At 37.9% G+C, this 57,671-nt stretch carries 59 protein-coding genes and 2 pseudogenes (2 of these 61 cut by a window edge); 48 read left to right on the plus strand and 13 right to left on the minus strand.

Annotated features, from left to right (window positions below; all coding sequences use genetic code 11):
* Both abc-f and CLNEO_RS05350 read right to left on the minus strand, forming a co-directional pair.
* A protein-coding gene (gene abc-f, locus CLNEO_RS05345) for a ribosomal protection-like ABC-F family protein (RefSeq protein WP_066085585.1) crosses the window boundary here: on the minus strand, nucleotides 1-368 show its 5' portion. The gene continues 1,099 nt to the left of window position 1, outside the view; 368 of the gene's 1,467 nt are visible here — the first part of the coding sequence; its start codon is at nucleotides 366-368; its stop codon lies beyond the left edge, outside the window.
* Nucleotides 369-821: 453 nt separating this feature from the next.
* A pseudogene (locus CLNEO_RS05350) lies at nucleotides 822-1,360 on the minus strand (DUF1697 domain-containing protein).
* A 920-nt stretch (nucleotides 1,361-2,280) separates the two neighbouring features.
* On the opposite strand from CLNEO_RS05350, the gene CLNEO_RS16745 reads away from it, so the two are divergent.
* The 8 genes from CLNEO_RS16745 to CLNEO_RS05385 all read left to right on the plus strand — a co-directional run bounded on the left by CLNEO_RS16745 (nucleotide 2,281) and on the right by CLNEO_RS05385 (nucleotide 6,994).
* Nucleotides 2,281-2,928 (plus strand): DNA cytosine methyltransferase, encoded by a 648-nt coding sequence (locus CLNEO_RS16745; RefSeq protein WP_408605441.1) that lies wholly within the window; start codon nucleotides 2,281-2,283, stop codon nucleotides 2,926-2,928.
* A gap of 1 nt (nucleotide 2,929) precedes the next feature.
* Nucleotides 2,930-3,187, plus strand: coding sequence for a hypothetical protein (locus CLNEO_RS05360; protein WP_066085588.1), 258 nt, complete (start codon nucleotides 2,930-2,932; stop codon nucleotides 3,185-3,187).
* Nucleotides 3,188-3,273: 86 nt separating this feature from the next.
* Nucleotides 3,274-3,855 carry a hypothetical protein gene (locus CLNEO_RS05365; protein WP_066085590.1) on the plus strand — a complete coding sequence of 194 codons (582 nt, stop codon included), beginning with the start codon at nucleotides 3,274-3,276 and terminating at the stop codon, nucleotides 3,853-3,855.
* Between the two features lie 95 nt (nucleotides 3,856-3,950).
* The gene (locus tag CLNEO_RS05370) at nucleotides 3,951-4,292 is read left to right on the plus strand and encodes a cupin domain-containing protein (protein WP_066085591.1); all 342 of its coding nucleotides are present in this window, start codon (nucleotides 3,951-3,953) and stop codon (nucleotides 4,290-4,292) included.
* Between the two features lie 117 nt (nucleotides 4,293-4,409).
* Complete coding sequence (locus CLNEO_RS16400; protein ID WP_278276615.1) at nucleotides 4,410-4,544, plus strand: hypothetical protein; 135 nt, start codon at nucleotides 4,410-4,412, stop codon at nucleotides 4,542-4,544.
* A 140-nt stretch (nucleotides 4,545-4,684) separates the two neighbouring features.
* Entirely contained in the window at nucleotides 4,685-5,533 is an 849-nt protein-coding gene (locus tag CLNEO_RS05375) for a MerR family transcriptional regulator (protein ID WP_066085593.1), read from the plus strand.
* A gap of 421 nt (nucleotides 5,534-5,954) precedes the next feature.
* A complete protein-coding gene (locus CLNEO_RS05380; RefSeq protein ID WP_066085595.1) occupies nucleotides 5,955-6,431 on the plus strand; it encodes an SAM-dependent methyltransferase in 477 nt (158 codons plus the stop codon).
* Between the two features lie 14 nt (nucleotides 6,432-6,445).
* Nucleotides 6,446-6,994, plus strand: a complete 549-nt coding sequence (locus CLNEO_RS05385) for a GNAT family N-acetyltransferase (RefSeq protein WP_066085597.1) — start codon at nucleotides 6,446-6,448, stop codon at nucleotides 6,992-6,994.
* Between the two features lie 270 nt (nucleotides 6,995-7,264).
* On the opposite strand, the gene CLNEO_RS05390 is transcribed toward CLNEO_RS05385, so the two are convergent.
* Complete coding sequence (locus tag CLNEO_RS05390) at nucleotides 7,265-7,786, minus strand: histidine phosphatase family protein (protein WP_066085599.1); 522 nt, start codon at nucleotides 7,784-7,786, stop codon at nucleotides 7,265-7,267.
* Between the two features lie 145 nt (nucleotides 7,787-7,931).
* Between CLNEO_RS05390 and CLNEO_RS05395 the strand changes: the two genes are divergently transcribed.
* From CLNEO_RS05395 to CLNEO_RS05440, 10 genes are all read left to right on the plus strand, one after another.
* On the plus strand, nucleotides 7,932-9,761 hold the full coding sequence (locus tag CLNEO_RS05395; RefSeq protein ID WP_066085601.1) for a VirB4 family type IV secretion system protein: 1,830 nt from the start codon (nucleotides 7,932-7,934) through the stop codon (nucleotides 9,759-9,761).
* Nucleotides 9,762-10,140: 379 nt separating this feature from the next.
* Nucleotides 10,141-10,416 carry a CD3324 family protein gene (locus CLNEO_RS05400; protein WP_066085603.1) on the plus strand — a complete coding sequence of 92 codons (276 nt, stop codon included), beginning with the start codon at nucleotides 10,141-10,143 and terminating at the stop codon, nucleotides 10,414-10,416.
* A gap of 136 nt (nucleotides 10,417-10,552) precedes the next feature.
* Nucleotides 10,553-11,293: an SAM-dependent methyltransferase gene (locus CLNEO_RS05405; RefSeq protein ID WP_066085605.1), complete on the plus strand. Its 741-nt coding sequence runs from the start codon at nucleotides 10,553-10,555 to the stop codon at nucleotides 11,291-11,293.
* Nucleotides 11,294-11,421: 128 nt separating this feature from the next.
* Entirely contained in the window at nucleotides 11,422-12,471 is a 1,050-nt protein-coding gene (locus CLNEO_RS05410) for a C40 family peptidase (protein ID WP_242864169.1), read from the plus strand.
* 132 nt (nucleotides 12,472-12,603) lie between these two features.
* Complete coding sequence (locus CLNEO_RS05415) at nucleotides 12,604-12,981, plus strand: DUF3846 domain-containing protein (protein ID WP_066085607.1); 378 nt, start codon at nucleotides 12,604-12,606, stop codon at nucleotides 12,979-12,981.
* An 87-nt stretch (nucleotides 12,982-13,068) separates the two neighbouring features.
* Nucleotides 13,069-14,235, plus strand: coding sequence for a HipA domain-containing protein (locus tag CLNEO_RS05420; protein WP_066085610.1), 1,167 nt, complete (start codon nucleotides 13,069-13,071; stop codon nucleotides 14,233-14,235).
* A gap of 69 nt (nucleotides 14,236-14,304) precedes the next feature.
* A complete protein-coding gene (locus CLNEO_RS05425) occupies nucleotides 14,305-14,559 on the plus strand; it encodes a DUF6103 family protein (protein ID WP_066085611.1) in 255 nt (84 codons plus the stop codon).
* 398 nt (nucleotides 14,560-14,957) lie between these two features.
* Entirely contained in the window at nucleotides 14,958-15,380 is a 423-nt protein-coding gene (locus CLNEO_RS05430; RefSeq protein ID WP_242864160.1) for a hypothetical protein, read from the plus strand.
* Nucleotides 15,381-15,398: 18 nt separating this feature from the next.
* On the plus strand, nucleotides 15,399-18,068 hold the full coding sequence (gene mobP3, locus CLNEO_RS05435) for a MobP3 family relaxase (protein WP_066085613.1): 2,670 nt from the start codon (nucleotides 15,399-15,401) through the stop codon (nucleotides 18,066-18,068).
* Between the two features lie 289 nt (nucleotides 18,069-18,357).
* Nucleotides 18,358-19,302: a DUF3991 and toprim domain-containing protein gene (locus CLNEO_RS05440; RefSeq protein WP_066085614.1), complete on the plus strand. Its 945-nt coding sequence runs from the start codon at nucleotides 18,358-18,360 to the stop codon at nucleotides 19,300-19,302.
* Between the two features lie 67 nt (nucleotides 19,303-19,369).
* Here CLNEO_RS05440 and CLNEO_RS05445 read toward each other — a convergent pair whose 3' ends face one another.
* Entirely contained in the window at nucleotides 19,370-20,185 is an 816-nt protein-coding gene (locus CLNEO_RS05445; RefSeq protein ID WP_066085618.1) for an MBL fold metallo-hydrolase, read from the minus strand.
* Between the two features lie 291 nt (nucleotides 20,186-20,476).
* Between CLNEO_RS05445 and CLNEO_RS05450 the strand changes: the two genes are divergently transcribed.
* Both CLNEO_RS05450 and CLNEO_RS05455 read left to right on the plus strand, forming a co-directional pair.
* Nucleotides 20,477-22,255, plus strand: a complete 1,779-nt coding sequence (locus CLNEO_RS05450; RefSeq protein ID WP_456297615.1) for a VirD4-like conjugal transfer protein, CD1115 family — start codon at nucleotides 20,477-20,479, stop codon at nucleotides 22,253-22,255.
* Nucleotides 22,256-22,269: 14 nt separating this feature from the next.
* The gene (locus CLNEO_RS05455; protein ID WP_066085623.1) at nucleotides 22,270-22,533 is read left to right on the plus strand and encodes a helix-turn-helix domain-containing protein; all 264 of its coding nucleotides are present in this window, start codon (nucleotides 22,270-22,272) and stop codon (nucleotides 22,531-22,533) included.
* A gap of 173 nt (nucleotides 22,534-22,706) precedes the next feature.
* Here the strand turns inward: CLNEO_RS05455 and CLNEO_RS05460 are convergent, their stop codons facing one another.
* On the minus strand, nucleotides 22,707-23,111 hold the full coding sequence (locus CLNEO_RS05460) for a helix-turn-helix domain-containing protein (RefSeq protein WP_066085626.1): 405 nt from the start codon (nucleotides 23,109-23,111) through the stop codon (nucleotides 22,707-22,709).
* A gap of 203 nt (nucleotides 23,112-23,314) precedes the next feature.
* Here CLNEO_RS05460 and CLNEO_RS05465 point away from each other — a divergent pair, with 203 nt between their 5' ends.
* From CLNEO_RS05465 to mobP3 (CLNEO_RS05530), 14 genes and pseudogenes are all read left to right on the plus strand, one after another.
* Complete coding sequence (locus CLNEO_RS05465; protein ID WP_066085628.1) at nucleotides 23,315-23,914, plus strand: hypothetical protein; 600 nt, start codon at nucleotides 23,315-23,317, stop codon at nucleotides 23,912-23,914.
* A gap of 288 nt (nucleotides 23,915-24,202) precedes the next feature.
* A complete protein-coding gene (locus CLNEO_RS05470) occupies nucleotides 24,203-24,652 on the plus strand; it encodes a hypothetical protein (protein ID WP_066085823.1) in 450 nt (149 codons plus the stop codon).
* Nucleotides 24,653-25,245: 593 nt separating this feature from the next.
* Nucleotides 25,246-25,443 (plus strand): SHOCT domain-containing protein, encoded by a 198-nt coding sequence (locus CLNEO_RS05475; RefSeq protein WP_242864170.1) that lies wholly within the window; start codon nucleotides 25,246-25,248, stop codon nucleotides 25,441-25,443.
* 79 nt (nucleotides 25,444-25,522) lie between these two features.
* The gene (locus CLNEO_RS05480) at nucleotides 25,523-27,112 is read left to right on the plus strand and encodes a recombinase family protein (protein WP_066085632.1); all 1,590 of its coding nucleotides are present in this window, start codon (nucleotides 25,523-25,525) and stop codon (nucleotides 27,110-27,112) included.
* A 9-nt stretch (nucleotides 27,113-27,121) separates the two neighbouring features.
* A complete protein-coding gene (locus tag CLNEO_RS05485) occupies nucleotides 27,122-28,906 on the plus strand; it encodes a recombinase family protein (RefSeq protein WP_083531857.1) in 1,785 nt (594 codons plus the stop codon).
* Between the two features lie 166 nt (nucleotides 28,907-29,072).
* Entirely contained in the window at nucleotides 29,073-29,525 is a 453-nt protein-coding gene (locus CLNEO_RS05490; protein ID WP_066085634.1) for a helix-turn-helix transcriptional regulator, read from the plus strand.
* Nucleotides 29,518-30,462 carry a HipA domain-containing protein gene (locus tag CLNEO_RS05495; RefSeq protein WP_066085635.1) on the plus strand — a complete coding sequence of 315 codons (945 nt, stop codon included), beginning with the start codon at nucleotides 29,518-29,520 and terminating at the stop codon, nucleotides 30,460-30,462. Before CLNEO_RS05490 ends, CLNEO_RS05495 begins: the two co-directional genes overlap by 8 nt.
* Before the next feature lie 745 nt (nucleotides 30,463-31,207).
* Nucleotides 31,208-31,579, plus strand: a pseudogene (locus CLNEO_RS16855) (C40 family peptidase); the annotation flags it as partial.
* 132 nt (nucleotides 31,580-31,711) lie between these two features.
* Nucleotides 31,712-32,089, plus strand: a complete 378-nt coding sequence (locus CLNEO_RS05505; RefSeq protein ID WP_066085637.1) for a DUF3846 domain-containing protein — start codon at nucleotides 31,712-31,714, stop codon at nucleotides 32,087-32,089.
* Between the two features lie 87 nt (nucleotides 32,090-32,176).
* Nucleotides 32,177-33,343 (plus strand): HipA domain-containing protein, encoded by a 1,167-nt coding sequence (locus CLNEO_RS05510; protein WP_066085639.1) that lies wholly within the window; start codon nucleotides 32,177-32,179, stop codon nucleotides 33,341-33,343.
* 200 nt (nucleotides 33,344-33,543) lie between these two features.
* Nucleotides 33,544-33,999, plus strand: coding sequence for an IS200/IS605 family transposase (gene tnpA / locus CLNEO_RS05515; protein ID WP_066085640.1), 456 nt, complete (start codon nucleotides 33,544-33,546; stop codon nucleotides 33,997-33,999).
* Nucleotides 34,000-34,166: 167 nt separating this feature from the next.
* On the plus strand, nucleotides 34,167-34,421 hold the full coding sequence (locus CLNEO_RS05520) for a DUF6103 family protein (RefSeq protein WP_066085642.1): 255 nt from the start codon (nucleotides 34,167-34,169) through the stop codon (nucleotides 34,419-34,421).
* A 394-nt stretch (nucleotides 34,422-34,815) separates the two neighbouring features.
* Nucleotides 34,816-35,238: a hypothetical protein gene (locus CLNEO_RS05525; protein WP_242864161.1), complete on the plus strand. Its 423-nt coding sequence runs from the start codon at nucleotides 34,816-34,818 to the stop codon at nucleotides 35,236-35,238.
* Nucleotides 35,239-35,255: 17 nt separating this feature from the next.
* Complete coding sequence (gene mobP3 / locus CLNEO_RS05530; protein ID WP_066085644.1) at nucleotides 35,256-35,954, plus strand: MobP3 family relaxase; 699 nt, start codon at nucleotides 35,256-35,258, stop codon at nucleotides 35,952-35,954.
* A 468-nt stretch (nucleotides 35,955-36,422) separates the two neighbouring features.
* Here the strand turns inward: mobP3 (CLNEO_RS05530) and CLNEO_RS15735 are convergent, their stop codons facing one another.
* Nucleotides 36,423-36,677, minus strand: coding sequence for a hypothetical protein (locus CLNEO_RS15735; protein ID WP_157723483.1), 255 nt, complete (start codon nucleotides 36,675-36,677; stop codon nucleotides 36,423-36,425).
* On the opposite strand from CLNEO_RS15735, the gene CLNEO_RS15740 reads away from it, so the two are divergent.
* From CLNEO_RS15740 to CLNEO_RS05560, 6 genes are all read left to right on the plus strand, one after another.
* Nucleotides 36,678-36,908, plus strand: a complete 231-nt coding sequence (locus CLNEO_RS15740; RefSeq protein WP_157723484.1) for a hypothetical protein — start codon at nucleotides 36,678-36,680, stop codon at nucleotides 36,906-36,908.
* A 12-nt stretch (nucleotides 36,909-36,920) separates the two neighbouring features.
* Nucleotides 36,921-37,616, plus strand: coding sequence for a DUF3846 domain-containing protein (locus CLNEO_RS16490; RefSeq protein WP_201032874.1), 696 nt, complete (start codon nucleotides 36,921-36,923; stop codon nucleotides 37,614-37,616).
* A 9-nt stretch (nucleotides 37,617-37,625) separates the two neighbouring features.
* Nucleotides 37,626-38,168 carry a hypothetical protein gene (locus CLNEO_RS05545; protein ID WP_066085646.1) on the plus strand — a complete coding sequence of 181 codons (543 nt, stop codon included), beginning with the start codon at nucleotides 37,626-37,628 and terminating at the stop codon, nucleotides 38,166-38,168.
* 84 nt (nucleotides 38,169-38,252) lie between these two features.
* The gene (locus CLNEO_RS05550) at nucleotides 38,253-39,500 is read left to right on the plus strand and encodes a HipA domain-containing protein (protein ID WP_066085647.1); all 1,248 of its coding nucleotides are present in this window, start codon (nucleotides 38,253-38,255) and stop codon (nucleotides 39,498-39,500) included.
* A 90-nt stretch (nucleotides 39,501-39,590) separates the two neighbouring features.
* Nucleotides 39,591-40,610 carry a DUF3991 and TOPRIM domain-containing protein gene (locus tag CLNEO_RS05555; protein ID WP_066085649.1) on the plus strand — a complete coding sequence of 340 codons (1,020 nt, stop codon included), beginning with the start codon at nucleotides 39,591-39,593 and terminating at the stop codon, nucleotides 40,608-40,610.
* 126 nt (nucleotides 40,611-40,736) lie between these two features.
* Entirely contained in the window at nucleotides 40,737-41,282 is a 546-nt protein-coding gene (locus tag CLNEO_RS05560) for a histidine phosphatase family protein (RefSeq protein ID WP_066085650.1), read from the plus strand.
* 314 nt (nucleotides 41,283-41,596) lie between these two features.
* Here CLNEO_RS05560 and CLNEO_RS05565 read toward each other — a convergent pair whose 3' ends face one another.
* From CLNEO_RS05565 to CLNEO_RS05585, 5 genes are all read right to left on the minus strand, one after another.
* Nucleotides 41,597-42,400: an undecaprenyl-diphosphate phosphatase gene (locus CLNEO_RS05565; RefSeq protein ID WP_066085653.1), complete on the minus strand. Its 804-nt coding sequence runs from the start codon at nucleotides 42,398-42,400 to the stop codon at nucleotides 41,597-41,599.
* Between the two features lie 49 nt (nucleotides 42,401-42,449).
* Nucleotides 42,450-43,220, minus strand: coding sequence for an ABC transporter permease (locus tag CLNEO_RS05570; protein WP_066085655.1), 771 nt, complete (start codon nucleotides 43,218-43,220; stop codon nucleotides 42,450-42,452).
* Nucleotides 43,217-43,873, minus strand: a complete 657-nt coding sequence (locus CLNEO_RS05575) for an ABC transporter ATP-binding protein (protein ID WP_066085657.1) — start codon at nucleotides 43,871-43,873, stop codon at nucleotides 43,217-43,219. Before CLNEO_RS05575 ends, CLNEO_RS05570 begins: the two co-directional genes overlap by 4 nt.
* A gap of 18 nt (nucleotides 43,874-43,891) precedes the next feature.
* Nucleotides 43,892-44,329 carry a MarR family winged helix-turn-helix transcriptional regulator gene (locus CLNEO_RS05580; RefSeq protein ID WP_066085660.1) on the minus strand — a complete coding sequence of 146 codons (438 nt, stop codon included), beginning with the start codon at nucleotides 44,327-44,329 and terminating at the stop codon, nucleotides 43,892-43,894.
* A gap of 177 nt (nucleotides 44,330-44,506) precedes the next feature.
* A complete protein-coding gene (locus CLNEO_RS05585) occupies nucleotides 44,507-45,142 on the minus strand; it encodes a hemerythrin domain-containing protein (RefSeq protein WP_066085661.1) in 636 nt (211 codons plus the stop codon).
* 152 nt (nucleotides 45,143-45,294) lie between these two features.
* Between CLNEO_RS05585 and CLNEO_RS05590 the strand changes: the two genes are divergently transcribed.
* From CLNEO_RS05590 to CLNEO_RS05615, 6 genes are all read left to right on the plus strand, one after another.
* Entirely contained in the window at nucleotides 45,295-46,494 is a 1,200-nt protein-coding gene (locus CLNEO_RS05590; RefSeq protein WP_066085663.1) for a recombinase family protein, read from the plus strand.
* A 198-nt stretch (nucleotides 46,495-46,692) separates the two neighbouring features.
* Nucleotides 46,693-47,847 (plus strand): ABC-three component system protein, encoded by a 1,155-nt coding sequence (locus CLNEO_RS05595; RefSeq protein ID WP_066085664.1) that lies wholly within the window; start codon nucleotides 46,693-46,695, stop codon nucleotides 47,845-47,847.
* Nucleotides 47,837-48,325 (plus strand): three component ABC system middle component, encoded by a 489-nt coding sequence (locus CLNEO_RS05600; RefSeq protein ID WP_066085666.1) that lies wholly within the window; start codon nucleotides 47,837-47,839, stop codon nucleotides 48,323-48,325. The genes CLNEO_RS05595 and CLNEO_RS05600 overlap by 11 nt, the downstream gene beginning before the upstream one ends.
* On the plus strand, nucleotides 48,325-50,262 hold the full coding sequence (locus CLNEO_RS05605) for a DUF3732 domain-containing protein (protein ID WP_066085668.1): 1,938 nt from the start codon (nucleotides 48,325-48,327) through the stop codon (nucleotides 50,260-50,262). Before CLNEO_RS05600 ends, CLNEO_RS05605 begins: the two co-directional genes overlap by 1 nt.
* Before the next feature lie 19 nt (nucleotides 50,263-50,281).
* A complete protein-coding gene (locus tag CLNEO_RS05610; RefSeq protein ID WP_066085671.1) occupies nucleotides 50,282-51,301 on the plus strand; it encodes a hypothetical protein in 1,020 nt (339 codons plus the stop codon).
* Nucleotides 51,302-51,409: 108 nt separating this feature from the next.
* Nucleotides 51,410-53,185, plus strand: a complete 1,776-nt coding sequence (locus CLNEO_RS05615) for a hypothetical protein (RefSeq protein ID WP_066085673.1) — start codon at nucleotides 51,410-51,412, stop codon at nucleotides 53,183-53,185.
* A 388-nt stretch (nucleotides 53,186-53,573) separates the two neighbouring features.
* Here the strand turns inward: CLNEO_RS05615 and istB are convergent, their stop codons facing one another.
* Together istB and istA are read right to left on the minus strand one after the other, a co-directional pair.
* Nucleotides 53,574-54,320 carry an IS21-like element helper ATPase IstB gene (gene istB, locus CLNEO_RS05620; RefSeq protein ID WP_066085675.1) on the minus strand — a complete coding sequence of 249 codons (747 nt, stop codon included), beginning with the start codon at nucleotides 54,318-54,320 and terminating at the stop codon, nucleotides 53,574-53,576.
* Nucleotides 54,320-55,858: an IS21 family transposase gene (gene istA / locus CLNEO_RS05625; RefSeq protein WP_066085676.1), complete on the minus strand. Its 1,539-nt coding sequence runs from the start codon at nucleotides 55,856-55,858 to the stop codon at nucleotides 54,320-54,322. The genes istB and istA overlap by 1 nt, the downstream gene beginning before the upstream one ends.
* A gap of 175 nt (nucleotides 55,859-56,033) precedes the next feature.
* On the opposite strand from istA, the gene CLNEO_RS05630 reads away from it, so the two are divergent.
* A complete protein-coding gene (locus CLNEO_RS05630) occupies nucleotides 56,034-56,747 on the plus strand; it encodes a UPF0489 family protein (RefSeq protein ID WP_157723485.1) in 714 nt (237 codons plus the stop codon).
* 120 nt (nucleotides 56,748-56,867) lie between these two features.
* Nucleotides 56,868-57,671: the 5' portion of a hypothetical protein gene (locus tag CLNEO_RS05635; protein WP_066085679.1), read on the plus strand. 456 nt of this gene lie beyond the right edge of the window; only the first 804 of its 1,260 coding nucleotides appear in the window; the start codon lies at nucleotides 56,868-56,870; its stop codon lies beyond the right edge, outside the window.

Genomic DNA, 57,671 nt, shown 5'->3' on the forward strand with positions numbered 1-57,671 from the left:
TGTTCGCCGTTTGAAAGTGTAGAGAACGGACGATAGAGTATTTCTTCAGATACCTCTAAATAATTCAGCTCACGAATAAGCATCCAATATTCATAATCGGGAATTAAATTTTCCACAACATCAAGTGCGTTAATTGTTGTATCCGAAACTTGAAATGGAAAATACTGAAAATTAACGGTGGATGTTATCTTTCCGCTAAATTCATATTTACCCAACAGTAGATTCAAAAATGTTGTTTTGCCTTTTCCATTTCTTCCTATAAATCCTAATTTCCAATCTGTATCAATCTGAAAGTTAACATTTTCAAAAATATTATCATAGCATCCTGGATAGGAAAAAGTTAAATTGTTTACGTTAATTAATGACAATGTTTTGTCCTCCTTAAAAAAGTGGTCGCAAGAAAGTTAATTCTTACAACCACTACAAGACAAAACAATGCCTATAAAAAAGCACAGTTCAAGTATAGTAAAAGTTGAAAAAGCAGATAACCTTCTTGCACAGGCACAACAAAACAACGGCTCCTACCGTTTAACAGTTTTATTAGCCTTAAATAATTAGCAAGAAGTATTAATCATCTTTTCAACTCCAATCTGACATTTTGTTTTATTATAGCATGTGTAGAATAGAATATCAATAAATAATAAATATGCTCCTAAAGTGGTAGTACTATTTACTATGGTTTACAGCGATGAACGAGAATTGCTGAATTGTGGAGCACTTGAGCTGCGTTCACCATCTTTTTGCAAGGATACCCTGTACTATCTTGGTATGTAGCAGTAAAATTTGATAATAGTAGTTTTCAATGATCCACGTTTCTATAATTACAGGGTGGCAATTTTTCTTACTGTATTTGCGGTGCGTATTGTAATTTTGCCACTTATTTTTGAGCTTGCAGTCTTAGACCACCAATTTGTCTTTTTATAGTCCTTTCGACCGAATGACCAGAAAACAGCATTTTTATAATTCCAAACTTGTTCGTATTCGTCTTTAGGGTCGCCAATTGCATCACAGAACTCCTCATAAGATAAGGAAGGCATAAGGAAAATCAAATTATCGTATATTTCTTTATTGTCATCTCCCCACCAATCAGGAGCATAATTTAAAATTTCCGCTAATTCCTCTTGTAAAACAATAAAAACTGGAACTGCTAAATCAAACTTGTCTTTTATCATAAACATTATCTTATTTGAGAGATTGTTTTTATTGTCAATAACACTGGAAAAGATAACATTACCACTATTGAGATATGTAGTAACCTGGGCAAAGCCAAGTTCTAAAAAATACTCTTTTAATTTAGACATGGATATCTTATTTTTTCGCTTACATTTATTCCCCTTAATAAGGCAATATACCTTTTCACGGACAACACCGCCTCTTTAAATTTTGATTTACGATTATTTCATATATTTATTATACAATTTACTAAATGTGCTGTCCACCGCTCTTTTGCACGAATACTATGGACTATTTTGGGCATGTAGAAAGAATAAATATTGTTTGGCTTTTACTTCAATTCTTGTTGGTATTGGATATAGCTTTGACTTAGGATTTAGAGTATGCTTTGCTTGCAAAATTAAAAATTAGGAGGAAAAAGCTATGGAAGAAACAAAAAGCTTATGTGCCAAAATTCCGATTGAGTTGCACAATAAAGTAAGAGCAAGCCAAGAAGAAAGGGGTTTTACCTTAAACCAATATGTAGAAAAACTGCTCATTGAATATTATCAAATGAAGGAGGGAAAAAGTATGGCACAAACAAGGACACTTGCCTTGCAAATATCAGAGGAGCTTTTCGTACGGATTAAAAATCACCTTGATAAAAACCCACAGTTAACCCAAAAGGCATTTATTAATCAAAGGAATGAAGGAATTGACCTTGAAAATCTTTCGGCATTGATGGCAACACGGAATATGCAGATGCAGACCTTCGTTACAGAGCCAATGATTTGTTTAAATGACCAAGGTGGAAATCGCATGGATATTACCGAAAACATAACAGCTACATTAAGAGCAAGCATGGGTGGAAACCTCCCAATTATTATGGAAAGTCAGCAAGTAGGTGCGGAAATTTGTGAAAATATTTGCCCCACGATTACATCTGCCGTTGGAATAGGGGGAGAAAATCAACCTGTTTTGTTTGATAATCACGGTAAGGATTGCCGATATAACGGACCATTGAAAGTTGCACCGACAGTGGCAGCAACCTATGGAACAGGTGGAAATAATGTTCCTCTTGTTTCAACACCTATTGCATATAGTTTAGATAGCAAAGACAGCAATTCAATGAAATCTGGTAACCCAATATCAGGCTGTCGGAAAACAGATAAATCACGAACCCTTGATACTACAAACCCAGATCCAAGTAAAAACCAAGGAGGCATTGCCATCGTACAGGAAAGTTATTGCATTGCCAGCAATACGATTAACCGCCAAGATCACAATGGAGGCAACGGTCACGGAGTGCAGAAAGACATCAGTTATACTCTTACGACATCGGATATTCATGCCATTTATAAGCCTGAACCTTATCAAGATGTGGTAGGAACATTATGTAATGGTGATTGGAAAGGTGCAGGCAATCAATATGTAAACCAAGATAAGTGTGTTGTTGACAACAAAAGCACCATATATGGACAATCTGCATTTGCAGATTACAAGGAAGGCTGTGGCACTTTAAGAGCCGAAGGCGGTGACAATGGCGGAGGAAGTGAAAATCTTGCTGTATCACGTAACCTTGTCCGTAGGCTGACACCTCTTGAGTGCGAAAGACTGCAAGGCTTTCCCGATGGGTGGACGAATATACCAAAAGCATCAGATTCTCCAAGATACAAGGCACTTGGAAACAGTGTGGCAATTCCATGCGTAGACTTTGTTCTCCGTGGGATTGCTTTTTTCTTGGGAAAATCCAAAGAAGAAAGAGAGGAAAGTTAAAATGTATATGTATCCCGATAACTTAAAAGCAAAAGCAACACTATGGCTGTGGGAACTGCGTGACATTGGAATCATTGGAATAGGATTGCTTATTTCTGTTTTTGCCCTTGCTCAAACAGGCATCCTATTCCCAGTTGTGATTACTGCGGCATATGCTTTTTTAAGCATTCGCTTTGAGGATATGAGTATCTTGGATTTTATCCGATATGCTGTATCCTTTTTTATTTTAAAGCCACAGACATATGAATGGGCAGCATGATGCTGCACCCATATTTTGTTTGAACCAAGATCAAATCACGACCTGATTATCCAGAAAGATAAATGTAGAAAGGGAAAATATAAAAAATGAAAAAACAGAAAGAAAAAAATAAAAATTCCACAAGAGAACTGATGGGAATTACGGAAATTACTGATTACAGCCTTGTTACGCCATATGGTGAACTTGTATATTTCATCATTCACCCAACCAATATCTCTGTACTTTCGGAAAGCAGTGTAAGCAGTAGAATCTACGCACTGATGACGGTGCTGAAAGGGATTGCAGAAATTGAAATGCTCTGCCTTAATTCCAAAGAGAATTTTGATGACAATAAGGAGTATCTAAAAAAGCGTATGGAGGAAGAGGAAAACCCTATTATCCGCAAACTTCTAATGCAAGACAGTACGAATCTTGATCGTATGCAAGTGCAGATGGCTACTGCTCGAGAATTTCTGATAATCATTCGATTGAAAAATGAGAAAGAAAGTGATGTTTTCCCGTATTTATCTCGCATAGAAAAGAGCTTGAAGGATCAAGGTTTTACAGCACGACGAGCAGATAATTCAGATATAAAAAGAATTTTGGGGGTGTACTTTGAACAGAATGTAACGACTGATAGGTATGAAAATTTTGACGGTGAGAGATGGGTGGTGCTGGGGGATAGGTAAACTTGTAGATTGACACAAAGTGTTTATAGTAGGACAATGAGATAGAGGACAATTAATAAAGAAAATATTTTTCAAAAAGAAGATGGAGGTTTGGCATGAAAGAGTTCCCCAATTTTATGAGAAATAGATTGAATCATATTGATAGTAGTCAGCAGAATACACAAGACATTGATGGGTACTATTTTGAAGGAAATGATGGTAATCAAATGGCATTTTGGACGTATTATGCTGATAGAGAATCAAAAGAGCAAATACATGAATTTGATGAATACACAGTATGTGTAGCAGGAGAGTATGTTGAAATATTTAATGGAACTGAACATATTTTACATTCTGGAGATGAGATATTTGTGCCTAAGGGAACTCCGCATCACGGAAGAGTTAAATCTGGGACGAGAACAATACATTGCTTTGGTGGTAAAAGAATCTGTAAATAGATGTTTTACGTGACATATTAATAGAAGACATTCCAAAATTTCAATAATACGGAGCGACCTTTCAAACGAGAGGTTGTTTTTTTATACTCTAAACCAAGAAAGGGCTGATGAGAACAAATGAAAAATCAAAGCATTGCAACCGAATCGAGTGGTCAACTCAAAACTTTTTTAGATATTTTTGAGCAGAATGTCACGACTGATAGGTATGAAGATTTTGATGGTGAAAGGTGGGCGGTGCTGGGTGATGCGTAAGGCCTCACATTGAAAACATCTGACTAAAGCGGTATAATGACATCAATTAAATTTTACAAATTAAATTTTAAAAAGTCTTGACCCTTACGGAACGGCATAGGTTAAAGTAATTTTATCAGGAAAAAGGAGGGCATATGACAATGAGGACAGTAAAGGAAATATCAGATTTGACAGGTATTAGTGTGCGCACACTTCACTATTATGATGAGATTGGGCTTTTGAACCCGACAGATAAGAGTGATGCTGGATACCGGCTTTATGACGATAAGGCACTTGAAACATTGCAACAGATATTGTTTTTCAGAGAATTTGATATTCCGTTGAAAGAAATCAGAACAGTTATGTGTAATTCTTCTCTTGATAGAAATAAGATTCTGCAAATGCAGAGGAAAATGTTAGTAGCAAAAAAGGAGAGGGTGGAACGCCTAATTGCTAGTATTGATGACATTCTGAAAGGGGAAAATAAGATGGATTTTGCTATATTTACAAAGACGGAAATTGAAGACCTATGCCAAACGACACTTGACCATATGCCGGACAACATGAAGGAAAGTATTATACAGGAATTTGGCGGAATTGAGCAGTGGCAAAAGCATTATGTGGAGCGTTGTTCCAAAGAGGATATGCAAAAAGGCTATCAGAAAATGGTAGAGTGGTATGGAAATAAAGACAGTGCATTGAAAGCTATGAATAACCCCCCAAGTAAAGAAGTTGGAGAGGCGTTTGGAAAAAGATTAGGAGCTATTGAGAAAAAGTTAAGTGAGCAGAGAGAATATCCAGTAGATTCGTTTGAAGTTAAGCAAATAATTGGTGAATATGGCTTTGTCATGAAACAGTTTTCACAGGTAAAATATGAGGCAGGTATGATGTTGTCTCTGGCGACCAACTATCGGGATGAAAGAACAAAGACTTTCCTAGATGAGAAATATGGAGAGGGGTTTGCAGAGTTTGCAGCCTGTGCAATTGAAGCTTTTTACAAGGGTAAGTAAGCTTCATAATGTTAAAAAATATACCAATAAATTTACGCGTAACTTGAAAATGATGTGCAGGCACTTAACTCTGCATAACTTATAAGAATAAATAAAATCTAAGTTAGTACGAGCAACCTCTCGATTTGAAAGGTTGCTTTTTACATCCTAGAACAAGAAAAGGCTTTAAAAACAAAAAAGCATTATACAGAGTCAAGCAGGTCATGCAGATATTAATAGGATTTTGTGAGTGTATTTCGAGTGGAATATCACCACTGATAGATATGAGGATTTTGACGGTGAGAGGTGGGTGGTGCTTGGTGATCAGTAGTTATCAAAGAGATGTCTTTATTTAAATATTTAAAAATTAGGGTTGAAGTATAAATTATACTTGCTACAATTAGATTATCGGTACCGAAAAAAATATTTCGGAGGTAATTGTATGAAACAATTATATATGAATGCTATCGGCAAAATTGCTGTTCGTGACGACGAAAAAGTGATTGAATTGAAAGAAGAATATATTTCAGCATTAACAGGGCTTGATGGATTTGGCTATATTCAGGTCATATGGTGGTTTGACGGTTGTGATAATGCAGAATCACGGCATAAGCTAATAGAAAAAAGCCCATATAAAAAAGGTCCAGAAATACTTGGGACATTTGCTACACGGTCGCCTGAAAGACCAAATCCTATTGCTCTAACTACTGCTTATGTAAAACACATTGACTTTGAAAACGGGGTTATAAGACTAGCTTATATTGATGCAGATGAGGGCAGCCCAATATTGGATATAAAACCATATACCCCAAGCCTTGACCGTGTAGAAAATATTATTGTTCCAAATTGGTGCGCTAATTGGCCAAAATGCAATGAAGAATCTGGAGAATTTGACTGGTCTAGCGAGTTTAATTTTTGAGAGAAGGTGATTATATGAGTTTAAGTGACTATACAGTTCTTAAACCTATTCTCGAAACTGATCGTCTGTTATTGCGAACTATGAATATTGATGATGTGGAAGATTTGCGAGAGTGGATGCCCAATAAAGCAATGTATAAATATTGGGGGAAAAGTTTAGGCAAATGTGATAAAAATCCAGAGTTGTTATTTTCAGTTCCTGAAAAGCAAACAAAAAGCTTTCATTGGGGTATCGTACACAAATTAGAGAATAAAGTTATAGGTGAGATATGGGTGTATTTAATTGAAAATAACAGAATGGCTAAGGTTGCTTTTCGTATATCTGATAAATATCAAAAAAATAGGTATGCAACTGAGGCATTATCTGAAACAGTAAAATTTTGTTTTACAAAAACAGAGCTTAAAAGACTTTGGAGTGATGTTGATATACGAAATATTCCTTCCTGTCATGTGATGGAAAAGTGTGGATTCGTTCAAGAGGGGAAAATTCGTCAAGGGAAGATGGTATCTACATGGTGTGATTACTATTTATATGGAATGCTAAAACAAGATTATATTTTTTAATAAGCATGCATCTTAGTGAAACATTATAATTAAACAATCCTGTTTACACGAAAGCAATCTTCGTTAATGGAGGTTGCTTTTGTTGTTTTTCAACATCAATAAAGAAAGGAAAGATGAAAACAGATGAAAACTAAAGTATTGCAACCGTATCAAGCAGTTAAGTTAAATTATTTTTAGATATGAATGCACTATCGGTGTGGAAACACATTTCCATGTGTGGGCACTGGCCACACCGTATATCAGCTTCCCATTGTGCTCATACTCTTAAATTTAATTAGCAAATGTTATCAGTTCACCTTTTTGAATTACTTGCTTATTCCAATCATAATTTTGGGGCTTTCCTGTAAAATAATAGTTTATTACACGTGTATTTGCAGCGTGGGTAATAATTAAAACATTTCTACCTTTGTAATCTTTTTCAATCATGTCGCATACATCACAGTTTCTCTTTATAAATGAACGAAAGTGCTCTGTGCCCCTATCCCCAGTTTGAATTGCTTGCCAAAACGCTTTCATCATTTCAGGTGTCTCTTCCATACCTTCAAACTCCCCGCAGAACATTTCAACAAGTCGTTCGTCAAAAATAACTGAGCTACTGTAAAGAATTTCACAAAATTGGCGAGCTCGTATTTGTGAACTGCAAAAGCACACATCAAAATTAATGTCTTTTAAATTTTTAGCTTGTAATTTTGCTTGTAGCAATCCCGTTTGATTTAAATAGGTTTCGGTCATACCGTTGCATCTTTTGAATAAATTCCAATCGGTTTCACCGTGACGTACAAGATATATCATAAAATGTTTAACCTCCCATTATTATAAACAACGCAAAAATCACATGCGCCCATTATACCATGGTTATACCAAAAAGTGTTAGTGCCATCATAGAAATGTGGCGGCTTTTTCAATGATACGAGTTAAAAGAAAGGAAGTAAGCATTATGGTAAAGCAAACAAAACCAAAGGTTCCTCTGAGGGAGGATGCCAAAATTAAGGATTTCCTCGACATGATCGCGCCGGGCATCATTAAGTTTCAGGCTGACCATTTTATTTGCGGCAACACATTCCGATGTGTCTGGGCGCTTCGTGAATATCCCACAGTAACGGAAGAGCAGGCAATCCTGAGCCATTTAGGTGAGAAAGATGGTGTGACACTGCGTATCTATACAAGACAAGTAACACCAACAGAAGAAAAAAGAATCATTCATAATGCTACAAATAAGAACAGAATGAATACTGCAAACACTAACGATTTGCAAGAAAGTGTCACGGCTGAAAGCAATCTGCAGGATGTGGTTGCATTGGTATCAACAATGCATAGAAACCGTGAGCCGCTTTTGCATTGTGCAGTGTATATTGAATTGACTGCAAGGGACTACGACAGCCTAAAGCTATTACAAACTGATATTTTGACAGAACTTGTTCGAAGTAAGCTAAATGTTGATAGGCTGTTGCTCCGTCAACAACAAGGGTTTTTCTGCGTTGGTCCATCTGGAAGTAACATTTTTGCCAGTCAGTTTGAGCGAGTCCTCCCAGCCTCATCCGTTGCAAATCTGTACCCCTTTAATTATTCGGGGAAAACAGACAGCAACGGGTTTTATTTGGGCAGAGATAAGTTTGGCAGTAACATTCTTGTGGATTTTGATAAACGAGATGATGATAAAACCAATCCTTGTATCCTCATATTAGGTAATTCGGGACAAGGCAAAAGCTATCTTCTAAAGCTGATTTTATGTAATATCTTAGAGTCAGGTAAAAGCGTAATATGCCTTGACCCAGAGCATGAATTCGGTGAGCTTGCAGAAAATTTAGGTGGTTGTTTTGTGGACTTGATGAGCGGGCAGTATATGATAAACCCTTTGGAGCCGAAAAGCTGGGATGACGGTGGCTCGCCACAGGATAAGGATGCACCCATTGCATTCAGACAAGCAACCAAACTCAGTCAGCACATCAGTTTTTTAAAAGATTTTTTCCGTTGCTATAAAGACTTTGATGATAGGCATATTGATGCCATTGAAATTATGCTTGGCAAATTGTATTCCAATTGGAATATCAGTGATAACATAGACTTTGCATCCCTTGAATCTAAGGACTATCCCATCCTGTCTGACCTTTATGCTCTGATTGAGAAAGAATATAAAGACTATGACAAAGCAAAGTATCAGCTTTATACAGCTGAATTGTTACAGGAAATTCTACTTGGACTGCATTCTATGTGTATAGGCGCAGAGAGTAAGTTCTTTAACGGACATACCAATATCACTTCAAACAGATTTATTGTGTTTGGTGTAAAAGGATTATTAAATGCAAGTAAGAATGTAAAGAATGCTTTGCTGTTCAATGTTCTATCCTTTATGAGTGACAAACTTCTTACCGAGGGGCATACGTCGGCCGCCATTGATGAATTGTATTTATTCCTTACAAATATGACTGCAATTGAGTACATCAGAAACTTTATGAAAAGAGTACGTAAGAAAGAGTCCTCCGTAATTCTGTCCAGCCAGAATTTAGAGGACTTTAATATTGAAGGCATTCGTGAGATGACAAAGCCGTTGTTCTCCATCCCAACACATCAATTTTTATTCAATTCAGGTGCTGTTGATGCGAAGTTTTATATGGACACCTTACAGCTTGAACAAAGTGAATACAATCTTATCAAGTTTCCTCAGCGTGGAGTATGTTTGTATAAATGCGGTAACGATCGATATAACCTTGTCGTTCATGCTCCGACATACAAGGAAAAATTGTTTGGGAAGGCTGGTGGCAGATAATAAGGAAAATTTGGGCAACAAGAAGTGAGGTTTTCTTGATCATAAGAAGAAATACTGCAGGAAAGAATCCTCGTAGCCAACTGCACAAGGGTTTTGTCCATATGAGCAGACAGAAAAACAGAGATGCCGCCTTGACAGTACATAATGCTATGGATATACTAAAAAATGAGAGATATAATTTGGCATAATCAGCTGTCAGTAGTCTTATAGGTTAGAATGGTTTATCAAAGGCAAACAGAAGATAAATATGAAAGGGGCATTGTCTTATCAAAAAAGGTTCATTGGAGTCGGTATTGTGCGTAGCAAGGGCTATCGCATAATTAAAATATGAAGGTAGTCCTTGCGTAATCCTATTTTTTGAATATTTAGGAGGTGCACAATGGACTATAAGAATGCAATTTGCGTATTGCCAGACAGTTTAATTACGGCGATACAGCAACATATAGATGGAGAATATCTTTATATTCCACGGAAAAACGAGAATAAAAAGGCATGGGGAGAGCTTAAAAACAGCAAACAAATATATGCCCAGCGAAACGCTATTATTTTTGAAGAATATAATTGTGGCACGACAGTTGAAGAGTTGTCAAACAAATATTTTTTATCTCCAAAAACTGTCTACAAGATATTGTCTAGTATGAAAAGTAATATATGAATTATAGAAAGTGACATGGATTAAAACCGCCATGTCGCTTTTTTAATTCTGAACTGTTTTGTAGGAAGATTTTACCATGGAAGGGAAGTATAATGAAACTATGATAAAAAGAAAATAATGAAAAGGAGAAATCACAATGGAATATCCAAAAAGTCAAAAGTACAACACCCCAGAATTAATGTCCAAAATCATGGGGCCTAACCCGTTCAAATTGCAGGAAGAAATGCTTCTAAATCATAAAATTCCTGCTGGCAGTATTGTTTGCGACCTTGGAAGTGGGCAAGGGCTGACAAGCGTTATGCTGGCAAAAGATTATGGCTTCAAGGTTTATGCTGCCGATTTATGGAGTGAACCCAATGCGAACTGCAGGTTCTTTTATGAAATGGGGCTAACCCCTGAACAAATTACCCCCGTTAAAGCGGATGCAACTGACTTGCCTTTCGAGAAAGAATTTTTCGATGCAGTTGTTAGTACGGACTCCTATAATTTTTGGGGACGTGACCCAGAATATTTAGATGCAAAGCTATTGCCCTTTGTAAAAAGCGGCGGTTATCTTTACGTCTGTGTTCCCGGTATGAAAAAGGATTGCCATGACAATCTGCCAAAAGAATTACTTCTTTCGTGGACACCGGAACAGCTTGCATATCTGCGAGATATTAATTATTGGGAGGAAATATTAAATCATAGTCGGGATGCCGAGGTTATTTCAACTTATGAGATGAAGGGAAACAACGATGAGCTTTGGGCAGATTGGTTGAATCAGGAAAATGAGATTGCCGTTAACGACCGCAAGACAATGGGTGCAGGTGGCGGCCAGTATTTGAATTTTATTGCTTTTGTGCTAAGGAAAAAATATTTGTTAGACAATATTGAATAACAAATTATTCAGCAAGAATTGAACAGAGCCTAATAAATAGCTTATACCTCAAAATGCACAAGACAAACATGAAAGTCTTTCTAGGTTATTGCAAACCACGTATCCAAGGAATAGATTTGAATTTGGAGGTGATTTTTATTGCAAATCCTGTTTTAATTGTCAAGGCTTTGGTGATGGGATTGAGTAATGATAAGCTCCGTAGAGGCATGTGTTGGACAATTGTTGCAATCTTTTCGCCTATTATTGTTATCCTTGCAATGCTAATTGGAATCATGTCTGCAACAGCAGACCACAACACTACAGCAATAGATTTATGTTTTAATGGCGGTGTCATATCGGGCAATGTTCCCGCAGAATTTAGAGAGTATATTGAAGATATGCAGTACAGCTTCAAACTATTGGATTACGGTATACACAAAATTAACAACCAAACAGAAGACGGAAACAGCCTTGACCCAATAAGAGTTAAGGCTGTTTTTTATGCTCTGTATTTCGGCGATGACCGCCCATCTCTCATCAATACATTGCGATTTTCAGATTGCTTTGTAACCTATGAGGAGCGTACTCGAACCGTCATGGACGAGGAGGGAAATGAAGGCGAAGAAACCTATACCGCAGCAGTTCCCATCACAGACCTTTCGATTGTTTACAGAAACATTGAAAATATGATGGAAATTACGGTGACATCAGAAAACCAAATGAATGCCAATCGCATTTATGCATTGGTGAAGTACGGGCATGGAGCAATCGGTGTAGATGAATTTCAATACCCCGGTGAACCTATTGGCGATGGCAGTTACAAAGACCTAATTGAGGAAGCAGAAAAATACTTGGGTTACCCCTATGTTTGGGGTGGTTCAAATCCAAGAACGTCCTTTGATTGTTCGGGGTATGTTTGTTGGGTCTATACTCAGTCGGGAGTTTATAATCTCCCTCGAACTACTGCCACTGGAATCTATAATCAATGTGTGCTGGTACCGAAAGATGAAGTAATGCCTGGTGATTTGGTGTTTTTCAAAGGGACTTATGCAGGTGCAGGTGTGGCATCTCATATAGGGATTTATGTGGGGAATGGAAAGATGATTCACGCAGGAGATCCTATTGGCTATGCTGATATTAATACAAAGTATTGGCAGAAGCATTTCCTTGGGTTCGGTAGGCTACCAGATACTAATTAAAAATCTAATCAAAGATGGATGTTCATTGAAATAGGAGGAATTATATTATGCTTAGAGCAAAGGCAATATTTCAAGAAATGATCTTTATTTAGGCAGAGGTTTTGGAAAAGTAAGCTTTAGGAGGAATGTGGAATGAAAGAAAATAAAATTAAGGTTGTAAAAATGGATATTGGTAAGCCGCCAGTAGTAAAAGAAATTGATAACACTCTTGCGGCGTTACAAGCGGAAGTTGGTGGACTCATTGAATGTGTTTATCTTGATGATGGATGCCTTGCTGTTGTCAATGAAGAAGGAAAGCTAAATGGAATGGAACCAAACCGACGCTTGGGCTCAGATATTATCTGTGGTTCATTTTTTATTTGTGGTGATAGTGAAGAAGGTGAATTTGTTTCACTGGATGACAAACAGGTGGAAGAATATATTCAAATGTTTTCTGATGTTCCTGCTTTTACAGGGGAAGAACCGGAGCTTAAACCACGAATGACATTTATGGGTTTTGATTTCAAGTAAACCAGCATGACTTGTACGCTGATTTTGTTTGAATTCTTCATAAAACAATGATAGAATAATAGGCAAGATTGGAAAGTAGGTGAGAAATTGATTTATTACCTCAAGCACAAAAATTTAAATGTTTTGGAGATGGAAATAGACGAAGAAACAAGCACAATTGTGAAGGTGTTTAATGTCATAGAGGCGGAGCATATTCCTCTTGGAGTCCGTTTTGAGCATCAGATTGTTGACAGAAAAGCACTGAATCATTGGTTTAAAGGGAGAAGCATTCCAGCAAGTCGAGAAAATATTGACCGTGTACTTGAAGAAGTTGGTGAATTGAATACAGGTGGCTTGGCACTTAAATGTTATGGGCTCAGCTTATCGGACTGCTACTGGATTTGCCCAAAAGGTTCTGACCTTGACTTTGATAAAATTAATTTCTTTGAAAATAACTTTTCCAAGGATATGGGTGAAATTTTGTTTGGCAAACAGCTGGACAGTTTCAGCTTAGTATCTCCCGATAATACATCTGATGGCTGGTTGAAAAAGAAATGGATTATCTTAAATGAAGACAGATACCTCCTAAAAGGAGCCAGCGGTGTGTTTAGGCAAGAGCCGTTTAATGAGAAAATAGCAGGAATGGTGATGGAAAAACTTCGTTTGCCACATGTGGAATATGAAGTGATTTTTGAGGACGGAATGCCATACAGCCTGTGTAAAAACTTTCTCTCAAAGGATACAGAGCTAGTGTCTGCATGGAGCGTGTACAGTCATTTCAAGAAGCCAAATCACCTTTCTGCATATGAACATTTAATAGAATCCTACGAAAAGATAGGGGTTGTGAATGCAGTTGAAAATATAGAAAAAATTCTGGTAACAGATTTCTTGATTGCTAACACTGACAGACACATGAACAACTTTGGCATTGTGAGAAATAGTAATACTCTTGAAGTATTGGGGGCGGCACCTATCTTTGACAGTGGTACATCTCTGTTTATGTCTATGCCAACCAAGGTAGAAGTTGATGATATAGAAAGTAAACCGTTTGCCAAGACCCATGAAAAACAGATAAAGCTAGTCAGTGATTTGCAGAAATTTGACGTTGAAAGTGTCCTTGAACTTAGAGATGGAATCAGAACCAACCTTTCTCAAAATTCTTTTATGGATAAGGAAAGAATCGATTTTGTTATTAGAAACTTTGAGCAAAGAGCGAAGCTGTTGCTAGAGCTTATGCAGGAACAACGGCATATGCAATCCCACAAAATGATATAAAAACAGAAAAAGCTAAGTGGCACATCGTATTATGCGGTGTGCTTTTTGTTTTTTGGAAAGGAGTATCCAATGAAAAAAGCAACCTTAACCATTACTTTTGAAAAGGAAAAACTGGATGCACTCACTTACTATATGGAAAAAAAGGATGTGAAATTGCAAGCAGAACTTTCCGATACCATCCAAAAGCTCTATGAAAAGTATGTGCCACAACCAACACGAGAGTATATAGAGGATAAACTGCAGTGTGAAAATACGCCGAGTAAGCCTAAAAAGATGGAAACAGCCAAGGCGAATGCTTCTCAAACAGTAAATGGCAATTCATAAGAAGGTGATATTCGCCGTTGTTGCCGATTGTGTGCCCTTGTGTACCACTTTTGTACCCTGGGTGGGGTAGTAACACCATAATAAGAAAATGGGGGCGAATTTGGAAAGGTGTGGGGAAAATGTGAAATGCGATGAAAACAGAACTCAAATCACCACACAACATCACAAATCTTAAGTGAACTCACCCATTGATTTAGGTGCAGGATAAAGAGAGGTGGTCGCAAGCGACCTCCTCTCGGTCACAAAGCTCGGCAGTGCCGAGCTTTTCTCTCATTTCCGTTAGGTGGTCGGAAAACAGATTTTGTGATGCTTGGGTGGTCAGCAATCAATGAAATGACTATGATTACGGCATTTACAAGGTGGTCAGAGAGGTGGTATAGACCTTTGGGGGTGATATTTTGAAAGAACCACAAAACAAAAATAAGAAAAGGACAGCGGTTTGGCTGTATCCTTATACCTTTGAAAAAATGGATATTTTATTGAAAGAAGATAACTGCAATAACCGTAGTGAATTTATTGAAAAAGCATTGGCCTTTTATATGGGATATTTGGTTAGTAATCAAAGTACAGATTATCTTTCTAAAATTCTGCTTGGAGCAATTCAAGGCACACTGCGAGAAACCGAAAATCGTCAATCAGCAAACCTCTTCCGTTTGTCGGTAGAGACGAGTATGATGATGAACATTCTTGCCGCTGGACTTGAAATCAGTGATGAAGATTTGCGAAAACTTCGTGGCAGATGTGTTGTCGAAGTAAAAAGAAATAAAGGCAGAATTAATATGGAGGATGCGGTAAAGTATCAAATGGGTACTGGGGAATAAGAAAAAAGGGGGATTTTTATGCCAAGGATAATTTTTAAATGTCCTTATCTAAAAGGCGGTAATAATACAGCACATCTATCCAATCTTGTAAAATACATTGCAACAAGAAGTGGTGTACAAAAGTTTAGTGCTGAAAATAAAAATCTCCCTTCCACAAAAAAGCAGACAGAGCTTATCAGAAATATCTTAAAGGAGTTACCCGACAGTCAAAATTTATTTGAGTATGAAGATTATATTCAAAACAAAACAATTGAAAATGCATCTGACTTTATTTCCATTGCATTAGAACATAACCTTGATATAGTGGCGAAAAAGGAAAATTATGTTGACTACATTGCCAACCGTCCAAGAGTTGAAAAATTGTCTTCCCATGGTTTGTTTACAAGCGGAGATGATGAAATTATTCTCAGCAAGGTTGCTGATGAAGTATCCAATCATCAGGGGAATGTGTGGACACCTATCATATCACTTAGGCGAGAAGATGCTGTCAGTACTGGGTTTGACCATGCAGAAAACTGGAAAAACTTTTTATCCCTTTATGCACCTACCATTGCAGAAAATTTGAAAATACCAATAGAGGACTTTAGATGGTACGCAGCTTTTCATAATGAGAGTCATCATCCTCACATTCACATGATTTGTTATTCCACAGATATTCGCAGAGGGTATCTCACCAAGGAGGGCATCAAAAATATCAAGTCGGGATTGTTGCTGTATATTTTTAAAAATGAAATGAGAAGCATCTATGAGAAGCAGAGCCAAAGGAGGGATAACCTAAAGGCAGAAAGCGAAAAATCACTGCTACAGTTGATTGCGGAAATGGAAACAGGCACAATACAAAATTCCAAAATGGAAGAACTGATTTTGCTTCTTACGGAAAAACTAAAGCACACCACAGGTAAAAGAGTTTATGGATATTTGCAGCCAAATGTAAAAAGTATTGTGGACAGCATTGTAGATGAGCTTGCCAAAGATGAAAATGTGGCAAAGGCATATAACCTTTGGTATGAAATGCGAAACGAGATACTTCTCAGTTATTCTGATAACCTGCCTGAACCATTGCAACTTTCAAAGCAAAAAGAGTTTAAATCCATCAAGAATTTTATTATCACGGAAGTAGATAAACTCTCCAAAGATGAAATGGGCTTTTCGGAACCCCAAATAGGTGAAATGATTGATGACGAGAGGAGTACGGATTCAATTTATAGCCAAGTGATTGAGGAGAATTCTTTTGAAGAAGAAATACTGCCCCTTATGGAAGTATCTGATTTCATGGAGGAATCCATTGATGATGCCGTGGAAGAACAGTCTTTTCCCTATGTAAAATGGACGGAAGAATACAAGCAGGCTCGCAAGTTTTTGTTTGGTACAGAAGAACAAGAACCAGACTTTGAACAGGCGTGCATATTGTTGCAAGAAGAATCAGAAAAAGGAAATGCTCTTGCAACCTTTGACTTGGGACGGATATATGCAAATGGTCTCGGGGTTGAGATTGATGATGAAAAGGCACAGGAATACTATGAAAATGCTCTTAATGATTTTCAGTTTGTAGAAAATAAAAAGCCTTGGAAATATACGCAATACCGTATCGGTAAGATGTATGCCATAGGTCTTGGGACAGAGCAGAATTATGAAGTGGCCGCAGATTGGTTTACAAAGTCGGCGAATCAGAAATATAAGTTTGCGGAATATTCTCTTGGTGGGCAATATTTGCGTGGGCAGGGTGTGGAGCAAAACAATGAAAAATCATTCGAATTATATTTGCGTTCTGCGAAACAGGGTTTCCCATATGCCGATTTTGAAGTGGCGAAAATGTATCGTGATGCAATTGGTACAGACAAAAATGAAGGAGAAAGTAATGTTCATTTCAAAAAAGCCTTTATTGGTTTTACCGCTTTGGAAAAGCAAAGCCACGATGATAAAATACTGTATCGCCTTGGGTGGATGTTGCAAAATGGCATCGGAACAGAGAAAGACATTTCAAAAGCAAAAGAATACTTTCAAAAATCCGCAAAGCTGGGAAATACTTTTGCATGCTATTCACTGGCTAAAATAATTCTTGGTGAAGAAAGTCCAACCGCAAAAGACGTAGAAACTGCTGTTGGGTATTTGAAAACGGCATCGGATAGCGGAAATCAGTTTGCACAGTATGCTCTTGCCAAGATTAATTTTGAGGGCAAACATATTACCCAGGATATTGCAAAAGCAGTGGAGTTGTTCACCCTCTCGGCAGAGCAGGATAATGAGTGGGCAGCTTATCGTCTTGGGAAAATCTATATCACCGAAGTAAACTGTAAAAATATCTCTTCTGCTGTTCACTGGCTAACAAAATCATCCGAACATGGCAATCAATTTGCACAATATCAACTTGGCAAGATGTTTCTAATGGGAAAGGTTGTGCCAAGGGATAAAGAGACGGCAATAAAATGGTTTATGCTCTCGGCAGAGCAAGGCAATGAATATGCTCAATTTTTCCTTGACCACATAGAACAGTGGAGAGAGCCATCGGTAGGTTTACTTGCTACACGAGTGCTCCACCATATGAGTAAAGTATTTGAAGATAATATGCCTGTAGAGAAATCCTCAAGGGGAATAACGATTGACAGCAAGTTACTCAGGAAAATGAAAGAGAAGAAAATGGCACAGGGTCATAAGGAAGATGACCAAGAACAGAATATGAGTTTGTAAATTTACAAGGTGAGTCTATTAAATCTTTGGTGTAAATATAAAAGAACTTTTAATCAAATATGGAATCAAAATAAATATGTTTCTAACAGTCTTTCAAAATGAAGGGCTGTTATTTTTTTACCCTAAATCTATATAGAAAGGATTTTTATGATGAAAAACAAGAAGAAAATTACTTATTGTTCGAAGGTATTAGAAAAACAGAATGTGAAACCAAATAGGAAAGGCTGTCCCATCAAAAGGACAGCTTTTCATCGTAAAATCGGTAAAAAATCATAAAGGAGGTATCGCTATGGGTAAATACATTCATTTTACAGAGGAACAAAAGCAAAGAGCAAATGAAGTTGACCTTGAATATTTTCTTCATCAAAAAGGTGAAATTTTGCTTCCATCCGGCAGAGAAAAACGGTTAAAAAGTGACCACAGTATTACTGTCAGAGGGAATGAATGGTATGACCATGCCAAAGAAAAAGGGGGGCTTGCTATTGACTTTGTGCAAAACTTTTACGGGCTATCGTTTCCCGATGCGGTAACGATGCTCCTTGGTGGTGAGAGTGGTGAAGTCTATCATTGTGCAGAAAAGAAAGAAGAAATAAAAAAGCCGTTTGTACTGCCACCACAGAACAAAGATATGCGTAGAACGTTTGCCTATCTTATCAAGCACCGATGCATTGATAGTGATGTGGTGAGCTTTTTTGCAAAAGAAAAGTTGCTGTATGAAAGCTGTGAAAAATCGGCTGATGGTACAAAGGAATATCACAATGCAATTTTTGTAGGATTAGATGAAAATGGGGTGGCTCGACACGCACATAAACGAGGAATCTACACAGAAGGTAAGAGCTACAAAGGAAATATTGACAGCAGTAATTCTTGTTACAGCTTTCATTTCTGTGGAACAAGTGACCAACTCTATGTGTTTGAGGCACCTATCGACATGTTGTCTTTCATCAGCCTACATAAAAGCAGTGATTGGAAAAAGCACAGCTATGTTTCTCTTTGTGGACTTTCGGAACAGGCAATGCTGAAACAGTTGGAACTGAATCCTCAAATTAATAAAGTGGTGCTGTGCTTGGATAATGATAAAGCTGGCATTCAGGCGTGTGAGAAGTTTAAAAATCTATTATGCGAACAAGGTAAAATTGCTTCTCGTATTTCCCCTACACTTAAAGATTTTAATGAGGATTTGCAAGAGAGCATAAATGGGCAGCCACAAAGTTATGAAATAAAAATGGCATAAAAATAAGCAGAGGGAGTTCAAAAAACACCCTCTGCTTCTAAAGTTTCTACTTTATAAAAAAATTAGTTTATAATCTATCTAGCATTTCAAAACTTAATGTTTGAAACACCGTACAATATTTTTGAAATGCGTCTTGCCCTATAATATAAATATTTGGCATATAGGACATTCTTTTTTTCGAATACAAAATTCGCTCTAGCCCATTATCAATGGCGGTATGATTGCTTAACGCTACATCCACTTTTTTGTTATTTGCCTCACGAATAAAATAGTCTAGGGATTTTAGATATTGTTCAACTCCATTCTTAGTCCATGGAGGAGTAGTGCCGCCCCATAGTGCTGCCATATGAGTTTCGCCAGCTTCTTTCACTGGGAATATATAACTTAAGCATCCGGGAGTATGGCCTGGAGTACCGTAAACATATATTGTCTTATCGCCAAGGGTTATGGTATCTCCATCTTGTATATAAGTATCAATCTGATAATTTTTCCACGTTTCTGGGCGTTCGGGTTTCGTCGGATGTTCTTTCCAAAAGATATCATCCACTTCAGAAAGATATGTTTCTGCGTTATATGTTTCTACAAAGTACTTTCCGCAACCGGTATGATCAACATGTCCGTGTGTTAAGACTAATTTCTTTATGGTATCTGGATTCCAACCTACAGATTTAATCGCATCTACTATCGCATCAAAAACTATTTTTGCTGGCCAAATAGCATCTATCACTATCAGTCCATCATTGGTTTTTAATACGAAACAATTAGTTTCTTTTTGCGCAATAATTAGTAAATCATCAAAAATGAGAGCATGGGTAAAAAATGACATATCCTCCATTGCTTTGATGGTTTCTTTTGTGATGATTGGTTTGTTTAATCTATTCATTTTTGATTGCTCCTCTGTACAATTTATTTTAAAGTCATACAGAGGGTAAACGATTCTTTGGGTGCATTTTTAAATATATTTTCATGATTCACCTCACGATATCTATCTTTATATACTGATTTAAACATACTCCATTCATCTACAAAAAATTATACTTTGAAAAATGGAGATTATCTTCAATAACTAATTGCAATGCAATTGCTTTTTAACATTATACTGCAAAAAAATTGAAAAAGAAAGGAACCCTTTATGAACGAACAAATTACTATTTTAATATCAGTGACTGCTTTAATGTTTATGGTCATTGGCGGACTATCTCTCATTGCCCATTACTATACACTTAATGGAATCAAATCTAAAACCGTAGGTGACGGTCAGTACGGTGTCGCAAGGTTTGCAACCAAAAAGGAAATTATTAATATTTATCATCCTGTAGCATTTCAAGTTGCTAAATGGAGAAAAGGGGAAAACCTTCCAACGGAGCAAGGCTTAGTTATCGGTTCAACTGGGAAAAAGAGTGCGGTTACTGCACTTGTAGACACAGGCGATGTACACTGCTTAATGATTGGTGCTGCGGGTGTTGGTAAAACTGCATTTTTCCTTTATCCAAACCTAGAATATGCCTGTGCCAGTGGTATGAGCTTCATTACTACCGATACCAAGGGGGATCTCGCTCGAAACTACGGATCCATCGCAAAAGAGAATTACGGATATAACATTACTGTTCTTGATTTGCGTAATCCTACACGCAGTGACGGAAACAATCTTCTGCATCTGGTAAATAAATATATGGATTTGTATCGACAAGATAATGCCAACTTTTCCGCAAGGGCAAAGGCTGAAAAGTATGCAAAGATTATTTCCAAAACGATTGTATCCCCCGATGGCAATAATGCCGCAATGGGGCAAAATGCATTTTTCTATGATGCTGCAGAGGGGCTTCTTACAGCGGTGATATTACTCATTGCAGAATACTTACCACCAACTGAGATTGACGGACAGTTAGTAGATAAAAGACATATTGTTTCTGTGTTTAAGATGGTTCAAGATCTAATGGCACCAAGTCAAGTGAAGGGGAAGAGTCAATTTCAGCTTTTAATGGACAAACTGCCATCAAACCATAAAGCAAAATGGTTTGCCGGAGCGGCACTTAACTCAGCGGAACAAGCAATGGCATCTGTGCTCTCCACAGTATTGTCACGTCTCAATGCATTTTTAGATACAGAAATGGAACAGATTCTTTGTTTTCATTCATCCATTGATGCTGAAACTTTCTGTAAAGAAAAATCGGCAATATTTCTTATACTCCCAGAAGAGGACAACACAAAATATTTTATGGTGTCATTATTCTTACAGCAGTTCTATCGTGAAATGCTTGTGGTAGCAGATGAACACGGCGGTAAACTTCCTAACCGTGTGATGATTTATGCTGATGAGATTGGAACGATACCCAAAATTGAATCATTTGAAATGATGTTGTCTGCGGGTCGGTCTCGAAGAATATCTGTTGTCCCAATTATTCAATCCTTTGCCCAGCTTGATAAAAACTATGGCAAAGAAGGTAGTGAGATTATTACGGACAATTGTCAGCTGACGATTTTCGGTGGCTTTGCACCTAACTCCGAGACAGCTCAAGTGCTATCCAAAGCGTTGGGTAGCAGAACTGTAATGAGTGGCAGTATCAGTCGTGGTAAAAATGATCCGTCACAATCTTTGCAGATGATAGAAAGACCGCTCTTAACCGCAGATGAACTAAAGTCATTGCCAAAGGGCAGCTTTGTAGTAATGAAAACAGGAGCTCATCCTATTCAGACGAAGTTAAGGTTATTTCTTGATTGGGGCATTACTTTTGAAAAACCATATGAATCTGAGGAAAAATCACATCGTAGGGTTTACTATGCAGACAAAGAAGAATTAGAGCAGAACATTATCAAATCCTTTTGCTCCATTGATGTTGAAGATGAGTCCGTATTTACTGCAAATAAGAAACATGGAGGTTTAAATAATACTGCTACAACGGGGCATGCAGAAGTAGTCGTATCAAAAGGCAAAGCGGTATTTAAACCGTAAGAAAGAGGGGGAATATGAGCTTTTTCGGAAATCTTTATCGTGAGGATTTGCCATCAAGGGCAAAGATTGTCTACATGTATTTAAAGGACCGCAGTAATAAGGATGGGGAATGCTGGCCGGCTGTCAAAACAATTGCAAAAGACACCTCAATGTCAATCAGTACCGTAAAAAGAGCCATAGCGGATTTAATTCGTTATGGCTTGCTTTCTAAAGAATATCGATACAGAGAAAACGGAAGTCACACTTCCAATCGATATTTTTTGAAAGAGCAGAAATAGTAAGAGGATGCCTGAATTTTGAAAATAAAAAACTTTCCGCCTAGAGGGTAATAGGTCTGATTTATGAACGCAGCCTATGTTCATAGTGAACTATCCAGAAGGAGTCACTTTAAGAATAATTTATAGCAGAGAAAGAAATTTAACTAAAGAATAAGAGAAAGAAAAAAGATGATTTAAGGTCTTAATTTCTTTGAACTATATTTTTTACTAACTTTCTTTGAATCCCAATAAGCTTGCTGTAGTGCTTGCATAAGAGCATCTTTTTCTGCTTCTGACAATTCACAACCTGTAAATAAACCTCGTATCTCAGCCACTAATTCATGAGCTGGTTTTGGACATTGAATATCGTATTTTTCTTTGGTTTCCCCAATAAAATCTTCATCTTCCGTGAGTAAATAATTTACGTCAATATGAAAACAATCTGCAAGGATGGCATATATATCTCTTCTTTTGGGGTAGCTTTTCCCAGTTTCATAGCTGATTACTGTGCGTAGTGAAACACCAAGTTGTTTTGCTAAGTCCGTTTGTGTAAGCCCTTTATCCTTTCGCAAATTTTTAACTTTCTCTCCAAACTTCATATAATCCTCCTAATATTCAAAGCAAAATATCACGAAATATGTTGTATTGTATTGACAAATAAAGGAAATCTTCATATAATAATTGATATGAAGATAAACTGCACAATAATATTACTTTAATCTTCATAGTTTGTCAATCAATTTAACGATATGGGGGAGTATTACTGATCATAAAGTATACTAATTAAAAACGGAGGTCTGCTATGAGAGTTACCAGAACAATGAGAAATATTTCGCTTATGTATGAAGGCATGAATCTTGATGAAGAGCAAGTTTTTCATAAGTCTAAGTTGCTGTTGGATATTTATCGTGATGTTGTATGGAAAACTCTGAAAGAGGTCGAATACATAAAAGATGTATGTGAATCTTATTATAGCAATGATTTAAATGCTGCGTTAACATATTTATCTGACTTTGCACCATCAGAGCAAAGAGCGGACTTCAAGGATAGGGTTTCATATATATTTGAAACTTCATGGATGATTGAGCTTATTGATACGGCAATGATTAAAATATATGATTACCCTGTGCACGGAAAGCTTTATCATGAAATATTATCAAAATGCTATATAAATTCTAACACACTAAACGAACATGAATTGCTTGAATGCTTAATGATGGAAAGAACGAGCTTTTATGTAAGAAAAAAAGAAGCAATTAAGTTATTTGGTGTTGCACTTTGGGGGTATGCACTTCCAAAATATAAGTCTGTTTTAACTAACAACTTCGGAGAAGAAGATAATAATAGCTTCTTTAAAAAAGAAGATAAAATTCAGACACAGTGCGAACTTAGTGCATACTAACCACGTACTGACTTTGAACATTGCATAACTTATAATCTGTATTGTGGGATGGGTACGAAATAAAATAATAGATAAGCCTCGACTATAATTAGTCGGGGCTTTTTTATGCCCATTTTTCATAATACGGCTATAAGAGAGCCGAGAGTGACAGAAATGTTATTCTCGGCTTTTTTTGTGCCCATTTTTAGGAGGGAAAATGGAAAAGTCCAATCGTTTGTTCCGGTGTCGCTCTCCACCTTTCTGATTTTGATTTCAGGTATTTCAAAATTTAGAAACGGAGGGAAGCAAATGGCGGCAAATAAAAGGATACCAAATTATAAAAAGATGTATCCAAGTGCAAATGATGAAGTTATAAAGGTTCTAAAACAAGGGGCAAGAAAAGCTATTTATCAAGAGTATGACTTAAAGTGTGAAACTTTTATAGTAGATGAAGCCCAGGAAAAGGTTTATTTTGTTCCAAGCAGAGAGGATTCATTAGAGCGTTTAATGGAATCGGGAGTACAATTCTGTGATGAGGGAGCCACTGTGGAAGAATTAGCAATTGAGGAAGTTATGATTGAAAAGCTTCTTGTAAATTTTAAATTTCTTACCTTGGAAGAGCTGGAGCTGATAAATGCTCTTTTTTATGAGGAGAAAAGTGAACGTGAATACGCAGAAAGATTAGGGGTTTATCACAATGCGGTACATAAGAGAAAGAAAAGAATTATTAAAAAACTAAAATATTTAATGACAAAATAAATATTCTGGGTGTGCACCCCCCTCACTTAGCGTTGAAGTAAGTGAGGGGGGATTTTTGTTCTCTCAAAATACCTTGAAAATTAAATATTCGATTTCATAAATACATTAGCTGATAAGCCTTAGTCGGAAAAGCAACTGTGAAAGATGCGCTGTGACCTCCTGTAAAATCAGAAAATCCATGAAGATGGATTTTTTCTTCTGAATTTTATAAATGCGTCCAATATAAGGAGCGAGCGGGTCCGTCTGTTCATGAAACAATTCGTAGTGGATTGTATTGCCATAACCTTATACAGCCTATAATGATACTTCTGTCCAGCCACAGACATCGCAATGGGGGCAGCCTGAAGAGATCCTGCAGGAGGTGAGAATCCTATGATGAGAATTAACTACTCTCAGTTTATGTAAATCGCCCAGTACTTGGGAAATAGTATGAAATAAAATACAGAAATAAAAACAACTGACTTAATGTCAGAAGCAATGGGGATTACCATTTTTTTATCTGCTTTTGTAATTACATATCAATACAGTGGTAATCCCTATTTTTGTGGTATTAAGAAAAACTATATGGGGATGGGGGAAAGAATGTGGACTTAATGAAAATAGGTGCTGAAGAAGCAAAAGAGCATGAAATGACAATGGAACAATCTCAAAATGAGGTGAACTATAAAATGTCTATTAAGCTTCTTGATATTCTTAAGAGAAAAGGCATTGTTTCTGATGTTGAGTATGCACAAATCGATGAACTAAACCGCCAATCCTTTTCTCCATGTCTTGCAAAAGTATATGTGTAATAACACTTGATATTATAATTGCTTTGGGGTATTGTGTGTTACGAACAGCGAGCTTACTGCTGGGAAAGGAGGAAAACTCATGACGAAAATGGTTAAAACAATAGAACCTGTAAGGCAGAAAGTCTTGAAGGAATTAAGACCAAAGAAAAGAGTTTGTGCCTACTGCAGAGTCAGTACTGACAGTACAAAACAACATACTTCCTATGTTGCTCAAACAAAATACTATAAAGAATATATTAAGAAACGAGGAGAATGGGAGTTTACTGGAATATTTGCAGATGAATCGAGCGGCACAAAGGTTAAAAATCGGGATGAGTTTCAGAGAATGATTAGGGAATGTGAGAAAGGAAACATCGACCTTATCATTACAAAATCCATTACTAGGTTTGCAAGAAATACCGTAGACAGTATCGAAACAATTCGAACACTGAAAGCTCTTGGGGTTTCGGTATATTTTGAAAAAGAGAATATCAATACTATATCGGAGCAGAGTGAGCAAATGCTGACCATTCTAAGCTCTATCGCCCAAGGTGAATCAGAAAACATATCAACAAATGTTCGCTGGGGCATTCACAAGAGGTTTGGTGATGGAAGTTACATACCAAGCAGTGTGGCATATGGATATGCCAAAGATGAAAACGGGGAGCTTATCATCAAAGAGGATGAAGCTGGAATTATCCGACGAATTTATAACGAATACTTAAGCGGTAAAGGCAGTTATGCAATCGCCAGAGATTTAACTTGTGACAACATACCAACTATTCGAATAGCAGAAAAATGGAACGAAGGCGTGATAAAACAGATACTTCAAAATCCAATTTACTCGGGAGAATTGTTGCTGCAAAAAACATATACTACAGACGTACTCCCTTTCACAAAGAAGATAAACCATGGAGAACTACCCATGTACTCCGTGAAAGATAGTCATAAGCCCATTATTACAATGGAACAAGAAGAAAGAGTTCAAGAGATTTATGAGTACCGAAGAGCCCAGATGGGCATGGATGACAGCGATAAATACCAAAACCGCTATGAATTCAGCAGTAAAATCATCTGCAAAGAGTGCGGCGGGATTTTTCGCAGACAAAAAATTTATATCGGCAAGCCTTACGAGAAGATACAATGGTGCTGTGTCAACCACATAAAAGATAGAAAAAATTGTACCATGAAAGCAGTAAGAGAGGATATTATCAAAGATGCATTTCTAACCATGTGGAATAAGCTTGTAAGCAACCATATTGAAATCCTTTACCCACTCTTGGAATCCTTAAAAAAGCTAAGGGTGAATAAAGAACAGGAAGAGGAAATTCTGAGACTAAACAATAAAATATCGGAGTTAATGGAGCAGAGCCATATCCTACATCGAGTGATGATAAAAGGATATATGGACTCTGCTATTTTTATGGAAAAGCAGAATGCCATTAACATCGAAATTGAGGAATACAAGAAAAGGAGAAATGTTCTCCTTGAAAGTAATGGCTATGAAAAAGAGATTGAGGGGACAAATAGGATACTACAAATCATAAAATACAATCCTGTAATCATGGATGAGTACCAAGAAGAACTGTTTATCCATACGGTAGATAAAGTCCTAGTGGGAAAAAACGGTGATATTACATTCAGACTGATTAATCACCTTGAATTTACAGAATACATAGCAAAGAGGTGAAACACGAACATGCAAACACATATGCCAATAGGCTATAAAATGGTAAATGGGAAAATACAGATAGATAAAGAAAAATCTAAAATTGTAAAAAAGATATATTCGGAATACCTAAAAGGAAAATCTTTAGTAGCTATAGCAAAAGCACTGAGTGAAAAAGAAGTTCCAAATGCAAATAACAAAACCAATTGGACACACAGTGCAGTAGGAAGAATACTGGATAATACTAAATACAAGGGTGATGAGTTTTACCCTGAATTGATTGACAAAGCCATCTTCGATGAGGTACAAGTCAAGAGAAAGCAGACAGAAAATCAGCTTGGACGTACAACACAGCCAAACAGCATGAAAAATCGAAGTCTATTTTCAAACAAGATATACTGTGGTGAATGTGGCGAACCGTATGACAACCTAAAGCTATTACAAACTGATGTTTTGACAGAACTTATTCGAAGCAAGCTAAATGTAGACAGATTGTTGCTCCGTCAGCAACAAGGTTTTTTCTGCGTTGGTCCATCTGGAAGAAACATTTTTGCCAGTCAGTTTGAACGAGTCCTCCCTGCCTCCTCTGTTGCAAATCTGTATCCCTTTAATTATTCGGGGAAAACAGACAGCAACGGGTTTTATTTGGGCAGAGATAAGTTTGGCAGTAACATTCTTGTGGATTTTGATAAACGAGATGATGGCAAAACCAATCCTTGTATCCTCATATTAGGCAACTCGGGACAAGGTAAAAGCTATCTTCTCAAGCTGATTTTATGTAATATCTTAGAGTCGGGTAAAAGCGTAATATGCCTTGATCCAGAGCATGAATTCGGTGAGCTTGCAGAAAATTTAGGTGGTTGTTTTGTGGATTTGATGAGCGGGCAGTATATGATAAACCCTTTGGAGCCGAAAAGCTGGGATGATGGTGGCTCACCACAGGATAAGGATGCACCCATTGCATTCAGACAAGCAACCAAACTCAGTCAGCACATCAGTTTTTTAAAAGATTTTTTCCGTTGCTATAAAGACTTTGATGACAGGCATATTGATGTCATTGAAATTATGCTTGGCATATTATATTCCAATTTGAATATCAGTGATAGCACCGACTTTGCATCCCTTGAGTCTAAGGACTATCCCATCCTGTCTGATCTTTATGCTTTGATTGAAAAAGAGTATAAAGACTATGACAAGGAAAAATATCAGCTGTACACCGCTGAATTGTTACAGGAAATTCTACTGGGACTGCATTCTATGTGTAAGGGTGCAGAGAGTAAGTTCTTTAACGGACACACCAATATCACTTCAAACAGATTTATTGTGTTTGGTGTAAAAGGTTTATTAAATGCAAGTAAGAATGTGAAGAATGCTTTGCTGTTCAATGTACTATCCTTTATGAGTGACAAACTTCTTACCGAGGGGCATACGGCGGCCGCCATTGACGAGCTGTATTTATTTCTTACAAACATGACTGCCATTGAGTACATCAGAAACTTTATGAAAAGAGTACGAAAAAAAGAGTCCTCCGTGATTCTGTCCAGTCAGAATTTGGAGGACTTTAATATTGAAGGCATTCGTGAGATGACAAAGCCATTGTTCTCCATCCCAACACACCATTTTTTATTCAATGCAGGTGCTGTTGATGCGAAGTTTTATATGGATACCTTACAGCTTGAAGAAAGCGAATACAATCTTATTAAATTCCCTCAGCGTGGCATATGTTTGTATAAATGCGGTAACGAGCGATATAACCTAGTGGTTCATGCTCCGACATACAAGGAAAAATTGTTTGGGAAGGCTGGTGGGAGATAGTAATGGGAATATGGCAACAAGATATGATAGAAAGATGATAGCATTTTATTGACTATTTAGAAAATATTGTTTAAAGGAATTTTATCGATATGGTCAGAAATAAAAATGGAGAAATCACCTTGACAATATATCGGGTTACCGATATATTGAATATGGGTGATATACAATGACAATTATTGAATTATTAAAAGAAAAGGGATTGTCACGATACAGCTTATCTAAAACAAGCGGTGTCCCGTGGGCAACCCTTGCAGATATTTGTTCTGGAAAAACAAGCCTTAACCGATGCAGTGCAGAGACGCTTTCAAAGCTGTCCAAAGCACTGAATTTATCCATAGAAGAAATACTGGAACTGGAAACAGAGTCTACTAAACCCGAAAAAACTGGGAAACCAACGGATAAAACATATTTGGAAACTAACTTGTCTCTGCAATTAACAAAGGCGATCAAAGACTATGAAAAGGGAGAAAAAGACAACGTATCCTATTTGGATTGCCTGTGGGGCGAACTATATGGCTCTATCAATGCAGATCTTTGGGCAGGTTGTATTTCAGAGGAGCAAGCAAACTATTTAAGAAAAAAATTTCTCTACGGAGAACAGGAGGGATTAAATGATTGATTTTACAACATGTGCCGTCAATAAGTTCAAAGCTTATGGCGGAGCCAATGGTAACAAAATCAATATTTCATATGAAGGTAAAAGTTATATGCTGAAATTTCCACCTGTGCCTAGTAAAAGCAAAGCTATGAGTTATACAAACAGCTGTATCAGTGAATATCTTGCTTGCCATATCTTCCATTTACTTGGCATACCGGCACAGGAAACTATGTTGGGCACCTACACCGATAAACGAGGAAAAGAAAAGGTTGTGGTGGCCTGCAAGGATTTTACTGAAGAAGGAAAAAGGCTGATGGAGTTTGCTCACCTTAAAAATACCTGTGTGGATAGTGAACAAAGCGGCTATGGAACGGAGTTATCTTCCATTATGAAAGCCATTGATGAACAAGCATTGATTCCATCAGGCGAATTACGAGCATTCTTTTGGGATATGTTTATTGCAGACGCTTTGCTTGGAAATTTTGACCGTCATAACGGCAACTGGGGAATCTTAATAGATGAACAGAAACAAATTGCGGAAATTGCACCAGTTTATGACTGTGGTTCCTGTTTATATCCTCAATTAGATGAGGAGCATATGGAGAAGGTCTTGAACAGTGAAGATGAAATAAACCAACGTATCTTCGTTTTTCCTACCTCTTCTATTATAGAAAACGGTAAAAAAATATCTTATTTTGATTTTATTTCCTTACTGAAAAATGAAGAATGCAATGCAGCGTTGAGAAAAATAGTGGAGAGAATCAACATCAAGGAAATTAATAAACTGGTAGAGGATATTCCCGCCATTACTCCTATACAAAGGGATTTTTACAAGACGATGATTGCAGAGCGAAAGGTGAAAATCTTGGATTATAGCATGGAACTTCTAATGAAACAAGAAACGAAGCAGACTGACGTGGAAAAATCTTTGGGGGCAGGCCAGGATATTTCCATGTAGAAAGTATTATGAAACAACCAGATACCGAAGAAAACACTCACAACTGTGGGTGTTTTTATGTTTGGAGGTGATTTTTATTGCAAATCCTGTTTTGATTGCCAAGGCTGTAGTGATGGGATTGAGTAATGATAAGCTCCGTAGAGGCATGGGTTGGACAATTGCTGCAATCTTCTCGCCTATTATTGTTATCCTTGCACTGCTAATTGGAATCATGTCTGCAACAGCAAACCACAACACTACAGCAATAGATTTATGTTTTAATGGCGGTGTGATATCGGGCAATGTTCCTGAAGAATTTAGAGAATATATTGAAGATATGCAGTACAGCTTCAAACTATTGGATTACGATATAAACAAAATTAACAACCAAACAGAAGACGGAAACAGCCTTGACCCAATAAGAGTTAAGGCTGTTTTTTATGCTCTGTATTTCGGCGAGGACCGCCCATCTCTCATCAATACATTGCGATTTTCAGATTGCTTTGTAACCTATGAGGAGCGTACTCGAACCGTCATGGACGAGGAGGGAAATGAAGGCGAAGAAACCTATACCGTAGCAGTTCCCATCACAGACCTTTCGATTGTTTACAGAAACATTGAAAATATGATGGAAATTACGGTGACATCAGAAAACCAAATGAATGCCAATCGCATTTATGCATTGGTGAAGTACGGGCATGGAGCAATCGGTGTAGATGAATTTCAATACCCCGGTGAACCCATTGGCGATGGCAGTTACAAAGACCTAATTGAGGAAGCAGAAAAATACTTGGGTTACCCCTATGTTTGGGGTGGTTCAAATCCAAGAACGTCCTTTGATTGTTCGGGATATGTTTGTTGGGTCTATACCCAGTCGGGGGTTTATAATCTCCCTCGAACTACTGCTACTGGAATTTATAATCAATGTGCACTGGTACCGAAAACTGAAGTAATGCCTGGTGATTTGGTGTTTTTCCAAGGGACTTATGCAGGCGCAGGTGTGGCATCTCATATAGGGATTTATGTTGGAAATGGAAAGATGCTCCATGCTGGTGATCCTATTGGATATGCTGATATTAACACAAAGTATTGGCAGAAGCATTTTCTTGGGTTCGGTAGACTGCCAGAAATTAATTAAAAAGAAGTTTGAAAATGGATGTACCAATAAAGCAGAAAGAATGATTTTATGCTTAAAGTGATATTTAAAAGAAAATGCGTTGCTATTGAAACACAGACTATTAGAAAGGAATGCTATAAGGAGGAATGTGGAATGAAAGAAAATAAAATTAAGGTTGTAAAGATGGATGTAGGTAAGTCACCTGTGGTAAAAGAAATTGATAACACCCTTGGGGCATTACAAACGGAAGTTGGTGGGCTTATTGAATGTGTTTACCTCGATGGTGGATGCCTTGCTGTTGTCAATGAAGAAGGAAAATTAAATGGAATGGAACCAAACCGACGCTTGGGCTCAGATATTATCTGTGGTCCATTTTTTGTTTGTGGTGATAGTGAAGACGGTGAATTTGTTTCACTGGATAACAAACAGGTGGAAGAATACATGCAAATGTTTTCTGATGTTCCCATTTTTACAGGGGAAGAACCAGAGATTAAACCACGAATGACCTTCATGGGTTTTGAATTCAAGTAAACCAGCATGCCTTGTACGCTGATTTTGTTTGAATTCTTACTTAAACAAGGCTAAAATAAAAGATACGATTGGAAAGTAGGTGAGAAATTGATTTATTACCTCAAGCACAAAAATTTGAATGTATTGGAGATGGAAATAGACGAAGAAACAAGCATAATTGTGAAGGTGCTCAATGTTGTAGAGGCGGAGCATATTCCCCTTGGAGTCCGTTTTGAGAATCAGAGTGTTGACAGAAGAACAATGAATCATTGGTTTAAAAGCAGATGTATACCTGAAAACCGACAGAGCATTGACCGTGTACTTGAAGCGGTAGGTGAATTGAATACAGTTGGTTTGGCACTTAAATGCTATGGGCTCAGCTTATCGGACTGCTACTGGATTTGCACCAAAAGTTCTGACCTTGATTTTGATAAAATTAATTTCTTTGAAAATGACTTTTCCAAGGATATGGGAGAAATTTTGTTTGGCAAACAGCTGGACAGTTTCAGCTTAGTATCTCACGATAATACATCTGATGGCTGGTTGAAAAAGAAATGGATTATCTTAAATGAAGATAGATACCTCCTAAAAGGAGCAAGCGGTGTGTTTAGGCAAGAGCCGTTTAATGAGAAAATAGCAGGAATGGTGATGGAAAAACTTCGTTTGCCACATGTGGAATATGAAGTGGTTTTTGAGGACGGAATGCCATACAGCCTGTGTAAAAACTTTCTCTCAAAGGATACAGAGCTAGTGTCTGCATGGAGCGTGTACAGTCATTTCAAGAAACCAAATCACCTTTCTGCATATGAACATTTAATAGAATCCTACGAAAAAATAGGGATTACGAATGCAGTTGAAAACATAGAAAAACTTCTGGTAACAGATTTCTTGATTGCTAACACTGACAGGCACATGAACAACTTTGGTATTGTGAGAAACAGTAATACTCTTGAGGTATTGGGGACGGCACCTATCTTTGATAGCGGTACCTCTCTGTTTATGTCAATGCCAACCAAGGTAGAAGTTGATGATATAGAAAGCAAACCGTTTGCCAAGACCCATGAAAAACAGATAAAGCTAGTCAGTGATTTGCAGAAATTTGACGTTGAAAGTGTCCTTGAACTTAGAGAAGGAATCCGAACTAACCTTTCTCAAAATCCTTTTATGGATGAGGAAAGAATTCATTTTGTTATTAGAAACTTTGAGCAAAGAGCGAAGCTGTTGCTAGAGCTTATGCAGGAACAGCGTCAGATGCAATCCCACAAAATGATATAAAAACAGAAAAAGCTATGTGGCACATCGTATTATGCGGTGTGCTTTTTGTTATGGCTTTAGCCTGGCTGAGTGCGCAAAGCGTGCGAAGTCAAAAAACCACCCGCTATGCGGGTGCGCATCGATTGTTATACAAAAAAATCACCTTTCCGTTAGAATAGGAGTGTTCAAGCTACTATACCAACGAAGGAAAGGTGATTTTAATGGCCAATAAGGCAAATAGTTTATCTCATACTAGATGGATGTGCAAATACCACATAGTATTCACTCCAAAGTATAGACGAAAAGTAATTTATAATCAATACAAAGAGGATATGCGAGATATATTGAAACAGCTGTGCACGTATAAAGGAGTAGAAATTATAGAGGGGCACATAATGTCAGATCATATTCATATGTTAGTGAGTATACCACCAAAGTATAGTGTTTCAAGCTTCATGGGATATTTAAAGGGAAAGAGTTCACGAATGATGTTTGATAAACATGCAAACCTGAAATATCTTTATGGAAACAGACATTTTTGGGCAGAGGGATATTATGTATCGACAGTCGGTTTAAACGAAGCAACAATAAAGAAATACATTCAGGAACAGGAAAGCCATGATATAGCAATGGATAAACTGAGTGTCAAAGAGTATAAAGACCCCTTTAAGGGGTAGCTTGTATTAACAACACCCTTTTAAGGGTTGCAACGAGTCAAGGGCTATAGGGCTTGAACAAAGTGAAAGCCAGCGTCTTTAGGCGCTGGCCGGTAACAGACCCTTATAGGGTCAGAGCAAACCACCCGTTGGACGGGTGGTCATGATTTTTTGGAAAGGAGTATCCAATGAAAAAGGCAACTTTAACCATTACTTTTGAAAAGGAAAAACTGGATGCACTCACTTACTACATGGAAAAAAAGGATGTGAAATTGCAAGCAGAGCTTTCTGATACCATTCAGAAGCTCTATGAAAAGTATGTGCCACAGCCAACACGAGAGTATATAGAGGATAAACTGAAGTGTGAAAATATGCAAAGTAAGCCTAAAAAGATGGAAACAGCCAAGGTGAATGTTTCTCAAACAGTGAATGGCAATTCATAAGAAGGTGATATTCGCCGTTGTTGCCGATTGTGTGCCCTTGTGTGCCACTTTTGTTCCAAGGAGGGGTTGTAACACCATAACAAGAAAATGGGGGCGAATTTGGCAAGGTGTGAGAAAATGGGAAATGCGATGAAAGCAGAACCCAAATCACATACAACATCGCAAATCTTAAGTGACCCCACCCATTGATTTAGGTGCAGGATAAAGAGAGGTGGTCGCAAGCGGCCGCCTCTCGGTCACAAAGCTCGGCAGTGCCGAGCTTTTCTCGAATACCGTTAGGTGGTCGAAAAACAGACTTTGTGATGCTTAGGTAGTCTGCAATCAATGAAAAGACCGTGATTACGGCATTTACAAGGTGGTCAGAGAGGTGGTATTGACCTTTGGGGGTGATATTTTGAAAGAACCGCAAAACAAAAATAAGAAACGGACAGCGGTTTGGCTGTATCCGGATACCTTTGAAAAGATGGATGTTTTATTGAAAGAAGATAACTGCAATAACCGTAGTGAGTTTATTGAAAGAGCATTGACTTTTTATATGGGATATTTGGTTAGTAATCAAAGTACAGATTATCTTTCCAAAATTTTGCTTGGAGCAATTCAAGGCACACTGCGAGAAACAGAAAATCGTCAATCAGCAAACCTCTTTCGTTTGTCGGTAGAGATGAGTATGATGATGAACATTTTTGCCGCAGGTCTTGAAATCAGTGATGAAGATTTGCGAAAGCTTCGTGGCAGATGTGTCACAGAAGTCAAAAGAAATAAAGGCAGAATTAATATGGAGGATGCAATAAAGTATCAAATGGGTATTGAGGAATAAAAAGAAGGGAGATTTTTATGCCAAGGATAATTTTCAAGTGTCCATATCTCAAAGGTGGAGATAATACAGTTCACCTATCCAATCTTGTAAGTTACATTGCCACAAGAGATGGTGTGCAGAAATTTAATGAGAAACATAAAAATCTTCCTTCCACAAAAAAACAGGAGCATCTCATTGCAGATATTATAAAAGAATTTCCGAATACTAGAAATCTGTTTGAGTATGAAGATTACATTGCAAGCAAAACCATTGAAAACGCTTCGGATTTCATCTCCATAGCATTAGAACACAACCTTGATATAGTGGCAAAAAAAGAAAACTATGTGGACTACATTGCCAATCGTCCGAGAGTAGAAAAGTTATCTTCCCATGGTTTGTTTACAAGCGGAGATGATGAAATTATTCTCAGCAAGGTTGCTGATGAAGTATCCAATCATCAAGGGAATGTATGGACACCTATCATATCACTTAGGCGAGAAGATGCTGTCGTTACAGGTTTTGAACATGTAGAAAACTGGAAAGATTTTTTATCACACTATGCGCCAACCATTGCTGAAAATTTGAAAATACCAATAGGAGACTTTAGGTGGTACGCAGCTTTTCATAATGAGAGCCATCACCCACATATTCACATGATTTGTTACCGCTACGGCTCAAAATTACGGCAATCACATCTATATCTTTTCCAAAAAGATTATCATTCACTCCACCCTTAAAATCAGTGTAGAAGCGGATAAAATTGCTCACACGGATAAAACCTTTACCGTCAAAACCACGCTTTCAGATAACGTTACACAGCAGCTTAACTGGCATATTTTCAAAGATGGCAAGGAAATCAAGTGGCAGGACGCTGTAACCGGTACACTCACCAATGCGGGCGGCTCTATTCAAATTAAGGAAAAGGGTAGCTATACCATCAAAGCAACTGCTTTTGATGAAACCAGCCGTGAGTTTTCTGGTAAAGCAGATATTACCGTATATCCTGTAATTGAGATCGAGGTACAGGCTCCTAAAATTGCCCATACTGATACGCCAATTACCTTGGAGGTGAACACCAAGGAGTTAGGAGATATCTCGCTCGTTTGGACAGTTACCAAGGACGGCAAAGAGATCCCGCTTTCTGATTGTTTTATTGGAACGCTCACTGATGCAGGCAGCTCTATCCGGTTCTTAGAAAAAGGCAGCTACACGCTAACTGCCACAGCCACTGATAAGGCAGGCAGATGTTTTGCCGCAAAAGCGGAAATTACAATCTTTCCTGTTGCTGCCTTTGATTTTACTCTGCCAGCAACCACGCATACCGATAAAACGGTTGAAGTTTTGGTAAAGTCCTCTGAATTACAGGATATGATTGCCGAATGGACGGTCATCAAAGACGGCAAAATCGTGAAGCCTACCGCAGTGATAGAGGGAACGCTGAATAATGAGGGTGGGTCCATTTGCTTTACGCAGAAAGGGACTTATACCCTCAAAGCAACGCTCACCGATACAACATCAAAACAGGTGCGTGGGATCAGCTGGACTACGGAACCACGAGCAATGGCATTTCCTTTACCAGAGCACTGACCGCAGGCACTTATTCCAAGCTGGAAATGTATTATTATACCAATCATTCATGCATGTATAACAAATCCAACATCACTTACACGGTGGAATATTATTTTGAGTAAGGAGGAGGCACTATGCAAGGATTTCTAAAACCCTATCAGGTAGAACAGATTAAGAAAAAGTATCCTGTCGGCACCAAAATTCAGCTTGACCATATGGACGGTGAGAGAGATATGCCGGACGGTTTGTTGGGCGAAGTAAAATACGTGGACGATCAAGGGCAGCTCCATATGAAATGGCAGAATGGAAGAAATTTGGCACTTGTACCAAATTTGGACAGTTTCCATATTTTGCGGGAAGCCGAGAATGAAAATAGTGAAAATGACGAGTGCCCGGATGGCTGCATTCGGGTACTTGTGGTGGAGCCGCATAAAAATCCCTATGTGTCCACAGTCAAAAATGATTACAGGGCGATGCAGGAGCTGGTAGGTGGATGCATAGAGTTTGTGCCATTGTCAGAGCTAAACTGCCACCTCTACTGCAATGACGAAGGTAAGCTGAATGGATTAACCGGAAACCGCCGAATGGATAATGGCGACATTATCTGCGGCACATTTTTTATCTGCACTGATGACGGAGAGGGTAACGACGCTTCCCTTTCCAATGAGCAGATTACTTATTTCAGCAACCGCTTTCATGAGCCGGAGTTTTATTCTAATACAGAAGCCCACAGCTTTGCCATGGAAGTCGGGTATGCAGATAGTAAAGAAGAATTTCTCCGTATGCTGGGGATCGTGCCTGAAGCTGATGAAAATGATTTTGAACGATAAGGAGCGAATATGGAACAAGACAAAACCAGTATTTATGTGGATTACTTAAATCAAAAGGTGCTTCCCGCCATTAACTATGACCGTTTGCAGGCATCCTATGGCACACAGGACAAAGATTATGCCAAGGCAGTATTGCATCTGCTCCATCAGGCAATGGTCCATTGCTATGGCACGGATTATCTGACGGAGGGAGTAACCGATTATGTTATGGTTCCCGGTGTGGTGCAGTCCAAAGAAAAAGGAAATCTCTGCATTGCCCTTTTGGAACTTGACCTGACTTCCTCCGGGGAACATTACGAAACTAAGTTCCTGACCGGGTATGGTATCTTGCCCCAAAGCGATCCTGAACTGCCGGATCACATTCGTGCCTATATTCGGGATACCTTTATTCCCTATGATTACGGCTATACGGCAGCCATCCCAAGCGATATTCATGTAAATAAAAGCAGTCTGCCGGAAGCCGTCAGGGAGATGCTTTCCACCTTTCAGAATCATGTGGCTATATTAGAAAGTGCACCGGAAATGTCGGAACAGGAAGAATTAGAGCGATAGCTGTCCTGAAAAATTCATAAATACTACGTTGAAAATGACGCCGTTATTTGGTATAATTTTAAGTTAAGAGTAGGAGATGATGAAATGGCAGATGGCATGAAACGATATATACTGATGCACAAAAATATTTCGGTAGCCGATATAGAGCTGGATGAAGCGTCCAGCGCGATTTCTGCTATCGGCCATATCTATGAAGCACCCCATGTACCGGTGGGTATTTCAGTGAAAAAAGGCGTAATAGACCGCAGTGCGCTGAACGAATGGTGGCGTGGGCGTGCAATTCCTGCAAGCCGTGCCGGAATTAAAAATGCACTGACGGAATTGAATCTGTCTACAACACAAAAGCTGCTGGAAAAATGCCTTGGTTTAAGCCTTTCCGACCAGTATTGGATCTGTCCGGCTGATTCTGGCATTCAGTGGTCACAGGTAAACTTCTTTGACAATCCTTTTTCGGAGGATGTGGGAAATATCTTGTTTGGACAGGGTTCCTCCAATGACCATATGAGCCTGATGTCCCCGGATAACACTTCGGATGGCTGGCTCAAGAAAAAATGGAAGATTATAGACGGAAAACGCTGCCTGATCAAGGGTGGAAGCGGTGCGACCCAGCAGGAGCCATATAACGAGGTGATGGCTGGGAAAATCATGGAACGGCTTGGGATTCCCCATGTTCCCTATACTCTGCTTACAGAGGATGAGTATCCTTACAGCGTATGTGAAGATTTCATCACACCGCAGACAGAACTGATCTCCGCATGGTATGTGATGCAGACGGAGAAAAAGCCGAACCATGTGTCGATCTATCAGCATTACCTTGATTGCTGTGAAAAGCTTGGTATCTCCGGTATGAAGGAAGCCCTCGACCGGATGATGGTGCTTGATTACCTGATTGTTAATGAAGACCGGCACCAGAATAACTTCGGTGTAGTAAGAAATGCGGAAACCCTTGAATATCTTGGAGCTGCTCCCATATTTGACAGCGGAACATCACTTTGGTTTGATAAGCCCATTTCTATGATTGGCTCGAAAGCAAAGCTATCCTGCAAACCTTTTAAGAATAACCATGAGGAGCAGATCAAGCTGGTAAGTTCCTTTGACTGGCTGAACCTGAACGCACTTTATGATATTGACGAGGAACTGCGGGAGCTGATGAGAGGGTCCATGTTTATAGATATCGCCCGGTGCGATGCACTGTGCTTTGCCCTTCGGGAGAGAGTGGAACTACTCTCAGAAGTGGTAAATACCCATAGAACATGGATTCCGGTAGATGACCATCGTAGTGATGTGGCCGAGGATACTGCTTACAGCGGTAAAGAAGATTTAGAACGATAACAGAATACTAGCTAACTAAAAGTGCCCCCTGAAAGCGGATTGAAACTGCTTTCAGGGGGCATTTTTGCGTTTGAATGGAGGTGACAACCCATGCGTACATCGTCAAAGCCTATGCCATTTACGGAAGAACAGATGAAGCAGGTCTTTGACACCAATATCATTGACTTCGCCGTGCAAAATGGTTTTCAGATTGAAAAAGGTGATAACTATACCGTTCATGTGAAGAACAGCGGTGGACTGTTTCTGTTTAACCATGGGCGCGGTTACTACTGTTTTTCTACACAGACCAAGGGTAATATCGTGGATTTTGCAAAGGAATATTTGGGTGCATCGGATTTCAAAAGTGCAGCAGAACTGATTTTGGGCTGCCGTGCCTATGAGGGATTGTCTCCTTTGGTACAACCCGTTGAAAAAGGTCCCAAGGGCGATCTTGTGCTACCACCCAAAGACAAGAGTTTTGACCGTACTATCGCCTACTTGACCCATACTCGTGGTATTGATAAGGAAATTGTCTACGCCATGATTGCGGAGGGGAAAGTGTATGGAGCAAGGACGGAAAAAAACGGTTATACATTCCATAACTGTGCCTTTGTAGGTTATGACGAAACAGGCAAACCTCGGTATTGTGCACTCAGAGCGCCCAGCTCTGACAGTAAGTTCCGGCAGGATGTAGAAAACTCCGATAAGACCTATGGCTTCTGTATGCAAGGGCGTTCTAACCGGGTGTATGAGTTTGAGGCTCCCATTGATGCCATGAGCCATGCTACCTTGTGTAAACTCCACGGCATTGATTGGCGAGAGGATCATCGGGTTGCCGAGGGATGTCTGTCAGATAAGGCTCTTTACCGCTATTTGCAGCACCATCCGGAGATTGAGGAAATTGTGTTTTGCTATGATAACGATGTGGACGGCAAAGACGCCAAGGGTCAGCCCCATAACCATGGGCAGATTCAGGCGGAAATTTCTGCTGAAACCTATGTGGATTTGGGCTATAAAACCATGATACAGACTCCCAACAACAAGGACTTCAACGACGATTTGACCGAATTTCGCAAGTTTATGGCGCAGGCTCCTGCATTGCAGGCATTCAATGATGAAATAGAGCGGTAATGCATTAACAGTTCCCATCTACATTTGGATCGATAAATAATCATATATACCAGATTCAATAAACTTCAAGATGAATATAATACAGTAATATTAATTAAGAGAGCAAACCGTGGGAGGAGAAGTGATTTGAATAGTTCTTTACTTGATTTATTAAAAAATGGAGGATATATACTATATGCCAGACACGGGGAGGCAACAGTTGGAGAAGATCAACCTAATTTAAATTTTCAGTACTGTTTTACCCAAAGAAATCTTTCTGAAGAGGGAAAAAGGCAAGCAATTTACTATGGGGAAGTCCTTCGTTCTTTACGAATTCCTATCAGTTATCCAATTTTAACCAGCCCTTTTTGCAGGGCTATAGAAACGGCACAATTGGCTTTCGGAAGAGCCAATGTTCAGATTGATCCGTTTGGGATTGCAATTTATAATTTGAGCAGAAATATATCTGCTTCAGAACAAGAAAGAATACTGGAAGCTCTCCGGTCAAAGCTGGAGATTATACCTCCTCAGGGAACTAATCAGGTTATTATTGCACACAGCTTTCCAACGGGTATTGGCTTGGGACAGATTCCAGACATGGGGACGGTCATAATTAAGCCACTGGGACAGGGAAATGGCTTTGAAATCATCTCAAAATTGTCCTTATCAGACATAGCGTATTTGTCAAGGTAGTATCAAACAATCATATGCTGAAATACTGATACCTACTGGATTTTTTTCAGTGGGCATCAGCTTTTACCAAACACATGTAAGAGTATTATAAAAGAGATGTCTTCTGAACGCGGACATTTGTGAAATTGAATAATGATAATGGATATTCAAAACTCTGATTTACGGCAAATGTTCATGCAGATGAGGGATGGAAAAATGCAGCAGATTACTCAATTACAGCAGGAAATAAAAAAGATGGCTGTAGGTCAATAAAGCCGTTGGCTAGATAAAGTCGCAGGGCTATCATAATTTCCGTGGGAATCATAAAGCTATTATTAGATAAAATTGAAATAAAGAAGTATGAGAATACCCAGAACAACCCTGTAATATCCGAAAGGCTTAAAATCACGCTTGCTTATAAATTTCATAAATCCTGCGATTACTACCCATGCAACCAAAAACGATACGATAAATCCTACAACAAGCAATTGAATTTGGATCGTATTGAGGTTAAAGCCTGTTTTAATAAGAGAGTAGGCCGAAGCAGCAAATAATGTAGGGATAGCCAGATAGAATGAAAATTCAGCAGCAACAACCCTTGATACGCCTAAAAGCATTGCACCGATGATGGTTGCTGCAGAGCGTGAAGTTCCTGGTATCATTGCAAGGCATTGGATAATACCGATAAAAAACGCTGTTTTATAGCTTAATGAAGCAATAGCGGTTATTTGGGGCTGTGTTTTTCTATGTTCAAGAATTATGAGAATGATGCCGCCGATAAGTAACGCCAATGCGACGGTAATAGGGTTAAATAAATACTCTTCGATCTGCTTCCCAAGCATTGCCCCAAAGATAAGCGCCGGAAAGACACCCACGATAGTCTTCTTCCATATGTTCCATGTTTCGGCCTTTTCCAATTTTGTTTTGCTTCTTCCGAAGGGAAACAGTTTATGCCAAAAGTAGACAATAACGGATAGGATGGCCCCAAGCTGGATAACGATATCAAACATTTTTGCAAAACTGCCCGTAAAATCAACAAATTCATTGACTATAATCAAATGGCCTGTTGAGGATACGGGCAAAAACTCCGTAAGCCCCTCTACAATACCTAATATCACTGCTTTAATAATATCATTCATATTAATGCGCCCCATTCAATCATTTTTATAAGTGGTTATATCGAACCGGTTATTTCATATAGATTAACTGCTTTCTGTTGTTAAAAAAACTCCTGTAAGACAGATAACAGGCAATAAATGAAGATATGGAAGTCGTTGAAAGCAGCATAAACGTAACCATTATCTGATACTTTATAGCTTCCATTGGCGATGACCCTGCAAGGATCAATCCGGTCATCATACCGGGGAGCGATACGATACCTAATGTTTTTGCGGAGTCAATCGTTGGCAGCATACCCGTTTTTATGGAATCACGTATGATTTCGATTGAGGAAGGCAGTATATCTGCTCCCAACGAAAGCTTTGTTTCTACTTCTTCCCGTTTATTTTTGAAATCAGATGCTATCTGCTTATAACATAATCCCAACGCAACCATGGCATTACCGATAATCATACCGCTAACAGGGATAATCTGGTATGGCTCATACTGTATTGTCTTTGATAAAACAAGGATCGCCAAAGTTACTATTGTTCCAACTGTTATGGATAAGAAAGATATCATTAGCCCTTTTTTAACAGCTTTACCTCTTTTAGCAGCGTTATATGCAGCATTGAAGATCATGAAAAGAAGCAAAAGTGTTGTGAAAACTGGATTTTTAAAGCCAAAAACATATTCCAAAACATATCCTACGGCAACAAGCTGAACTACAGCCCTGAGAACGCCAATTATTACTTCCTTTTCAAGTTTAAGCTTTTGCCAATAAGAGAAAGAAAGCGTTACCAGTACGAGAGAAGATGAGATAAGTAATGACGTAATACTGATATTATTCATGCCGTTCATTTTAATACCTCCAATGATTTGATTTCACCAGCTTCAATAGCCAGTACCTTATTGGCATATTTCCTGCTTTGTTCAGGGTTATGCGTTATCCATAAAACGGTAGTACCTTCTTTATTCAGTGAATCTATGACATTTTCAACGATTTTTGTATTGTCCACGTCAAGGGCAGAAGTAATTTCATCTAAAAGCAGGATTTCAGGCAGAAAGAGCAAGCTTCTGATCAGAGCTATTCTTTGCTTTTCGCCCCCTGAAAGGTTTCTTACGTCCTTGTCTAAATAATCTGATGCCATATGAAACATAGAAAACAAATCATTTACCCTCTTTTGGTCGGTCTTAACGTTTCTTATGGAAAAAGGGAAATTGATATTTTCCATCACTGTGTCGCCGAAAAGATAAGGTGTCTGAAAACAGTATGCTATGCTTTTTCTTAACTCCGTGGGGCTGTAATCTGTGAAATTTTTGCCTTTGAAAATTATATTTCCATTGGTGGGGCTGATTAAATGGCTGCAAAGTTTAAGGAACGTGCTTTTACCGCTGCCCGACGGTCCGACAATTGAAATAAAATCGCCTTGCCCGATACTTACCGATATATTCTTAAGAATGCTCTTGCCGTCATTATTAAAAAAGACGTTTTGAAATTCAAGCAATGACAAAATATGCACCTCCGTCTATTATTCGTTGTCAAGAGAAAATAGGGAGTCTTTCTTGACGTTATTTAATAATTCCTCAAGAAGCTCTTTCAGTTTCTCCTTTTTTTCCTGTTCCAAGGTATTGAAAAAGTTATTTGAAAACAGCTTATCCTCTTCTATATGTTTCTCTACAGCTATTTTTCCTTCCAATGTGGCAACAAGCTCTATAGCTCTTCGGTCAATATTTGTCCTCAACCGTTCAATCAGTTTTTTATTTTCCAGCCTGTCGATAATCCCCGTAAGAGTGGACGGCGGAATACTGTATTGCTTTGAAAGGTTTTTGATTGCCATTTTTTCGTTAAGATATATCCTTTCTAAAACATACATATCCTGGGGCTGAATATTTGAAGTCTGAAGCTGATATTCATTCTTGTATTCAAAAACTTCCAGTAGCTTATGGATTATAGTATTTTCATCCAAAGTGTAACCCTCCTACAATATATTTACGAGTATCATATATTACGATTCTCGAATTAAATTATAACACTTATTAGTATTTACATCAATAATTGTTTTTATTATTTTTCATATTTTCGGAGTTGAGATAGTGCTTGTCCTGCTAGTTGAAGCCAGAGCATAAATGCTATGGCGAACATGCTAAAGATTACAATCAGGAGTATATTGATCTAAATTGTATATCCCTAAGGCTTGCTCAATTTGTGCTATTTGTTGGACAATTGACTGAAAGCCATTCGCTCCGAATTTTTGCTCTTCGATCTCTTCAAATTCTTCTCCTAATTCCTTTAATGTTTCTTCTGAAACTAAGTTATGGAAAGCAGGAAATACCACGGTATCTTCACGGGCTGAATGGGGTTCATACATACGGATATATTGCGACAGTAGATATGCTAATTGATAGCATTGTGAAGCACTGCCCATAAATGAAGCCAAAAGCTGCAATATCATATTAGACAAGCATTTTGCAGCATTATGTTGTACCAATAACGTTTGAATTAACTGAATATGCTGCTGGTTTTGTTGAAATCTTGGGAAGATATATTGTTCTTCAAGCACCTGATGGTATTCCTCAATAAAAGCTTTGGCAATATTCGTAGCATTCAAAGTCGTATTATAAATAATGTATGGGTCATATGGCTTTTCGCCCCTTAAACGGCTAATAATGTCCCTGTATATTAGAAGTATCCTATGCAGAACTCCGTGTTCACGCATCAGGTCTTCTATTGGGGAAATTTCTATTTCTTGATTTTCGTGTTTATCACTATCAAATTCCATTTTCTAAAGCCACCTTTTTTAGATTAATATATTATATGATTAGAGGATCAAAAGGTAACTTTACTGTTTTTATTTAGGAGGAATATGGCGTACGCTTTATTGCAGTCAACGATAGGTATGACAGCAATCAGACCAAGGGAAGTTCCGTAGGCATGGATGTTGCGTTAAAGAGCATGGTAAGTGAGCTATATAGCCGTGACATCTCAACGAAAATCCGAAGTTCCAATAAAGTCCGATGGTCCAATGGTAAATATCTTGGGACGATAGCATTTTATGGCTACCAGCTATCGGAAACGGAAAAGAACAAGCTGGTGATTGACGAACAGGTAGCCGTGGTAGTAAGACGTATTTTTCTAATGGCTGCAGATGGTGTAAACCCCAATGATATAGCGGTTCTTTTGAATAAAGAAAAGATACCTTCACCACTGGCTTATCGCAAGCGGAATGGTACAGACCTTGACCGTGGCTGGAAAGTGGCTGATGAACGCCTATTATGGACACGATTTGTCATCAAGCGGATTCTTTGTGACGAACGGTACACCGGGAAATTGGTCAGCTATAAACGGACAAAAGCGGATGTATCAACAAAACGGACAAAGGCAAATCCAAAATCAGAATGGATTATTGCTACGGATACTCATGAGTCGATTGTAACACAGGAGCTATTTGAGAAAGCAGGTATTTGGTTTCCGAAAAGGGAAAATTCGTGCAAACCTGTTCCGTCCAGAGGGTATCCGCTGACCGGGATTTTGAAGTGTGGATACTGCCATCATAATCTGACCCGTGCCAGCGTAAAGCAACCTTATTATCATTGTTACATGGCTAAGTATGAAGAAAGCACTCCATGCAGTACAATCAAGGTAATGGAAACAGCATTTAGTGATATTCTGCTTGCCATCATCAACAAGCAGGTCAGCATGGTGCTTCGTGACGGGAGAAACCCTTCGGAATTCACATTGACCAACCATGAGCGGATACAAAGTCTGCAAAAGGAAATCCAGATCAGACAACAGGAAATCGAAAAGCTTCGTGTATCGAGAAAAAATGCTTTTGAAGAATATTGCTTTGAACACATTTCAAAAGAACAATACGTAGCAATGCTTGAAGCCAACACCCAGCAAATGAACCAGATTTCAGAAAAACTTCGGGAGCTGCAAATGGAGTGTTCCTTAATCACAGAAGATAAGCAGGAAACAGAGTATCAGAAAGTCCACCAAAAGTACGAGTTTGCAGACCGGCTTACCAAGGATATGGTGATGGTTTTTGTGAAGGAAATCTTCGTATTTGAGGGGGAGCGATTTGAAATTGTGTGGAATTATGAGGATTATTATAAAATGACAGGACTGCTATAAGCGTAGGCAGGAATGGGTTGAATTATGAGCCAGCATCAGCGGTTTTCTTGCTGATGCTGGCTCGTTTCGTTTTTCTGGGAAAAAATAATGCTTTGTTTTTATGTTGGGAGAGTTGTCGGAATTTTAACAAAATCATCCTTTATAATGTAGAAAAATATGGTATAATTATTATATTTAAATCGATTGAGGGGTGATTTTGTGGATAGAGCTATAAATGATGCTACTCTAGTAAAAGCAGGAGATATTTTTCAATATTATATAGCATTACGTGATTGCTTTAAAATGAAAACTGGTGATAAATTGCAGATTGAGGTTAATGGGGATGTTAGCCTTATTGCAGAATCATCTAAAAACTCATATCAAAAAGAGGTAAAGCATCATTTTGGAAAAAAACATCTTAGAGATAGAGATGAGGATTTTTGGAAGACTTTATCTAATTGGTATGTAGAGTATGATAGAATTTCCCATTTCTCTAATTTGATATTACATACCACTGCTACAATTTTATCAAACTCACCTTTTAATAATTGGAACAATAAAAAACCTAAGGATAAAATTGTTCAATTACAATCAATCGGAAATTTAACGAAAAAGAAAGAAGAAACGTTTAGAAAATATTATAATAAGATTTTTGATGAAACGATATACAATGAAGATAAATTGATAAATATTTTAGAACGGTTTACAATTGAGTCTTCTCAAACTCAAATTACGGGCGTGTCTAGTGAATTTAGCTGTTATATAGGCTATATTCCGGAGATAAACCGAGACAATTATATTGCAGCATTACTAGGGAGAATTCTTTCCATAATAAAAGAACCTCCACATCGTTGGGAAGTTACTAGAGAAGAATTCGATTTGATGCTACAACAGGAATCACCTGCTTATTCAAATCCGATTCAAAAACCGTTACCTACTGAGTTTGCAGAAATAGATATTCCTGAACAAAGTGTAGAAACATTACTTCAGAAACATTTTGTTGAAGCCATTAGAAAAATTGAATATGATAAGCAAATTCCAGATGCAGTCTCTGATTATTGGAAAGCTGGAATGACCATTATGAGATATTTTAGAGATGACTTATTATATCTTAAAAGTTTGCCAAGGTATAAAAATGAATTAGAAAAGAAGTTGAAATATACAAAAGACGGCAAGACAATTGAAACTGAAGGAATGGATAGAATGGCAAAAATTAAGCAATCAAAGTTAATGTACATCAGTGTCATGGGCTGGGATGCAAAAGATTTTGAGTCTATAATCAGAAATCAAGGATATTTTCAAAGAGGAATTATCCATACCATAGTTGATGATAGGAAGTTTAGTTGGGATGTAGGTGAAGACAATGAGCATTGAAAACATACAGATTTTATCTATGAATCCTCATTTTCATGGATTGCTTTTGCAATTATTTTTATCTGGATATAACAAACCGTGTGAAATTAGATTAGCATTTATGGCATTACCTATTTTAATGTATTCTGAATCAAGAAAAAAATTAGCATCAGCAAAAAGCACAAGCAAAATGGAAACATTATTCAATAAACCTGAAATATTAGAAAATGATGTAAAGATATCAGGAAAAGTAAAACTTTCGGGATACTTGGAACGTTATCAACAAATTGCTCCTTTATCGAAAAAAGCGCTGATAATTTTATATTCCAAGAAAAAGATTGTTTTGAATCAAGATAAGATTGTTTTAATAGAATCAAAAAGGTATTCTCAATTTGACGGAAGTATTCGAGAATGGGCAAAAGCAGCTCATTACCTTGGTGTCATTTTTGCTAAAACTAATGAAGATCATTTGAACTATTTCTTGGGGGTGGATAGGTAATGAAAAGTTATATTAAAGCTATTATGATTTTTAATGAATCGGGAGATCTACGTCAAGTACCGATGGAGCCAGGAGTTAATATTGTTACAGGGGAATCTAAAACTGGTAAAAGCGCCCTTGTTGAAATAATTGATTATTGTTTATGCAGTTCACGATGTACTATACCAAAAGGGAAAATAACGGATTTTGCATATCTCTATGTCATGCCTATGCTGATTAATGAAAATACATATGTAATTGCCAGACATAAATGGCAAAATGGCGGTAAAATGCATGTATTAAAAGAATCCAAAGATTTTAAAATAGACAAAATTACGTTGGATTATTTTACAAATAAGCCACAATTAGCTGTAAAAGATGCACAGTATGAAATTGAGTCTGCATTGGGTCTCTATGTAACTAATATGGTTGCTGACGGAGAGAAGCAAGGGAAAAAGGCTTCTCTAAGAAATATGGTGTCTTATTTATTTCAACACCAAAATCTAATGGCAAGCAAATTTGCTTTATTTTATAGATTTTCGGATTTCTACAAAAGAAAAGACATAATAGAACAGTTTCCTGTTTTTGCTGGGATGATTGGTCAAGAGTATTATAGTGATTTAATTGAATTAGGAAGCTTAAAAGCTCAATTAAAGAAAAAGATAAAAACGCAAAATGCATATGAAAAGAGTTCAAATTATGTAAAGGAAAATTTACAACCGCTAATGCAGGATTATTATGCTTTGCTGGATATTCCATTTAATTTAGATATTACAACGCAAAAATTATTAAGACTTGCTTCTGATTTACCTGAGTTTGATGATTCAAAGCTTTTTAATGAGAATGGTATAGCGGAAAGATATCATAATCTCAATAATCAGTTGGAAGAATTAAGGAATAAAGAACGCGATATTTTACTTCAAATCGATAACTTGGATGATGCAGGTAAAAATGGAACAGAATTTACTCAGATGTTACAGGATCTGAAAGAGCAGACCACTATTTCAGAATTTTCTGGTGATAAGTATACATGCCCTATTTGCGGAAATAACTGTGAAGAAATTTCTCAAGATGATTCTGATTTATTAGAAGCTACGACATGGTTAGATAAAGAGCTTGAAATTACAAGCAAATATACAAATGATTTCTCTGAAGATGTTAGGAAGCTAAAAGAAATACATAGCGAAATTGAAAGCAATATAAAAAGCGTTTGGCAACAAATCAAAAACATTGAACGTAAATTTATAAATTCTAAGGAACTTGTTTCTAAAAGAGAAAAAGTCCATTATGCTAAAGCTAGGATTACCTTATATACTGATATGGCTGATTCAGGCTTGTTTGAGAGTGTGGACGAAGATATAAAAGATTTGAAAAAAAGAATTTCATTGTTAGAAGAAAAGATTAATGGTTTTGATATTGATACAAAAAAGGCTAAAGCGCAAACATTTCTGGCTGATAATATGAATAAATTATCGCTTACATTAGACTTTGAAGAAGAGTATCGACCGATAAATTTGAATTTTGGATTAATTGACGAAACGTTTGACATTTATCAACATCAAAAGAAATTTGAAAAGATTTATTTATATGAAATGGGTAGCGGTGCAAACTGGGTGTCATGCCATATAGCTCTCTTCTTGAGCTTTTTAAGGTATTTTGCTACGCAAGAACAATCACCTATGCCACTAACTATGTTTTTTGATCAGCCTAGCCAAGTGTATTTTCCACAGGGGCCATTTATTAAAGATGAAAAAAAAGAACTATCTCAGACTGATATGAAAGCAGTTAACCAAATGTATAAAACAATATTTGATGAAATCAATAATATTGGAAAAACAACAGGTATCCTCCCACAAATATTGATTGTAGATCATGTTGATGGTAAAGACTTGGAGGTAAAGGATGAGTTTTTGTCTTATGTGCGTAAGGATTGGAGAAATGGTGTGGCACTAATTTAATTTGGTATGGGAGAAAGAAATGAATAATTCGGTATATGTACGTTTGGGGTTTGAATTCGAAAAGATTGTTTCTCAAATATTTGAGAAACATGGGTTTTCGATTACTATAGCAGATTTAAATTGCGACCAAGATTATGATATTGCAGCAGATGGGGTAAACAACAAATTAGCTATAGAAGTAAAGATAAGTAGAAATATTAATATCTCAAGACAGATATTATTGAAAGCTTCTCAAAGATTGGCAATGACGGCAGTAAGGGCTGGTAGAATTCCTGTTCTAGTTGCTGGTGGGGTGGTGTCAAAGTACTTACGAAACGAATTAGAAAACATAAAGGATTTTGTTGTATGTGATATACAAAATTTACTTTACTTGGTTAAAGATGATGAAATCCTCAGAAGTAGGTTAGTAGCTATATTAAGCTTTTCAATAGATGATTTAGAAGCTGTCAAACCAGATAAAATACTTGCTTACACTGTGCCAATAAAAAATAAGTCAGCGACTTTAGTTAGGCAGTTGACAAATAAATTAAAAGTTTGGAAACCAGAAGATGGAGATAGTGCTGGATATGAAATATTGTGCACAGAAGTTTTGCAAATTCTTTTCTCAGAAGATTTGAGCCTATGGAAAACTCAACAGAAATCGAATAGTGATTTGTTTAGATTTGATTTAATATGCAAGGTTAAGGACAATAACGAAAAAGAATTTTGGAACATGGTTGAAAAGTATTTTCAAAGTAAATATATTATTTTCAAATTTAAGAATTATACGAACGAAATTACACAAAAAGAAATATTTACCACAGAGAAATATCTATATTCAAAAGCACTAAGGAGGGTAGCTATTGTAATATCTACAAAAGGAACAGATAAAAATGCCGATAAAGCTATAAGGGGGATCCTTAGAGAGGAAGGGAAATTGATCATTAGTTTATCCAATGAAGAATTAATTCAGATGTTAATGCTTAGAGAAAATAATGATATTCCATCCGACTATTTAAGCAATAAGTTAGATCAACTCTTGATAGATTTAGAAAAATAATTTTTTGCAGAGTAATAACCTGAATATAAGCACTTTATATGCTTACATTTGAATATCATGTAGAGGTTTTTTGATGTACGTCTCAAACAATCATGGGAGGAGGATTAGATGTTTAAAAAGAAGCCAAAGTTTCCACTTCCAGATTTGGGAGGTAGGTCACTGGGAGAAATGATACTGGAAATTGAAAAAAGAGGGTTAATGGGACATTTTAAGGAGAGTTTTTTGTTTTCCTCTTTTAATCCAAAAGGAGAAGGAATAAGTGTTACAAGAGACTATTGGATTATGGCTGGAATAGATCCGGCTTCTTCATATAAGCATTATTTAGAAACGGAAAAGAAAATTATAAGTTCAGTTGATGAATCGCTGGCTTATCTAAAGAAAGTTATCGATTCATTAACTTTGAAAATACATGGACTTGTTAAATCGACTAACAGTGATTATTTTCTAAGAAAATTAATTGCTTTGTTTAATGTGACGTATGATATATATATCAGGGATCGACAGTCCAGAGAAATATTGGTAGAAAAAAACTGGAATTCTCCTCATAATACTTATGAAAGAAATAGAAACATTACTTTGACTATTTTGAACGGGTTAAATCTAATAATTGAAAATAGTATTCTGTTTCAGAATGATGAAGATAATGATGAAAATAAAGATAAGGATTGTTTCGATAAATTAGTTGATGTTGATTTATTAGTTGATATATATTTATACGCCTTGGCTTCACAGTACTATACGCTATTAAATGTGAGCAAAAACAGTAAAAATTATAAATATTGTTCTGGAATTATAATATCACCGGACGAAGATATTCCGATTGAAGGAATAATTACTCATCCGTTGGTTTATACAAATACAATGCTATCTGGAAATATTGATGCTCTATTGCCAAATGATGAACAAGAATATTTGAAATCAGCTAATTCTTCAGAGATCGGAAAAGGGTTTAAAGAACTTTATGGTATTGAATTTTTAGAAATGATGAACTGTGTATATTCCTTAAAAAGAAATTTATGCGAAAAAGATAAAAAACTAGCTATAACTATTTCTGAAACGCAATTGAAAAATTATCTATTGCATTGGTATCCCAATGTAAATATAAAGGCATTCTTGAAATATTTTGTGATGGATAAAAGAATGCTCGAACCTTATGTTACAGAAAAAGAACCTTTCATATATAAAATGGGATCTAATAAAAATAGACTAGAGATACGTCCCATTATAAAACTCGAAAATGGGTCAATATACACATCATACGCGTTGCTAGATAGGGCGATGAATTTGTGGTACTCATATATTATAAATGGAGGTAGACCGTATACAGGTGTTGAACCGGGGAAAGGTGATACCTTAATCGATGGTTGTAGTAGACACGAGAAGGAGTTAGGAGATCAAACGGTTAATATTTTATTTGCTTTACTAGAAAAGAATTTTCCAGAGGCAGCATTCAAAGATACAGATGTAAAATATGATAAAATATTCGGAAAACGTGATGAGGATTATGGAGATTTCGATATAATTTATTATGTTGGAAATGAACTTTATTTAATTGAGTCGAAATATTTCTCTGATTCGTATACAGGCAATACTATTATAGGTGATTATAATAAGTTGTTTGCACAAAAGAATAATTATTATAAACACTGTCGAGGAAGGTATGATTTAGTTATAAGTAAACCAAATGTGTTTAAAGAATACATAGGAGCAACGGGAGATATAAATGTTCATTTTCTTTTTGTGTCATCGAAAGCTCTTGAAGTAGAATTTCAGGATGAGGATAAGATAGTAACAATCCTTAGTATAGCTAATTTTGAAAGATATTTAAATGGGAAGTTGCTGTATGAAGATGGAGCTGTTTTAAGGCCAACGTATAAACTATAAAATTTTATTAATTAGATGCTGCTATGAGTGATGCATATTCCGTTAATTCAAGACACCTCGACCGGCGAAGTTGAACAGCGTCGCCGCTGAAACTGAACACCTTCGCCGCGCAGGTTGAACAGTGTCTCCGCGATGGTTGTACATTGAAGTCAGTGGGTTCCAATGGTATCATAAAAATGCTTTTAGCCGTAACGGAGGACAGTGCAACGCTGAGGAGCGACACGAGCGCCGTATACGGGGTTGAGCGGGAAGAGTGATGCCATGCGTCCACACGCTGGGGTTACTCTTCTTTTTTTGCATTTATACATAAGCGACCACTCTTCCCGGAAAACCTTAATGCGTTAAACCTCGGGTTCGGGCAGAGCCCGATGAGCCGAAGGCTCCTTTGCTAATTATCCGAAATGCCTTTGCGTTTCCGCATGGAGTCCTTGCAGTCGATCACAATTGTGTAGGAATCGTGGACGATGCGGTCGCAGATAGCATCAGCAAGAATAGGGTCGCCGAGCTTTTCGCGCCAGCCCGGGACGTCAAACTGCGAACAGAATATGGTGGAAGCCTTTTTGTACCGGGCCTCAATAATCTCGAGCAGATCTCGGGACTCCGTATCCTTCAGCGGGGAGAGTAGCCATTCGTCAATGATCAGCAGCGAATATTTCTTGTATTGAGCCATGACCTTGCGGATCGTGCCGCTTCCGCGGGCGATGGAAAGATCCACGAGAAACTCAGGCAGACGGATGTATTTCACAGTGAGATAATTGCGAACCGCGGCCATGCCCAGAGCGCAGGCAAGATAGGTCTTGCCGCTGCCCGTAGCGCCGAGCAGCGTGACATTGTGATGTTCGGCTATGTAATTGCAGCTGGAAAGCCTCGCAATCTGATTCTTGTCCAGGTTCCGGTCTGGATGGTATTCAATATCTTCCACGCAGGCACCGGGCTCGGAAAAACCGGCCTGTTTTACCAGCTTTTTCAGATGATTGCTTTTTCTGGCGCACCATTCCTTATCCACGGTCAGGCCGAAGCGGTCTTCAAAGGACATACTCTGGAACTGTGAGTCGGTCAGCTGCTCTTTGAAGGCGGAAGCCATGATGCTGAGGTGCATTTCCCGGAGCTTGTTTGCGGTATTTTCCGTCAGCATCACTTTTCCCTCCCACCGTAGTAATCCGCACCGCGGGTAAACCCGTACTGCGAGGAGGAAGAAGGCTGCGCCGCGGAGTCGTCCGGAATTTTATCCTGCCCGGAGCTCAAAATGGTCTGGACGTTTTTCAAGGATGGCCGCGGTGTATATGACAGAGCCCTTTTGCAGGCGTTTTCAAGGCGTTCCGCCGAGTATTTATCTGCGAGTTTCAAAAGTCCCATACAGGCTTTGTAGCCCTGCTGTTCAACTTTAAAGCCCGCAAGGATGGCGCGGACAACAGTTTCTGTGTTGTGCCCGATCTTAGACGCCCATTTGGCGAAGCGCTCACCATTCCATTGCACGTATTGCTGGTGACTCGGAGGCATGTGGTCTTCAACGGTGCTGTACTGATTTGCTCTGCCGTAGAGCCTGGGGTGCGAGCAGATGCGGTTTCCGTCAAAGAAAATCTCCACGGTTCCCCTTGTAATGCGGGCGTCCACCTTCTGCTTGATGTATTCGTATGGAGTGGAGTAATTCATATTTTCAACAGAAATATGGTAGTTTGGCCCGACGGTCGCCACTTTCCACGTTGCCAACTCAAACGACCTCGGCGGCAAAGGCAGTAAAAACGGTTTTTCTTCTTCAAACGCCGACGCCCGGCTGCCGTCTCGCTTCTGAAAGGGTTTGTGATTAAAGGTCTCCAGCCGTTCGTGGATAGCTGTGTTAAGCTCCAGCAGAGACAGAAACTGTTCATTGCGGATAGCGGCCAGTATGAAGGTAGAGATTACGCCGACAGTGCCTTCCACCATTGCCTTATCCTTAGGCATGCGGACTCTTGCGGGGATGATCGCCGTACCGTAATGCTCGGCGAGCTCACGGTAGGTTTGATTCAGAGTAACCTCGCTGCGCCCGTGCCTGTCCACGCCAGTTTTCAGGTTGTCGCACTGAATGATCCTTGCTACGCTGCCGAAATACCTGTAGGCGTTGACATGAGCTGCCGTCCAGCATTCCTGATTCATTGAAAAAAATGCTTCCACATAGCTGTATCCGCTGAAAGGCAGTGTGGCTACAAAAACGTATGCCGGAATCGCTTCGCCTGTATCCGTATCTGTTACAGCTGCTGTATCTCCCGCCCAGTCTACCTGCATGATTTCGCCGGGCTTGTGGTTCAGGTGCATGGTGGCGTTCTTTTTTACCAGAAAGTCGTTGTAGTACTTGTTAAATTGGGTGGACTGGTACGGAATTTCTCCGACTGATCGGCAGGCGTCACAGTACTCCAACCACAGCAGATTCAGCGTGACGCCGTTTTTCTGGAGCTCCCGGTGAACATACTCGTAGTCCGGCATTTTGAAGGCAGGCTTTCCAGCGGCGGTGGGAAAAAGCAAATCGGCCAATTGCTTGTCCGACATGCTGTCGGGCAAAGGATATTGAAGTCTGTTCTCCTTTGCCAGCAGAAGCGTTTGGATGACTGTTGTTCTCGAACACCCGCATGCTTCGGCAATCTGGGTCTTGTTGAGTCCAAGGCTGTCCAACCTCAGAATCTCGCGGTATTTGGTCATTTACATGACCTCCTTTGTTGTATTCACGCGTTTGCGTGTAACAACATATTACCGCGTATTCAACCATGGCGTTCAACGGCGCCGGCGGCACTGTCCAACCTCGGCGGCGAGGGTGTTCAACTTGCGCGGTCGAGGTGTTCATTCTCGCGCGGAATATTCAAGTGAGGTGATGGATATGAAAATGTTGGATATAGATATGGACTTTTTCCAAATAGGGATACATTGTTTTGGAAAAGATTGCAATACTTTTTTGACAGATGAAAATATTACTGTATGGAAAGAAAAAGATATTATTGATTTCTTAGAGCAAAGATGCGGCTTAAGTAAGAGCAATAAAATTAAAGGAAGGATTGTAAAACATCATGTAGAGGCTTATTCTTATTGGAATGATTTGATAAATACAGGTGAAATCAAGATACCTTTTGAAGTTACACATATAGATGCACATTCCGATCTAGCATATTCTCATAGCGTTCCTTTTTATAAATTTATAAAGGATTTAAATAATGAGGAATTACAAGCACAATTAACTAAGGGGATAATTTTTAAAGGCAGAGAACAATTAATCGATAGTGGAAATTATTTATTGGTAGCAATTATTGTTGGGTGGGTGGATAAAGTCAAGTATGTTTTTCATCCAGCCTTAGATTACTTAGATGTTTTTGATTACATAGTGGAGAACATAGAGCCGAATAAGCTGTTTAGATTTAATTTTTGTAATTATATAAAAAAGAAAGATGTTTACTTAGAAATGATTTCATCACAATCATTTGGTAAAGAACATGATGAAAAATATGATTATGCTACAATTGCATTGTCCCCTGCCTTTGTAAAAAAAGAGATGAATGAAAAGTTAGATATTATAAGAGAATATATTGAAATTAATTGAATTGTATAAGTATGAGCAGGAAAGCATATTCAATGAGTTCACGCTCCAACAGATTGATTATCATATGATAAAAGTAAAAATAAAATTTGTAAAATAAATTTATTTGCGGGAGAGCTTGATATGTCGGGTTTAAATTGTGATAAATGTGGACGTAAATTACACTTGGATTATGGCGATAAAAAGATAAAACTAAAAGACGATAAAAAAATAGGATTTGCGAAAACACCATTATTAGTTTGTAGTGGTTGTAATTCAAGATACATTCCTTACGGTACAAAAGAAATAATTGATCAGATCTGTACAATAATACAAGAGGATACCAGTAAAGAAAAAAGTGGTAACATAGAAGTAATTGTAAAAGAAAACTGTGAAATTGAAAACCTAGAAGTAAGTGAATGGTACGATTTTGATAAAATCAAAGCTAGATTTTTTAATGAAAAATTTATGGCTGAAAAAGTAAAATTTCTATATGACAAAGATGATTATTACTTTATACCTGGTTTAATAAGACCATGGAGGACAGGCTTTTTAACTCCTGTGTTTTTTAATATTGAGGTGCTGTTAAAATATATCCATCATCCTGATTATGGATTGGACATTGGCGCAGATACCTTTGGCTATATCTATAAAGGAGATGAACACTTCATAACTTTTGGAATAAATGAAAATAACAGAGTTATTATGTGGTTGGGTGACATAAGTAATTTAGCGGTTGAAGAGCAATTTTATTTGCGCTCTGAAAATATTTCCTCGGATCATTCTATTGGGTCAGAATTTTATGAAGCCGAAATAGAAGTTACATGGGCGAATGCATCTGCTGAAAAAACGCTATTGAAAAAACGTCTTGAGTTTAATGAAAAAGTTCGTAGCCATTTTGCATTGTCTATTGCTCAACTGGATACGGAGACTCTTAGGGTTACAAAA

Origin of the sequence: Anaerotignum neopropionicum (assembly GCF_001571775.1) — a bacterium.
GTDB classification, from domain to species: Bacteria; Bacillota; Clostridia; order Lachnospirales; family Anaerotignaceae; genus Chakrabartyella; species Chakrabartyella neopropionicum.

Coding starts and splice junctions, on each gene's coding strand:
- tnpA (WP_066085640.1), top strand. CDS start 33,544: ATGGCCAATAAGGCAAATAGTTTATCTCATACTAGATGGATGTGCAAA.
- CLNEO_RS05395 (WP_066085601.1), top strand. CDS start 7,932: ATGGTAAAGCAAACAAAACCAAAGGTTCCTCTGAGGGAGGATGCCAAA.
- CLNEO_RS05495 (WP_066085635.1), top strand. CDS start 29,518: ATGATTGATTTTACAACATGTGCCGTCAATAAGTTCAAAGCTTATGGC.
- CLNEO_RS05390 (WP_066085599.1), bottom strand. CDS start 7,786: ATGATATATCTTGTACGTCACGGTGAAACCGATTGGAATTTATTCAAA.
- CLNEO_RS05585 (WP_066085661.1), bottom strand. CDS start 45,142: ATGGAATTTGATAGTGATAAACACGAAAATCAAGAAATAGAAATTTCC.
- CLNEO_RS05375 (WP_066085593.1), top strand. CDS start 4,685: ATGAGGACAGTAAAGGAAATATCAGATTTGACAGGTATTAGTGTGCGC.
- CLNEO_RS05485 (WP_083531857.1), top strand. CDS start 27,122: ATGCAAACACATATGCCAATAGGCTATAAAATGGTAAATGGGAAAATA.
- CLNEO_RS05600 (WP_066085666.1), top strand. CDS start 47,837: ATGAGCATTGAAAACATACAGATTTTATCTATGAATCCTCATTTTCAT.
- CLNEO_RS05445 (WP_066085618.1), bottom strand. CDS start 20,185: ATGAATAGATTAAACAAACCAATCATCACAAAAGAAACCATCAAAGCA.
- CLNEO_RS05545 (WP_066085646.1), top strand. CDS start 37,626: ATGGAACAAGACAAAACCAGTATTTATGTGGATTACTTAAATCAAAAG.
- CLNEO_RS16400 (WP_278276615.1), top strand. CDS start 4,410: ATGAAAAATCAAAGCATTGCAACCGAATCGAGTGGTCAACTCAAAACT.
- CLNEO_RS05550 (WP_066085647.1), top strand. CDS start 38,253: ATGGCAGATGGCATGAAACGATATATACTGATGCACAAAAATATTTCG.
- CLNEO_RS05590 (WP_066085663.1), top strand. CDS start 45,295: ATGGATGTTGCGTTAAAGAGCATGGTAAGTGAGCTATATAGCCGTGAC.
- CLNEO_RS16490 (WP_201032874.1), top strand. CDS start 36,921: ATGCAAGGATTTCTAAAACCCTATCAGGTAGAACAGATTAAGAAAAAG.
- CLNEO_RS05555 (WP_066085649.1), top strand. CDS start 39,591: ATGCGTACATCGTCAAAGCCTATGCCATTTACGGAAGAACAGATGAAG.
- CLNEO_RS05480 (WP_066085632.1), top strand. CDS start 25,523: ATGACGAAAATGGTTAAAACAATAGAACCTGTAAGGCAGAAAGTCTTG.
- CLNEO_RS05450 (WP_456297615.1), top strand. CDS start 20,477: ATGTTTATGGTCATTGGCGGACTATCTCTCATTGCCCATTACTATACA.
- mobP3 (WP_066085613.1), top strand. CDS start 15,399: ATGCCAAGGATAATTTTTAAATGTCCTTATCTAAAAGGCGGTAATAAT.
- CLNEO_RS16745 (WP_408605441.1), top strand. CDS start 2,281: ATGAAATCTGGTAACCCAATATCAGGCTGTCGGAAAACAGATAAATCA.
- CLNEO_RS05615 (WP_066085673.1), top strand. CDS start 51,410: ATGTTTAAAAAGAAGCCAAAGTTTCCACTTCCAGATTTGGGAGGTAGG.
- CLNEO_RS05460 (WP_066085626.1), bottom strand. CDS start 23,111: ATGAAGTTTGGAGAGAAAGTTAAAAATTTGCGAAAGGATAAAGGGCTT.
- CLNEO_RS05605 (WP_066085668.1), top strand. CDS start 48,325: ATGAAAAGTTATATTAAAGCTATTATGATTTTTAATGAATCGGGAGAT.
- CLNEO_RS05415 (WP_066085607.1), top strand. CDS start 12,604: ATGAAAGAAAATAAAATTAAGGTTGTAAAAATGGATATTGGTAAGCCG.
- CLNEO_RS05610 (WP_066085671.1), top strand. CDS start 50,282: ATGAATAATTCGGTATATGTACGTTTGGGGTTTGAATTCGAAAAGATT.
- CLNEO_RS05455 (WP_066085623.1), top strand. CDS start 22,270: ATGAGCTTTTTCGGAAATCTTTATCGTGAGGATTTGCCATCAAGGGCA.
- CLNEO_RS05370 (WP_066085591.1), top strand. CDS start 3,951: ATGAAAGAGTTCCCCAATTTTATGAGAAATAGATTGAATCATATTGAT.
- CLNEO_RS05440 (WP_066085614.1), top strand. CDS start 18,358: ATGGGTAAATACATTCATTTTACAGAGGAACAAAAGCAAAGAGCAAAT.
- CLNEO_RS05405 (WP_066085605.1), top strand. CDS start 10,553: ATGGAATATCCAAAAAGTCAAAAGTACAACACCCCAGAATTAATGTCC.
- CLNEO_RS05360 (WP_066085588.1), top strand. CDS start 2,930: ATGTATATGTATCCCGATAACTTAAAAGCAAAAGCAACACTATGGCTG.
- CLNEO_RS05400 (WP_066085603.1), top strand. CDS start 10,141: ATGGACTATAAGAATGCAATTTGCGTATTGCCAGACAGTTTAATTACG.
- CLNEO_RS15735 (WP_157723483.1), bottom strand. CDS start 36,677: ATGGACCCACCCTCATTATTCAGCGTTCCCTCTATCACTGCGGTAGGC.
- mobP3 (WP_066085644.1), top strand. CDS start 35,256: ATGCCAAGGATAATTTTCAAGTGTCCATATCTCAAAGGTGGAGATAAT.
- CLNEO_RS05475 (WP_242864170.1), top strand. CDS start 25,246: ATGAAAATAGGTGCTGAAGAAGCAAAAGAGCATGAAATGACAATGGAA.
- CLNEO_RS05520 (WP_066085642.1), top strand. CDS start 34,167: ATGAAAAAGGCAACTTTAACCATTACTTTTGAAAAGGAAAAACTGGAT.
- CLNEO_RS05465 (WP_066085628.1), top strand. CDS start 23,315: ATGAGAGTTACCAGAACAATGAGAAATATTTCGCTTATGTATGAAGGC.
- CLNEO_RS05365 (WP_066085590.1), top strand. CDS start 3,274: ATGAAAAAACAGAAAGAAAAAAATAAAAATTCCACAAGAGAACTGATG.
- CLNEO_RS05630 (WP_157723485.1), top strand. CDS start 56,034: ATGAAAATGTTGGATATAGATATGGACTTTTTCCAAATAGGGATACAT.
- CLNEO_RS05425 (WP_066085611.1), top strand. CDS start 14,305: ATGAAAAAAGCAACCTTAACCATTACTTTTGAAAAGGAAAAACTGGAT.
- CLNEO_RS05565 (WP_066085653.1), bottom strand. CDS start 42,400: ATGAATGATATTATTAAAGCAGTGATATTAGGTATTGTAGAGGGGCTT.
- CLNEO_RS05380 (WP_066085595.1), top strand. CDS start 5,955: ATGAAACAATTATATATGAATGCTATCGGCAAAATTGCTGTTCGTGAC.
- CLNEO_RS05490 (WP_066085634.1), top strand. CDS start 29,073: ATGACAATTATTGAATTATTAAAAGAAAAGGGATTGTCACGATACAGC.
- istA (WP_066085676.1), bottom strand. CDS start 55,858: ATGACCAAATACCGCGAGATTCTGAGGTTGGACAGCCTTGGACTCAAC.
- CLNEO_RS05470 (WP_066085823.1), top strand. CDS start 24,203: ATGGCGGCAAATAAAAGGATACCAAATTATAAAAAGATGTATCCAAGT.
- CLNEO_RS05385 (WP_066085597.1), top strand. CDS start 6,446: ATGAGTTTAAGTGACTATACAGTTCTTAAACCTATTCTCGAAACTGAT.
- istB (WP_066085675.1), bottom strand. CDS start 54,320: ATGCTGACGGAAAATACCGCAAACAAGCTCCGGGAAATGCACCTCAGC.
- CLNEO_RS05570 (WP_066085655.1), bottom strand. CDS start 43,220: ATGAACGGCATGAATAATATCAGTATTACGTCATTACTTATCTCATCT.
- CLNEO_RS05505 (WP_066085637.1), top strand. CDS start 31,712: ATGAAAGAAAATAAAATTAAGGTTGTAAAGATGGATGTAGGTAAGTCA.